Source organism: Eggerthella guodeyinii, assembly GCF_009834925.2.
Classification (GTDB): domain Bacteria; phylum Actinomycetota; class Coriobacteriia; order Coriobacteriales; family Eggerthellaceae; genus Eggerthella; species Eggerthella guodeyinii.
In genome coordinates this window covers 2,120,184-2,175,325 of sequence record NZ_CP063310.1, presented here as the reverse complement: position 1 = coordinate 2,175,325, position 55,142 = coordinate 2,120,184, and the positions used below count along the sequence as shown (strand labels likewise).

The 55,142-nt window shown below is 66.3% G+C and carries 53 protein-coding genes, 1 tRNA gene and 2 pseudogenes (2 of these 56 cut by a window edge); 25 read left to right on the top strand and 31 right to left on the bottom strand.

Going from position 1 to position 55,142, the window contains the following annotated elements:
- The 3 genes from GS424_RS09115 to GS424_RS09105 form a co-directional block, all read right to left on the bottom strand.
- On the bottom strand, positions 1-903 hold the 5' portion of the coding sequence (locus tag GS424_RS09115) for a tyrosine-type recombinase/integrase (protein ID WP_160942490.1). 297 nt of this gene lie to the left of the window's left edge; 903 of the gene's 1,200 nt are visible here — the first part of the coding sequence; the start codon lies at positions 901-903; the stop codon falls past the left edge of the window.
- Positions 904-1,051: 148 nt separating this feature from the next.
- Positions 1,052-2,035 (bottom strand): glutamine-hydrolyzing GMP synthase, encoded by a 984-nt coding sequence (gene guaA, locus GS424_RS09110; RefSeq protein WP_160942491.1) that lies wholly within the window; start codon positions 2,033-2,035, stop codon positions 1,052-1,054.
- A 96-nt stretch (positions 2,036-2,131) separates the two neighbouring features.
- Positions 2,132-2,527 (bottom strand): metallopeptidase family protein, encoded by a 396-nt coding sequence (locus tag GS424_RS09105; RefSeq protein WP_160942492.1) that lies wholly within the window; start codon positions 2,525-2,527, stop codon positions 2,132-2,134.
- A gap of 196 nt (positions 2,528-2,723) precedes the next feature.
- Between GS424_RS09105 and GS424_RS09100 the strand changes: the two genes are divergently transcribed.
- Entirely contained in the window at positions 2,724-3,086 is a 363-nt protein-coding gene (locus GS424_RS09100; protein WP_160942493.1) for a PadR family transcriptional regulator, read from the top strand.
- Complete coding sequence (locus tag GS424_RS09095) at positions 3,073-4,062, top strand: hypothetical protein (RefSeq protein ID WP_160942494.1); 990 nt, start codon at positions 3,073-3,075, stop codon at positions 4,060-4,062. Before GS424_RS09100 ends, GS424_RS09095 begins: the two co-directional genes overlap by 14 nt.
- 54 nt (positions 4,063-4,116) lie before the next feature.
- Here GS424_RS09095 and GS424_RS09090 read toward each other — a convergent pair whose 3' ends face one another.
- From GS424_RS09090 to GS424_RS09035, 12 genes are all read right to left on the bottom strand, one after another.
- On the bottom strand, positions 4,117-7,020 hold the full coding sequence (locus tag GS424_RS09090; RefSeq protein WP_160942495.1) for an FtsX-like permease family protein: 2,904 nt from the start codon (positions 7,018-7,020) through the stop codon (positions 4,117-4,119).
- Positions 7,020-7,700: an ABC transporter ATP-binding protein gene (locus tag GS424_RS09085; protein WP_160942496.1), complete on the bottom strand. Its 681-nt coding sequence runs from the start codon at positions 7,698-7,700 to the stop codon at positions 7,020-7,022. The genes GS424_RS09090 and GS424_RS09085 overlap by 1 nt, the downstream gene beginning before the upstream one ends.
- Before the next feature lie 153 nt (positions 7,701-7,853).
- Positions 7,854-8,858: a sensor histidine kinase gene (locus GS424_RS09080; RefSeq protein ID WP_160942497.1), complete on the bottom strand. Its 1,005-nt coding sequence runs from the start codon at positions 8,856-8,858 to the stop codon at positions 7,854-7,856.
- Between the two features lies 1 nt (position 8,859).
- Entirely contained in the window at positions 8,860-9,531 is a 672-nt protein-coding gene (locus GS424_RS09075) for a response regulator transcription factor (RefSeq protein ID WP_160942498.1), read from the bottom strand.
- A gap of 67 nt (positions 9,532-9,598) precedes the next feature.
- Positions 9,599-9,814 carry a helix-turn-helix domain-containing protein gene (locus GS424_RS09070; RefSeq protein WP_160942499.1) on the bottom strand — a complete coding sequence of 72 codons (216 nt, stop codon included), beginning with the start codon at positions 9,812-9,814 and terminating at the stop codon, positions 9,599-9,601.
- Positions 9,815-9,823: 9 nt separating this feature from the next.
- Entirely contained in the window at positions 9,824-10,306 is a 483-nt protein-coding gene (locus GS424_RS09065) for a hypothetical protein (RefSeq protein ID WP_160942500.1), read from the bottom strand.
- Positions 10,307-10,405: 99 nt separating this feature from the next.
- A complete protein-coding gene (locus tag GS424_RS09060; RefSeq protein WP_154331987.1) occupies positions 10,406-10,651 on the bottom strand; it encodes a VF530 family protein in 246 nt (81 codons plus the stop codon).
- 121 nt (positions 10,652-10,772) lie between these two features.
- On the bottom strand, positions 10,773-11,078 hold the full coding sequence (locus GS424_RS09055) for a hypothetical protein (RefSeq protein ID WP_160942501.1): 306 nt from the start codon (positions 11,076-11,078) through the stop codon (positions 10,773-10,775).
- A 150-nt stretch (positions 11,079-11,228) separates the two neighbouring features.
- Positions 11,229-11,639, bottom strand: a complete 411-nt coding sequence (locus tag GS424_RS09050) for a Tat pathway signal protein (protein WP_160942502.1) — start codon at positions 11,637-11,639, stop codon at positions 11,229-11,231.
- Between the two features lie 503 nt (positions 11,640-12,142).
- Positions 12,143-14,065: a heavy metal translocating P-type ATPase gene (locus GS424_RS09045; protein WP_160942503.1), complete on the bottom strand. Its 1,923-nt coding sequence runs from the start codon at positions 14,063-14,065 to the stop codon at positions 12,143-12,145.
- A 102-nt stretch (positions 14,066-14,167) separates the two neighbouring features.
- Positions 14,168-14,386, bottom strand: coding sequence for a cation transporter (locus tag GS424_RS09040; RefSeq protein WP_160942504.1), 219 nt, complete (start codon positions 14,384-14,386; stop codon positions 14,168-14,170).
- Positions 14,387-14,439: 53 nt separating this feature from the next.
- Positions 14,440-14,856 carry an ArsR/SmtB family transcription factor gene (locus GS424_RS09035; RefSeq protein WP_160942505.1) on the bottom strand — a complete coding sequence of 139 codons (417 nt, stop codon included), beginning with the start codon at positions 14,854-14,856 and terminating at the stop codon, positions 14,440-14,442.
- A gap of 181 nt (positions 14,857-15,037) precedes the next feature.
- On the opposite strand from GS424_RS09035, the gene GS424_RS09030 reads away from it, so the two are divergent.
- From GS424_RS09030 to GS424_RS09020, 3 genes are all read left to right on the top strand, one after another.
- Entirely contained in the window at positions 15,038-15,691 is a 654-nt protein-coding gene (locus tag GS424_RS09030; protein WP_160942506.1) for an ATP-binding protein, read from the top strand.
- A 231-nt stretch (positions 15,692-15,922) separates the two neighbouring features.
- Positions 15,923-16,837 (top strand): helix-turn-helix transcriptional regulator, encoded by a 915-nt coding sequence (locus GS424_RS09025; RefSeq protein WP_160942507.1) that lies wholly within the window; start codon positions 15,923-15,925, stop codon positions 16,835-16,837.
- Between the two features lies 1 nt (position 16,838).
- Positions 16,839-17,780 carry a DMT family transporter gene (locus GS424_RS09020; RefSeq protein ID WP_160942508.1) on the top strand — a complete coding sequence of 314 codons (942 nt, stop codon included), beginning with the start codon at positions 16,839-16,841 and terminating at the stop codon, positions 17,778-17,780.
- A gap of 210 nt (positions 17,781-17,990) precedes the next feature.
- On the opposite strand, the gene GS424_RS09015 is transcribed toward GS424_RS09020, so the two are convergent.
- Positions 17,991-18,764 carry an SOS response-associated peptidase family protein gene (locus tag GS424_RS09015; protein WP_160942509.1) on the bottom strand — a complete coding sequence of 258 codons (774 nt, stop codon included), beginning with the start codon at positions 18,762-18,764 and terminating at the stop codon, positions 17,991-17,993.
- 212 nt (positions 18,765-18,976) lie between these two features.
- Here GS424_RS09015 and GS424_RS09010 point away from each other — a divergent pair, with 212 nt between their 5' ends.
- Positions 18,977-19,303, top strand: a complete 327-nt coding sequence (locus GS424_RS09010) for a metal-sensing transcriptional repressor (protein ID WP_160942510.1) — start codon at positions 18,977-18,979, stop codon at positions 19,301-19,303.
- A gap of 45 nt (positions 19,304-19,348) precedes the next feature.
- Positions 19,349-21,931, top strand: coding sequence for a heavy metal translocating P-type ATPase (locus GS424_RS09005; RefSeq protein WP_160942511.1), 2,583 nt, complete (start codon positions 19,349-19,351; stop codon positions 21,929-21,931).
- A gap of 41 nt (positions 21,932-21,972) precedes the next feature.
- Here the strand turns inward: GS424_RS09005 and GS424_RS09000 are convergent, their stop codons facing one another.
- Positions 21,973-23,109 (bottom strand): pyridoxal phosphate-dependent aminotransferase, encoded by a 1,137-nt coding sequence (locus tag GS424_RS09000; protein ID WP_154331974.1) that lies wholly within the window; start codon positions 23,107-23,109, stop codon positions 21,973-21,975.
- Positions 23,110-23,212: 103 nt separating this feature from the next.
- Here GS424_RS09000 and dinB point away from each other — a divergent pair, with 103 nt between their 5' ends.
- The 3 genes and pseudogenes from dinB to GS424_RS08985 all read left to right on the top strand — a co-directional run bounded on the left by dinB (position 23,213) and on the right by GS424_RS08985 (position 25,319).
- Positions 23,213-24,541 (top strand): DNA polymerase IV, encoded by a 1,329-nt coding sequence (dinB, locus tag GS424_RS08995; RefSeq protein ID WP_193666512.1) that lies wholly within the window; start codon positions 23,213-23,215, stop codon positions 24,539-24,541.
- Between the two features lie 23 nt (positions 24,542-24,564).
- A pseudogene (locus tag GS424_RS18140) lies at positions 24,565-24,906 on the top strand (class I SAM-dependent methyltransferase); the annotation flags it as partial.
- 263 nt (positions 24,907-25,169) lie between these two features.
- Complete coding sequence (locus tag GS424_RS08985) at positions 25,170-25,319, top strand: hypothetical protein (protein WP_160942512.1); 150 nt, start codon at positions 25,170-25,172, stop codon at positions 25,317-25,319.
- A gap of 52 nt (positions 25,320-25,371) precedes the next feature.
- Here the strand turns inward: GS424_RS08985 and GS424_RS08980 are convergent, their stop codons facing one another.
- Together GS424_RS08980 and GS424_RS08975 are read right to left on the bottom strand one after the other, a co-directional pair.
- Positions 25,372-26,304, bottom strand: coding sequence for an amidohydrolase family protein (locus GS424_RS08980; protein WP_160942513.1), 933 nt, complete (start codon positions 26,302-26,304; stop codon positions 25,372-25,374).
- 48 nt (positions 26,305-26,352) lie between these two features.
- Positions 26,353-27,606, bottom strand: a complete 1,254-nt coding sequence (locus GS424_RS08975; RefSeq protein ID WP_160942514.1) for an MFS transporter — start codon at positions 27,604-27,606, stop codon at positions 26,353-26,355.
- Positions 27,607-27,947: 341 nt separating this feature from the next.
- Here GS424_RS08975 and GS424_RS18055 point away from each other — a divergent pair, with 341 nt between their 5' ends.
- Positions 27,948-29,369, top strand: coding sequence for a response regulator transcription factor (locus GS424_RS18055; RefSeq protein ID WP_160942515.1), 1,422 nt, complete (start codon positions 27,948-27,950; stop codon positions 29,367-29,369).
- A gap of 42 nt (positions 29,370-29,411) precedes the next feature.
- Here the strand turns inward: GS424_RS18055 and GS424_RS08965 are convergent, their stop codons facing one another.
- Positions 29,412-30,290 carry a DegV family protein gene (locus GS424_RS08965; protein ID WP_160942516.1) on the bottom strand — a complete coding sequence of 293 codons (879 nt, stop codon included), beginning with the start codon at positions 30,288-30,290 and terminating at the stop codon, positions 29,412-29,414.
- 214 nt (positions 30,291-30,504) lie between these two features.
- On the opposite strand from GS424_RS08965, the gene ileS reads away from it, so the two are divergent.
- Genes ileS through GS424_RS08950 form a run of 3 tightly spaced genes read left to right on the top strand, consistent with a single transcriptional unit; the run spans position 30,505 to position 34,944 of the window.
- A complete protein-coding gene (ileS, locus tag GS424_RS08960; protein WP_160942517.1) occupies positions 30,505-33,354 on the top strand; it encodes an isoleucine--tRNA ligase in 2,850 nt (949 codons plus the stop codon).
- Between the two features lie 4 nt (positions 33,355-33,358).
- Positions 33,359-33,913, top strand: coding sequence for a signal peptidase II (lspA, locus tag GS424_RS08955; RefSeq protein WP_244977505.1), 555 nt, complete (start codon positions 33,359-33,361; stop codon positions 33,911-33,913).
- Positions 33,910-34,944, top strand: a complete 1,035-nt coding sequence (locus tag GS424_RS08950; protein WP_160942518.1) for an RluA family pseudouridine synthase — start codon at positions 33,910-33,912, stop codon at positions 34,942-34,944. Before lspA ends, GS424_RS08950 begins: the two co-directional genes overlap by 4 nt.
- Before the next feature lie 209 nt (positions 34,945-35,153).
- On the opposite strand, the gene GS424_RS08945 is transcribed toward GS424_RS08950, so the two are convergent.
- On the bottom strand, positions 35,154-35,969 hold the full coding sequence (locus GS424_RS08945; protein WP_160942519.1) for a putative ABC transporter permease: 816 nt from the start codon (positions 35,967-35,969) through the stop codon (positions 35,154-35,156).
- A gap of 94 nt (positions 35,970-36,063) precedes the next feature.
- Between GS424_RS08945 and hemH the strand changes: the two genes are divergently transcribed.
- Together hemH and coaBC are read left to right on the top strand one after the other, a co-directional pair.
- Entirely contained in the window at positions 36,064-37,095 is a 1,032-nt protein-coding gene (hemH, locus tag GS424_RS08940) for a ferrochelatase (protein ID WP_160942520.1), read from the top strand.
- Positions 37,088-38,308 (top strand): bifunctional phosphopantothenoylcysteine decarboxylase/phosphopantothenate--cysteine ligase CoaBC, encoded by a 1,221-nt coding sequence (gene coaBC, locus GS424_RS08935; RefSeq protein WP_160942521.1) that lies wholly within the window; start codon positions 37,088-37,090, stop codon positions 38,306-38,308. Before hemH ends, coaBC begins: the two co-directional genes overlap by 8 nt.
- Before the next feature lie 10 nt (positions 38,309-38,318).
- Here the strand turns inward: coaBC and GS424_RS08930 are convergent, their stop codons facing one another.
- Both GS424_RS08930 and GS424_RS08925 read right to left on the bottom strand, forming a co-directional pair.
- On the bottom strand, positions 38,319-38,888 hold the full coding sequence (locus GS424_RS08930) for a putative ABC transporter permease (protein WP_244977504.1): 570 nt from the start codon (positions 38,886-38,888) through the stop codon (positions 38,319-38,321).
- 9 nt (positions 38,889-38,897) lie between these two features.
- Positions 38,898-39,992 carry a putative ABC transporter permease gene (locus GS424_RS08925; RefSeq protein ID WP_160942522.1) on the bottom strand — a complete coding sequence of 365 codons (1,095 nt, stop codon included), beginning with the start codon at positions 39,990-39,992 and terminating at the stop codon, positions 38,898-38,900.
- Positions 39,993-40,218: 226 nt separating this feature from the next.
- Here GS424_RS08925 and GS424_RS08920 point away from each other — a divergent pair.
- Positions 40,219-40,295: transfer RNA gene (locus GS424_RS08920), tRNA-Pro, on the top strand.
- Between the two features lie 280 nt (positions 40,296-40,575).
- Complete coding sequence (locus tag GS424_RS08915) at positions 40,576-41,169, top strand: hypothetical protein (RefSeq protein WP_160942523.1); 594 nt, start codon at positions 40,576-40,578, stop codon at positions 41,167-41,169.
- A gap of 102 nt (positions 41,170-41,271) precedes the next feature.
- On the opposite strand, the gene GS424_RS08910 is transcribed toward GS424_RS08915, so the two are convergent.
- The gene (locus GS424_RS08910; protein ID WP_218958846.1) at positions 41,272-42,123 is read right to left on the bottom strand and encodes an ATP-binding protein; all 852 of its coding nucleotides are present in this window, start codon (positions 42,121-42,123) and stop codon (positions 41,272-41,274) included.
- Positions 42,120-43,427, bottom strand: coding sequence for an IS21 family transposase (gene istA / locus GS424_RS08905; protein ID WP_218958845.1), 1,308 nt, complete (start codon positions 43,425-43,427; stop codon positions 42,120-42,122). Before istA ends, GS424_RS08910 begins: the two co-directional genes overlap by 4 nt.
- A 196-nt stretch (positions 43,428-43,623) precedes the next feature.
- Between istA and GS424_RS08900 the strand changes: the two genes are divergently transcribed.
- Entirely contained in the window at positions 43,624-44,793 is a 1,170-nt protein-coding gene (locus GS424_RS08900) for a hypothetical protein (protein WP_160941494.1), read from the top strand.
- 105 nt (positions 44,794-44,898) lie between these two features.
- Here the strand turns inward: GS424_RS08900 and GS424_RS08895 are convergent, their stop codons facing one another.
- A complete protein-coding gene (locus tag GS424_RS08895) occupies positions 44,899-45,108 on the bottom strand; it encodes a helix-turn-helix domain-containing protein (protein ID WP_160941495.1) in 210 nt (69 codons plus the stop codon).
- A 302-nt stretch (positions 45,109-45,410) separates the two neighbouring features.
- Between GS424_RS08895 and GS424_RS08890 the strand changes: the two genes are divergently transcribed.
- From GS424_RS08890 to GS424_RS08880, 3 genes are all read left to right on the top strand, one after another.
- A complete protein-coding gene (locus tag GS424_RS08890) occupies positions 45,411-45,797 on the top strand; it encodes a hypothetical protein (RefSeq protein ID WP_160941496.1) in 387 nt (128 codons plus the stop codon).
- An 863-nt stretch (positions 45,798-46,660) separates the two neighbouring features.
- Entirely contained in the window at positions 46,661-47,926 is a 1,266-nt protein-coding gene (locus GS424_RS08885) for a RidA family protein (RefSeq protein WP_160941497.1), read from the top strand.
- A 199-nt stretch (positions 47,927-48,125) separates the two neighbouring features.
- Positions 48,126-48,377 (top strand): GlsB/YeaQ/YmgE family stress response membrane protein, encoded by a 252-nt coding sequence (locus tag GS424_RS08880; protein WP_154331965.1) that lies wholly within the window; start codon positions 48,126-48,128, stop codon positions 48,375-48,377.
- Between the two features lie 49 nt (positions 48,378-48,426).
- Here the strand turns inward: GS424_RS08880 and GS424_RS08875 are convergent, their stop codons facing one another.
- The 3 genes from GS424_RS08875 to GS424_RS08865 form a co-directional block, all read right to left on the bottom strand.
- Positions 48,427-49,464: a DUF4179 domain-containing protein gene (locus GS424_RS08875; protein WP_160941498.1), complete on the bottom strand. Its 1,038-nt coding sequence runs from the start codon at positions 49,462-49,464 to the stop codon at positions 48,427-48,429.
- Positions 49,454-49,945 carry an RNA polymerase sigma factor gene (locus GS424_RS08870; protein ID WP_160941499.1) on the bottom strand — a complete coding sequence of 164 codons (492 nt, stop codon included), beginning with the start codon at positions 49,943-49,945 and terminating at the stop codon, positions 49,454-49,456. The genes GS424_RS08875 and GS424_RS08870 overlap by 11 nt, the downstream gene beginning before the upstream one ends.
- Before the next feature lie 90 nt (positions 49,946-50,035).
- Positions 50,036-51,007, bottom strand: coding sequence for a helix-turn-helix transcriptional regulator (locus GS424_RS08865; RefSeq protein WP_160941500.1), 972 nt, complete (start codon positions 51,005-51,007; stop codon positions 50,036-50,038).
- A gap of 226 nt (positions 51,008-51,233) precedes the next feature.
- Between GS424_RS08865 and GS424_RS08860 the strand changes: the two genes are divergently transcribed.
- The gene (locus tag GS424_RS08860) at positions 51,234-52,820 is read left to right on the top strand and encodes a YfcC family protein (protein WP_160941501.1); all 1,587 of its coding nucleotides are present in this window, start codon (positions 51,234-51,236) and stop codon (positions 52,818-52,820) included.
- A 54-nt stretch (positions 52,821-52,874) separates the two neighbouring features.
- On the opposite strand, the gene GS424_RS17865 is transcribed toward GS424_RS08860, so the two are convergent.
- Entirely contained in the window at positions 52,875-53,690 is an 816-nt protein-coding gene (locus tag GS424_RS17865; RefSeq protein WP_218958844.1) for an ABC transporter permease, read from the bottom strand.
- A gap of 698 nt (positions 53,691-54,388) precedes the next feature.
- Here GS424_RS17865 and GS424_RS17860 point away from each other — a divergent pair.
- Both GS424_RS17860 and GS424_RS17855 read left to right on the top strand, forming a co-directional pair.
- A complete protein-coding gene (locus GS424_RS17860; RefSeq protein WP_218958843.1) occupies positions 54,389-54,589 on the top strand; it encodes a hypothetical protein in 201 nt (66 codons plus the stop codon).
- Positions 54,590-54,595: 6 nt separating this feature from the next.
- Positions 54,596-54,841 (top strand): hypothetical protein, encoded by a 246-nt coding sequence (locus tag GS424_RS17855; RefSeq protein WP_218958842.1) that lies wholly within the window; start codon positions 54,596-54,598, stop codon positions 54,839-54,841.
- Positions 54,842-55,008: 167 nt separating this feature from the next.
- Here the strand turns inward: GS424_RS17855 and GS424_RS18135 are convergent.
- Positions 55,009-55,142 (bottom strand): annotated as a pseudogene (locus GS424_RS18135) (ABC transporter ATP-binding protein); its annotated part runs 313 nt beyond the window's last position; the annotation flags it as partial.

Genomic DNA, 55,142 nt, shown 5'->3' with positions numbered 1-55,142 from the left:
CATGTACTTTACGGCTTCACCGATGACGAACCAAGAGTTATCAAAGGTTCCATATTTCTCTTCAACGGCTTTCTTTCTAACTTCCAAAAGCGGCAATAGCTGATCTGGAAAAGGGAATCGACGTTTAGAGGTTTCGTTCTTCGGGTCTTTGGTGTATGTGCCACCCTTAGCTATTCCTATGGATGTCTCCACGGAGATTTCCTTGCTTCTGAAGTCGATGTCTCGCCACCTAAGGCCGCATATCTCACCACGACGCATCCCGGTAAGAACAGCCAAATTGACAGCGATCCATATTGCATCGCCTTCGGAATACTCTTCGTTCAGCTTGTATATCAGTTCGTCTATCTGATCTGCATCGAGGAAGGTGATTCTATCCTTTCCTTTCTTCGGCTTGCGGATATGGTCGAAGGGGTTGTGCGTAATATCGCCCATGAAAAAGTAATGGTTGTACGTCTTGCATAGAATCGAATAGACCGTGTGGATCGTGCTTTGAGACAATCCTTTTGCTGCAAGCTTCGTCAGCCAATCGTCAATAATCGTGTTGGTTACGCTGCTAAAGCCGCAGTCCCCCAGAATAGGGAAGATATGATTTCTGCTGTAGGTCATCTGCATAGAGTATGTCGATTTCTCTATGAATGCCCTTCGTAACTGCTCGTCAAGAAAACTGGCGACCACATCTTGCACCGTCAGTTCGTTATTTCGGGCTACAGGATGCGATTCTTCGAGCCTTAAGGTTTCTGCCTCCCATGCTCGCAATTCTGGCTCAGCGTCTCGGCGAAGCTTCTGCTTAGAAACTTTCGTTACTTGGTGCCGTTTCTTTTCATCGTCTATTCGATAGGGTAGGATACCGCGCCATTTTCCGTCTTGGGTTTTTACGATGCTCAATTTGCAGTAATGCCGCATTTTGACCCCCTCGCTCGATAGTGTCTAGTATAGCTATCGACGTGTTGCATGATGGCCGCAGTATACAACATTATTGCAACAAAAATGCCCGCCAATAGTAAATGACGGGCATTCTATCAGGTATTATATTAGCTATTTACGAGAAGTCCTATTCCCACTCGATGGTGCCAATGGGCTTCGGGGTGAGGTCGTACACCACGCGGCAGATACCCGGGACTTCGGCCAGGATGCGGGCGGTGATCTTCTTGAGCAGCGCCCAATCGAGCTCGGGGACCTCGGCGGTCATGGCGTCGACGGTGTTGACCGCGCGGATGATGGCGGGCCACTCGAAGGCGCGCACGCCGTCGCGGACGCCGGTGGCGCGGAAGTCGGGGACGCTCACGAAGTACTGCCACACCTCGCCCTCGAGGCCGGCCGCGGCGAACTCGTCGCGCAGGATGGCGTCGGCCTCGCGCAGCGCCTCGAGGCGGTCGCGCGTGATGGCGCCGAGGCAGCGCACGCCCAGGCCCGGGCCCGGGAACGGCTGGCGCTCGACCATGCCCTCGGGCAGGCCCAGCTCGCGGCCGATGACGCGCACCTCGTCCTTGTACAGCAGCTTCACGGGCTCGCACAGTTCGAACTGCAGGTCGTCGGGCAGGCCGCCCACGTTGTGGTGCGCCTTCACGCCGTCGGACTCGAGGATATCGGGGTAGATGGTGCCCTGCGCGAGGAAGCTCACCTCGTCGCCCACACGGCGTGCCTCTTCCTCGAACACGCGGATGAACTCGGCGCCGATGATCTTGCGCTTCGCCTCGGGCTCGGCCACGCCGTCGAGCAGATCGAGGAAGCGCTCGGAGGCGTCGACGTACACGAGGTTCGCGTCGAGCTGGTTGCGGAACACGTCCACCACCTGCTCGCTCTCGCCTTTGCGCATGAGGCCGTGGTTCACGTGCACGCAGATGAGCTGCTTGCCGATGGCCTTGATCAGCAGCGCCGCCACCACGGACGAATCCACGCCGCCGGACAGGGCCAGCAGCACCTTCTGATCGCCTACCTGGGCGCGCACGGCCTCCACCTGCTCGTCGATGAACGCGTTTGCCAGCTCGGGCGTGGTGATTCGCTCCATGTCTTCGGGGCGCTTGTTGGGGTCCATTCGGGTGTCCTCCTCGTGTTCGGCAATGATCTGAGGGAATTATACGTGAAACGGGGCGGGTGTATATGCAGGTCGTTTGTTCTTTCGGGAAGACGCTCAGTATCCCATCTCGTGGAGCCGCGCGTCGTCGATGCCGAAGTAGTGGCCGATCTCGTGCACGACCGTCTTCCCGATCTCCTCGACGATCTCGGCGCGTGAGCCGAAGCAGCGCTCGTGGGGGCCTTTGAACACGGTGATGACGTCGGGGACGTCGCCGTCGTAGCCGTCGGCGCGATCGGGCAGCGACACGCCGTCGTACAGCCCCAGCAGCTCGTCGGCGCATACGGAAGCGCCCAGACAGTCGGGATCCTCTAGGGCGTCGAGGTGGTAGTCGTTCGGCTCGTCCTCCACGACGACGGCCACGTTCTCAAGCGCGTCGAGGAACCGCTCCGGGATACGCTCGAGCGCCTCCTCGACGGCCGATTCGAACTCGCTGTCGGTCATGCGGTGCATGGCGGCCTCCTTCGCCGGCGGGTGCGCGGGCCCGCGGCCCGCCCGGTTCGCTGAACCGGCAGGCACGAGTATACCCCATACGATTTATAGTGTGTGACGCACATTACCGTGCGATCTATGTTATAGTGTGCAACACACACTATCCGACGCGCCCACGATGCGGCGGCGCGCCGGGGCGAAACCGGAAGGGGGAGGGGTGGCGCACGACGACATCGTATCGAGCATGGTCCTCGAGCTGCGTCGCGGCACGCTGGTCATGCTCGTGCTGAGCCAGCTGCGCGAGCCGGCCTACGGCTACGCGCTGGTGAAATCGCTGGCCGACCACGGCATTCCCATCGAGGCGAACACGCTGTACCCGCTCATGCGGCGCCTCGAGTCGCAGGGGCTGCTGGCAAGCGTTTGGGACAACGGCGGCTCGAAGCCGCGCAAGTACTACCGCACCACCGACGAGGGCCTGCGCGTGCTGCGCGAGGTCGAAGCCCAATGGCGCGTGCTGTGCGGCGGGGTGGACAAGCTGTTGGGATCCGAAGGAGAGGACCGGGGTCATGCCGAACGATAACGACCTGATCGAGCGCTACCTGTACGCCATCACGCGGCGCTTGCCCGGCGCGCAGCGCGCCGACGTATCCGATGAGCTGCGCACGCTCATCTCCGACATGCTGGACGAGCGCTGCGGCGGCCTGCCGCCCACGGCCAAGGACGTGCGCGTCGTGCTCACCGAGCTGGGCACCCCGGGCGAGATGGTGCGCAAGTACACCGGCGGCGACGGCGCGTGCCTCATCGGCCAGCCGTACTACGCGCAGTACCTCTACGTGCTGAAGATCGTGCTCGCCTGCGTGGCCGGCGGCATGTTCGTCGCCGGGGCGCTGTCGCTCGCGACGGGCGCGGAAGGGGGCGTCCTCGGCGGCGTGCTCGAGGGCATCGCCTCCCTGATGGCGGCGCTCGCCTTCGCGTTCACGCTCGTCACCGTGCTGTTCGCCTTCTTCTCGCACCGCGGCATCGAGGTGGAGGTGATGGGGTCGCTCGACGACCTGCCGCCCGTGCCGCGCGACGCGAAGGCCTCCACGCGCGGCGACGCGGTGGCCGGCATCGTGTTCTCCATCGTGGGCGCCGTCGTGTTCCTGCTGTTCCCCGACGTGCTGAACGCGCTCAGCCACCGCGGAGACGGCGTGCCGTTCGACCCCTTCAATATCGATGCCATCCGCGCGTCGGCATGGGTCGTCGTCGTGTGGACGTTCGTGTGCATCGCGGGCGAGAGCTTCAAACTGGTGGAGGGCCGCTACACGAAGCGCTTGCTGGCGGTGACGCTCGCGTGCGACCTGCTCGCGCTCGCGCTGGCCGTCTTCTGGCTGACGAACTACCAGCTGGTGGACTCCCAGGCGATCGTCCAGGCGCTGCAGTCGTCGCGCGACACGCTGGACGGGCCGCTGCTGTGGGCGGTCTCGAACGCGCAGACCGCGTTCTGCGGCCTCGTGGCGGTGGCGCTCGTCATCGACGCCGTCGACTCCATCGTGAAAACGGTGCGCGCGCGGTAGGGGGGACGATCCTGCGGGCGCGCCCTCTGCGGAGGAGGGGCGCGCCCGCAGGGCCTAGATCGCGTCGGAGCGCAGGGAGTCCACGATGCTCGCGGCGTGGGAGCGGTGAAGGGCGTAGGCCACGCTGAGCGCCAGCACCGCGCCGACGATGGCCACGGCGGCGGCCACGTAGCCCCACGGCAGCGCGAACGCGAGGCCGGCGAAGGCCAAAGACGTGGCGCGGTACAGCCCGTAGGTGGCGAGCGCGGCCGCGGCCAGGCCGATGGCCAGCCCGCGCAGCGCGTAGCTCGCGCACTCGTAGGCCAGCATGCGGGCGAAGGCGCGGTTGCCCATGCCGATCGAGCGCAGCGTGGCGAACTCGCGCGTGCGCAGGATGATCCCGTTCGCCAGCGTGTTGAACACGTTGGCCACGGCGATGAGCGTCGTGATGACGGAGAAGCACAGCACGAACAGCTGGACGGCTTGCATGATCAGGCGGTTCTGGCGCGCCCGCTCCGCGATGTCGGTCACGTTGACGGTGATGGCGTCGGTGTAGTCGCGGGCGATCTCCTCGAGCTCGGCCGCGGCCTTCTCGTGGTCGGCCGCCGTGAACGAGAGGCCGGCGAACGAGTACGTGAAGGGGTTCTCGTGGTAGTCTCCCCGCCCGGCCGCGTTCGCGGCCACGCTCTCCGGCAGGATGATGGAGGGGAACTGGTTGTTGCCCGAGATGGCGTTCACCGCGGCGGGCTCCTCGGAGACGAGGGCGCCGATCTCGAGGGAGACGGCCGTGGCGGCCTCGTCCAGCGCGGCGACGGTCAGGCCGGCGCCGTCCCCGGGCTCCTGCGCCTGGTCGAGGTAGCCGACGACGGGTTGCCCGTCCGCGCCCTCCTGAACGCCCATGATGCTGAACCCTTCGCGCGCCTCGATGGCGTACAGGTCGATGCCGCCCGTCGCCGCGAACGGGGCCGCGGACACGTAGGTGCCGTCGGGCATGGTGTCCTGGTAGGTGTTCAGGCCGATGGCGCGCGGGTTTTCCGGATCGGCGTAGGCATCCGCGTCGAGGCCCAGGTCGGCCACGAGCGCGTTCCAGGACGCCTCGTCGACGTAGAAGACGGCGACGCTGCCGTAGTAGGTTCCGTCGGCGCCGAACGAGGACGGCACCCAGGCGGCGCTCACCTGCTCGTCGTAGGCCGCGCGGGCGCGGCGCGCCTCGTCGGAGATCATGCTCGCGCCGATGACGCCCTCGGCCTGCCCCTGACGGCACGAGCCGATGAGCTCGAGGCCGTCGATCCTGCTCACGCGCGCGAGCATCTCGTCGAAGGCGGCGGCGTTCTCCGACAGGTCGCCGACTTCGCGCATGCCGGCGTTGTTCGCATGGGCGGACACCACGATGTCCGCCCCGCTCGCGGCCCCGTTCGTGCTGGCGGCCCGGTCGGACAGCGGGGCGAGGTACAGCGCCACGCTGCCGGTGACCACCACGAGCGCCACGCTCACGGCGAGCGAGGCCACCACGGTGCGCCCGCGCGAGGCGGCGCGCGAGAGGTTGCGGTGGGCGACGAACCCGGGGACGCCGAAGATCCTGCCTGCCGCCCCGGGCCGCACGGCCGCGCCGCCCGCGCGCCGCCTCGAGGCCGCGGCCCGTTCGGCGCGCTTCGACAGGCGCACGTCCCGCGTCTGCCGGATGGCGTCCACGGCCGAGACGCGCGCGGCGCGGGCCGCGGGCACCCAGGCGCTCACCAGCAGCGTCGCGAACGACAGCGCCGCCGCCGCGGCCAGCGCGCCCGCGTCCACGTGCACCGGGAGCCCCGTCGCGCCCGAGCCCAGCATCGCGGCGAACGCCTCCTGCGACGCCGCGAACACGCCGGCCGTGCCCGCCACGCCGGCCAGCAGGCCGAGGGGCACCCCGAGCGCGCCCAGCAGCAGCGCCTCCGCCAGCACGGTGCGCCGCAGTTGGCGCTTCGAGGCGCCGAGCGAGGCCAGCAGGCCGAACTGCCGCGTGCGCTCGGCCACCGAGATGGCGAACGCGTTGTAGATGAGCGACACGGACGCCACCACGATGACCGCGGCCAGCACGGCGGCCACCATCCACAGCGTCCCCCAGATGGGGCGGTTGTCGGCGATGCCGAGGTACGCGAACAGGTTCGTGTGGTACAGCGTGGTGTCGGCGCTCTCGAGCCCCGTCGTCTCCTCGAAGAACGTCTGCATCTCGTCGCGGCTGCCGATGCCCTGCGTCACGACGTAGGCGCCCATCATCGGCTCGCCGTCGGCGTCGACGACGGTCGCGGGCGCATCGGCGGCGTTCAGCGCGACCGACGACGAGCTGGCGGCGGTGTAGTTGTTCGCGAGGTAGGGCGGCTGGTGCTCGTAGAAGCCCGTCACCTTGAGGGTGCGGGGTCGGGCGTCGACGACGACCTCCTCCTCGCCGTCCGTCGTGCGCGCGCCCAGGTCGGCCGTCACGACGGTGCCCACTTCCACGGGGCCGTCCGACGCCACGCCGCCCTCGCCGTCCGCGCCGAGCGTCTCGCCCTTGAAGTAGTCGGGCAGCACGATCTCGTCGGCCGTCCGGGGCATGTCGCCCTCCACGAGCTCGGGCATGAGCGCGAACGGCGCGCCGCCGGGCTCGCCCGTGCCCTTGACCGTGGTCGGCAGGCTCTTGAGCGTGAGGAAGGTGCCCAGGTAGCGGGCGTCTTCCTCCGACAGCGCCGCCGTGCCGCCCTTCGCGAACGACGCGAGGTCGCTCACCCGGTCGCTTTCCGCGAGCGCGTCGACGGCGGATGCAGGAACCTCGGATGAGAACACGTGCCACGACCCCTCCGTGGCGCTGGTGCGCTCGAGCATCCCCGCCTGCACGCTGGCCACGCTGGTCAGCACGGCGGCCAAGAGCGCTGCGGACAGCGCGATGCCGACCACCGTCACGGCGGTGCGCACGCGATTCGCGCTGAGCGTGCGCAGGGTGAAGCGCGTGAATATGCCCGTCATCACCGCCGCCTCTCGTCGGAGGAGACGCGCCCGTCCTCGATGGCGATGACGCGGTCGGCCATGCAGGCGATGTCCTCGTCGTGCGTGATCACCACGAGGGTCTGGTCGAACCGCTTGTTCGACTCGCGCAGGAGGGCCATGATCTCGCGCGAGTTGCGCGAATCGAGGTTGCCGGTGGGCTCGTCGGCCAGCACCACGGCCGGGGCGTTCATGAGCGCGCGCCCGATGGCTGCGCGCTGCTGCTGGCCGCCGGACAGCTGGTTGGGCAGGAAGCGCTCATGGCCGCGCAGCCCCAGGCCGCCCAGCAGCATGTCGAGGCGCTCCTCGTTCACGGCGCGCCCGTCCATGAGCACGGGCAGCGTCATGTTCTCCACCACGTTGAGCACGGGGATGAGGTTGTAGAACTGGTAGACCAGCCCCACGTCGCGGCGGCGCAGCACGGCCAGCTCCTCGTCGGAGCGCGCGTACACGTCCGCGCCGTTCAGCAGCACCGTGCCCGAGGTGGGGCGGTCGACGCCGCCCATGAGGTGCAGAAGCGTCGACTTGCCCGACCCCGACGAGCCGACGATGGCGACGAACTCGCCGGCCGCCACGCTGAACGACACGTCGTCGAGCGCCGTGAGCGCCGTGGGGCCGCTTCCGTACACCTTGGTGAGATGGTCGATGGTCAGGATGTCCATGATGAGCCTTTCTCGCTGACAGTCTACGGAACAGTGTGGCAGCCCGCGCTTGCGCGGGCGTGAACGCTCGGTGACGGAATTGTCATATTGGCCGCCGCGGGGCGGGCTGCGAGCCGCGGCGCGGCTGCTCGGAGCGGTGCCGCCCGCCGCGCGCTACACGATGACCTTGGGGAACGTGAAGTCGAAGCGCGCGCCGCCCGCCTCGCGGTCGTTGCCCGCGCGCAGCGTGCCGCCCTGGGCGACCGTGAGCGCCTGGGCGAGGGCCAGGCCGATGCCGAACCCCTCGGAGCCTTCTCCGCGGTAGAAGCGCTCGAACAGGCGGGGGAGGTCCTCGTCGGCGATGCCCGGCCCCGTGTCGGTGACGCGCAGGCGGCAGGCGACGGCGTCCTCGACGGCGCGCACGCGCACGGTGCCGCCGGCGGGGGTGTGCTCCATGCAGTTCTTGAGGACGTTGCCCAGCGCCTCGGCCGACCAGGCGGCGTCCCCCGTGAACGACGCGCCGTCCGCGACGTCCACCTCGCAGGCCACGTCGCGCAGGTCGAAGGCGCCGGCGAGCGGGGCCAGCGCGTCGCGCACGAGCTTCGCCGCGTCCACGGGGTGCGCCTGCACGCGGATGGCGCCGGCGTCGGCCTTCGCCAGCTTCAGCAGCGCGGTCACGAGCCAGCCCACGCGGTGGACGAGCGCCTCCAGCTCGTGGAGCGCCCGCGTGCGCTCGGCCTCGTCGGCGGCGCGCTCGACGGCGCCGATGAGCAGCCCCATGGCCGTGAGCGGCGTGCGTATCTGGTGCGACACGTCGGCCAGCGCGTCGGCCAGGGCGTTCTTCTCGGCGTCGAGGCGCTCGGTGGCGGTGCGCAGGGCGGCCACCATCTTCGCCAGCTCGTTCTTGAGCACCGCGAGGTCGCCCTCGCGGTAGTCGGAGAAGTCGATGCGCCGCCCGTCGTGCAGCACCTCGTCGACCTCGGCGGCAAGCCGCGCGATCTGGCGGTAGCGGCGCGCGGAGAACGTCGCGAACAGCGCGCAGGCCACGATGCCGGACGCGAGCGCCCACAGCCCCGCGCGCGGCCCCTCGATCGCGGCGGCCGCCGCGGCGACGGCCGCCAGCGCGCCGGCGAGCAGCGCCAGCTGGCAGGAGAATGAGCGGTTCCTCAGAAGCCCCATGTCACGCCCCCGTCCGGTAGCCCAACCCGCGCACGGTGAGGATGAGCCGCGGGTTTCCGGGGTCGTCCTCCACCTTGTCGCGCAGCCGCTTGATGTAGACGCTCAGCGTGTTGTCGCTCACGTACTCGCCGGCGCTGTCCCAGATGGCGTTGCGCACGTGCTCGCGCGTGACGAGCTTGCCCTGGCTCTGCGCGAACAGCAGCAGCAGCCGGTACTCGAGCGCCGTGAGCGCCACGTCGCGCCCGGCCTTGCGCACGCACGCCGCGCCCGCGTCGACCTCCACGTCGCCCAGACGCAAAAGCGACGCGGCGGCGTTCGTGCGGCGCAGCACCGAGCGGATGCGCGAGAGCAGCTCGCGGGCGCGGAAGGGCTTGGCGATGTAGTCGTCGGCGCCCATGTCGAGGCCGGCCACGGTGCTGTACTCGTCGTCGGAGGCCGTGAGGAAGATGACGGCGGGCGCGGGGTCGCACGCCTTGGCGGCGGCGCACACGGCGAACCCGTTGCCCTGCGCCAGCGCGACGTCCACGAGCGCCAGGTCGAAGCGCTCCGCGTCCAAGAGGGCGACGGCCGCGTCCTGGCCGGCGGCCGATGCCGTCTCGTAGCCTTCCGATCGCAGCAGGTCCGTCAAGCTGGCGACGATGGCCGCATCGTCTTCGACGAGCAACATGCGCATGGTGCGTCCTTCCCTTCGAGTGCTTCGCGTCCACGGTAGCAGAAAACCGGGGAAAGGGGAGGGGCGATCAGCCTTCTTCGTCGTCGACGAACTCCAGAAGGTCGCCGGGTTGGCAGTCCAGCTCCTTGCAGATGGCGTTGAGCGTTTTGAAGCGCAGGCCGCTGACCTTGCCGTTCTTGAGCTTCGACAGGTTGCCGTCGGCGATGCCCACCCGTTCGGCCAGATCGCCCAGGGAAACCTTGCGATCGGCCATCATCCGATCGAGGCGCAGCAGGATAGCCATGCCGCCCTCCTAGATGATCTCGAAGTTCTCGTCCTGGACGAGATACCCGTACTCGAGTATCTGCCCGAGGCAGAACACGATGGCGGCCAGCATGAAGGCGAACATGACCGACTCGTCCACGAGCGCGCCGGACGGCGTTCCGGTTTGGATGCTGAAGATCGTCCAGTACAGCCATTTCGGCACGGTGAGCGCCGCGAACAAGAGCACGGCCGCCGCCTTGATCCTGCGCGGCAGCGCGGCGAAGAACGGCGTCTCCTCCCGGTTGATGCGCAGGAAGACGAAGGCGACGTACACGGCCAGCGCGATGAGCAGGGCGTCCCTGAACAGGCTCATGCCGCGCCGCGCGGAGTCGGGATTCGACAGCGCCCCGCCGGTCGTCAGCCAGTCGACGATGAGGATCGACGTCTGAATGCCGAACATGAGCGCGATGAGGAGGATCGCGACGAACGCGGTCATGCTGGTTGCCTTGATCTTGGCGCGCGTCTTGTCCATACGGGCCTCCCTGCTCTCGGATGGCCCCAGTATACGCCGGAATATGCCGTATTACGATATGAATATGACGTTTTACGTCAAATCGGACGGTTTGTCGATCTACAGGTCGACCCAGAACTTCGAGTTCTTGTACAGCTCCTCCACCTTGTTGCGCGCCCAGGGCGTCTTGCGCAGGAACGACAGCGAGCTCTTGAAGTTCGGATCCTTCTTGAAGCAGTTGATCCTGATGCGCTTGGCCAGGCCGTCCCAGCCGTACTTGTTCACCAGCTGCTTGAGCATCGTCTCCAGCGTGATGCCGTGCAGCGGGTCGTTGGGGTGCTGGCGGTCTGCGGGGTTGTCGGGCATGGGCTCTCCGTGTTCCTCTCGTGGCGTACGCGTTCCATCATGACGCATTTCGGCCCGAACCGCCGCGTGAAAACGGGAAACGCCGCCCGAACGGACGGCGTTTCCGCATGCGGGGCCCGTCTTAGCGGCGGCCCATCGCCCATACCGCGCGCACGCCGAGGAGCGTGAACGCCGCGACGGCGACGGCGCCCGCCGCGCCGCTGGCGATGAGCCCGCCGACGAGGCATGCGCCGTGCCCGTGGCGATGCCCGTGCCCTCGGCAGGACCGGGCGTCGGATGCCTCCGGCGCGTTCGGCATCCCGGGCGACTCGGGCACCGCCGTCGCGTCCGATGCGCAGGGCGCGTCGCGTTCCTCCTCGTTTCCCATGAGGGTGTCGAGCCCCCGGCCGAGCGCGGCGGGACGGCCGCTTCCTTCTTTCGCGTTCATGGTTGCCTCCTTCTGCTTGGGCTTGTCCTTCCACGCAGCACCCTACGCCCGGCCGTCGGCGGCGCAGCGGGAGGACGAGCGGCGTGAGCGTCGCGCGACGCAGCTGTAACGTTCGGTTGGGAAACGGGGCCGCGCAAAGGCGGGCGGGAGCTAGAGGTCGGAGGAGACGAAGCTGTCGATGACGCGCAGCGCGGGATGGGCCGCGATGCCGCCCACGAGCGCGCCGCCCGCCCCGACGACCCAGTCGAAGAGGCTGAAGGGGTGGTCGGGCACCATGAGCGACACCGCGCCGTCGGCGATGCCGAGCACGCACGTGACCAGCACGGCCACCGCGCAGGCGGTGAACAGCCCCATGTGCTGCCACAGCGCGTTGGCCAGCAGGAAGCTGAGCACGGCGAACTCGATGAAGTACGCGACGGGCGAGGGCGCGCTCACGGCGGGCCCGAAGTACACGACGGCCGCCCACGCGACGACGAGCGCCCAGCGCCCGAAGACGACGAAGCGCCGCCGCCCCGACATGCGCGGACGTTCGTTCTCGGTATCTTGTCGCCGGTCATCCATGAGCGCACCATACCACGCAGCCCGCCCCCGACCTCGACACGGGTACCGTACCGTTGCCTGCGCCGAGGACGAAAGGGAACAAATGTTTCACGTGAAACATTCGAAGTAGCAGCGGCTTGCAGAGCGCGCGAGGCATTGTACCCTGACTCTCCTCGCTGAGGAACGCCAGGGTGGCGCGCGAGACGACGCAAGGAGGGCGGGGACGCCGATGAGCTCGAGGCCGATGCGCCGTCGCGGAGGGGGGCTGGGCCGATTCCCCGGAGGCATTCCGCCCCCCCCCCACGGCGACGTCCGCGGGGGGGCTTGTCGGGGACGGGCCCGCGCCGGGCATCGCGCCCCGAACAGGGAACCCGTACAAATGTTTCACGTGAAACAGTGAGTGCGGGTTCCGCCTCGGCCGCGCGTGCCGGGCGGCGATGCGCAGCTGCGGGCCCCGAAAACGCGCCGTGCCGCCCCGGGGGGGGCGGCACGGTCGGCGACTCGCTTGGCGGATGCGCGGCTCGCTACTTCCTCACGTTCATGGCGCGCATGGCGTTGAGGATGGCGATCACGGCCACGCCCACGTCGGCGAACACGGCCAGCCACATGTTGGCGATGCCCACCGCCGCCAGGATCAGCACGAGGAACTTCACGCCGAGGGCGAACACGATGTTCTGCCACACGATGCCCATGGTCTTGCGGGCGATGTGGACGGCCTTCGCGATGTTCGAGGGCTTGTCGTCCATGAGCACGACGTCGGCCGCCTCGATGGCCGCGTCCGACCCCATCGCGCCCATGGCGATGCCGATGTCGGCGCGGGTGAGCACGGGCGCGTCGTTGATGCCGTCGCCCACGAACGCCAGCTTGCCCTTGCCGGCGCCGTGCGCGTGCGTCTCCTCCAGCAGCCTCTCCACTTCCGCCACCTTGTCCTGGGGCAGCAGCTGCGCGCGGAACTCGTCGATGCCGAGCTCGCCCGCCACGGCGGCGGCCACGTCGGCGCGGTCGCCCGTCAGCATGACGGTCTTCTTCACGCCGGCCGCGCGCAAGGCGGCGATGGCCTCGGCCGCGTCGGGCTTGATGACGTCGGCGATGACGATGTGGCCGATGTAGTCGCCGTCGAGCGACACGTGCAGGATGGTGCCGGTCAGCTCGCAGTCGTGGCAACCCACGCCGCACTCGCTCATGAGCTTGTCGTTGCCCACGAGCACCACGTGCTCGTCGATGCGCGCCCGCACGCCGTGGCCGCTCTGCTCCTGCACGTCGTCGATGCGCTGCTGGTCGATGGGCCCCGAGTAGGCCTGCTTGACCGACAGGGCGATCGGGTGGTTCGAGTACGCCTCGGCGTGCGCCGCGATGGACAGCAGCCGGTCGGGGTCGATGTCGGCCTCGGGATGCACGGCCACCACGTTGAACGAGCCGTCGGTGAGCGTGCCGGTCTTGTCGAACACGACCGTCTCGGTGCCGGCGAGCGTCTCCAGGTAGTTGCTGCCCTTCACGAGGATGCCCAGGCGCGAGGCGCCGCCGATGCCGCCGAAGAACGACAGGGGCACGCTGATGACGAGCGCGCAGGGGCACGACACCACGAGGAAGATCAGCCCGCGCTGCACCCAGTCGGACCAGTTCTGGCCCAGCAGCAGCGGCGGCACGACGGCCAGCAGCACCGCGATGCCCACGACCGCCGGGGTGTAGTAGCGCGCGAAGCGGGTGATGAAGTTCTCGGTCTTGGCCTTCTTCTCGGCGGCGTTCTCCACGAGCTCGAGGATGCGGCTCACGGTGGACTCGCCGAAGGGCTTGGTCACGCGAACGGTGATGAGGCCGGTCATGTTGACGCAGCCCGAGATGATCTCGTCGCCCGCGCGCACCTCGCGCGGCACCGACTCGCCGGTGAGGGCCGCGGTGTCGAGCTGCGAGGTGCCGCTCGCCACGACGCCGTCGAGCGGCACGCGCTCGCCGGCTTTCACGACGATCTCGTCGCCCACAGCCACCTCGTAGGGATCCACCTGCACGAGCTGCCCGTCGCGCTCCACGTTGGCGAAGTCGGGCGCGATGTCCATCATGTCGGCGATGGACTTGCGGCTCTTGCCCACGGCGTAGCTTTGGAACAGCTCGCCCACCTGGTAGAACAGCATGACGGCCGCGCCTTCGGCCATGTGCGGGTCGCTGTCGGGGAACAGCACGAGCGCGAAGGCGCCGATGGTGGCCACGCTCATGAGGAAGTTCTCGTCGAACACCTGGCCGTGGCCGATGTTCTTCGCCGCGCGCAGCAGCACGTCGTAGCCGGCGATGAGGTAGGGGACGAGGAAGAGCGCGAACTCCACCCACAGCGCCGCCGTCTCGCTGCCGAGCCACGTCGACAGCGGAAGCAGCTCCGCCACGACGTACACGACGACGAACAGCGCGATGGCGAGGATGATGCGGTTCCTCGTGCGTTTCTGTTTCTTGTTCATGATCTCCAACCTTGTGGTCCGGGGAAGAGCGCAACGCACCGCCGGAATGTTTCACGTGAAACATCCGTTCGTGCAATCGGCTCTTCGATTGTCAGCGGGCGGTTAGCGCAGGATGACGCAATCCGGCTCGATCTTCTGGCAAACGCGCTCGGCTTCGTCGAGCACCGCGTCGAAGCGGTCGTCGTCGGCTTCCAGCACGAGCTTCTGCGTCATGAAGCTGACCGTGGCGCTTTTCACGCCGTCGATGTTCTTGATGCCGTTCTCCATCTTGGCGGCGCAGTTCGCGCAGTCGAGGTCCTGGAGTTTGAAGGCTTTGCGCATGGGTGTTCCTTTCGATAGGGGCGTTCGTCGGGTTGTTCGTTGCTTGTCGTTCGCTATTCGCAGATGTGGGTCATGCCCTGGGCGAGCATGGTGTACACATGGTCGTCGGACAGCGAGTAGATGACGTTCTTGCCGTCGCGCTGGAACTTGACGAGGCGGGCCTGCTTGAGCGTGCGCAGCTGGTGCGACACGGCGCTTTGCGTGGCGCCGATGAGCTCGGCGAGGTCGGCGACGCACAGTTCCTGGCCCATGAGCGCGTACAGCATCTTGATGCGCGTCGTGTCGCCGAACACCTTGAACAGGTCGGCCAGGTCGTACAGCAGCTCCTCGTCGGGCATGCTCTCGGGCCCCGGCCCGGACGCGCCCGCGTGCTCGGCGCAGCCGCACGAGCAGCCGTTGTCGTGCGCGCTCTCCGCGAGGGCGGCGCCGTCGTCGGGGGCCGGCGCGGTCTTGCTCTGGTTTTGCTTCATCCTGTTAACCTCTCAACATATGATCAACTGTTCATAAGTATACGGAGGAGACGCGGCCTGTCAAGGGGGAAGGGGGAGAATTTCCCGCTTGTTGCATTTACAACGAAGGGCGCCGCCGCCGCGTGCTATGCTCGCGAGCATACCGACGAGAGCGCGCGGGAGCGCATGCAGGAGGAACCTTATGATACGGAAGATCATCGAGATCGACGAGGCGGCGTGCACCGGCTGCGGCCTGTGCGTGACGGCGTGCCATGAAGGCGCGATAGGCCTGGTGGGCGGCAAGGCGCGCCTGCTGCGCGACGACTACTGCGACGGGCTGGGCGATTGTCTGCCGGCGTGCCCGACCGGCGCCATCGCCTTCGTCGAGCGCGAGGCCGAGGCCTACGACGAGGCGGCCGTGCTGGCGGCGCAGGGCCGGGCGGAAGCGGATGATGCGGAAGCGGTCGCGCCGGTCGCGCCGCGCCCCTCCGAGCTGGCATCGTGGCCGGTGGAGATCAAGCTCGTCCCCGTGCAGGCGCCGTACTTCCAGGGCGCGCACGTGCTGATCGCCGCCGACTGCACGGCGTTCGCCTACGCCGACTTCCATCGCGACTTCATGCGCGGCCGCATCACCCTCATCGGCTGCCCGAAGCTGGACGCCGTCGACTACAGCCAGAAGCTCGAGGCCGTCTTCGCGGGCAACGACATCGCCTCGGTCACCGTGGCGCGCATGGAGGTTCCCTGCTGCGGCGGCCTCGAGCACGCGGCGCGCACGGCCCTCGAGCGCAGCGGCAAGGACGTGCCGTTCGAGGTGGCGGTGATCTCCACGCGCGGAGACCTGCTCGAGCGGCGGTAGCGCCCCGCGACGGCACGGCGCCGCGGCGACCATGGCACCGCAACATCGCCGCCGCGACGGCGTCGCGCCACCGTCGCGAGAATGTTTCACGTGAAACATTTGTACGGGTTTGGCGCTGGCGGGTTCGGGGCAGGCGGGGCGCGTGGGGCCTGCGGCGTTCCGCCTGCAATTTCGTTCAAGCGGGGCGCGCTCGTTCATGGTATCGTTTCCTGCTTGGACGAAAGGGTTCGCATGGAAACGATCGAAGCATGGAACGAGCGCCCCGATGTGGCGGGCGCGCGCTTGGCCGACCCCGACATGGGGGCCGAGAATCGGCGCATCGCGCCGTTCGGGCCGTGCCCGGGCGTGGAGTTCGTCACCCTCGAGGGCATCGTGCAGCCCTTCCCGCTGCACTTCCACGACTTCTGGACCATCGGGCAGATGGTGGGCGGCGGTCGTCGCATGCGCTGCCGGGCCGAGGAGCACGTGCTGGGCCCCGACGACTTCGTGCTGTTCGAGCCGGGCGAGGTGCACGGCTGCGAGCCCGTGGGGAAGGCGCCGCTGGCGTATCGCAGCATCGTCGTCCCCGACGAGCTTTTCTCCCAGGTGGTGGGCGAGGCTCTCGGCGTGCCGGGCCCGCATCGCTTCAAGACGGTGGTCACGCGCGACGTGTCGCTGTCGGCCTGCATGGCGCGGTTGTACGCGTTCGCGTGGAGCGAGGGCGCCGACCCGCTCGAGGAAGAGGAGGCCCTGCTCGCCCTGCTGGCGCGCGTGGCGCGCTGCTGCGAGGGCGGCCGGCCGCCCTCGCCTTCCCCCGTCTCGGCGACCGCTTCCGAAGCGGCGGTCGCCCGGGCCCGGGCGCTCGTCGACGAGGCCTACGCCGCGGAGCTGACGCTCGCCGACCTGGCGCAGGCCGCCGGGCTGTCGCGGTTCGCCCTCATCCGCGCGTTCTCCGACGAGACGGGCCTCACGCCCCATCGCTACCTGCAGGCCGTGCGGGCGAACCGTGCCCGCGACCTGCTGGCTGCGGGCGACGCCCCGGCCGAGGCGGCTGCGCGCGCCGGGTTCTCCGACCAGGCGCACATGACCCGGGTGTTCAAGTCGTTCTACGGCGTCACGCCGGGCCGCTACCGCAGCGCCGCGCGCGCTTCGCGCGAGGGGCGCTAGCATGGCCGCGGCAGACGTCCGGGCGGCGGACGACGCGCAGGCGCAGCAGCGGCCCGCCGTGCGCGGGCACGCGCTGGCGCTCGTCACCGTGCTCGTGTGGGCCGTGACGTTCGTGTCCACGAAGGTGCTGCTCGTGCATCTCGCGCCCATCGAGATCCTGTTCTTCCGCTTCGTGATCGGCTTCGGCGCGCTCGCGCTGCTGCGCCCGCGCATCCTGCGCGTGCAGGGCTTCAAGGAGGAGCGCTGGTTCATGCTGGCGGGCGCCACCGGCGTCACGCTGTACTACCTGCTGGAGAACATCGCGCTCACGTTCACCACGGCCTCCATCGTGGGCGTGGTCGTGGCGGCGGCGCCGCTGTTCACCGGCATCGCCTCGGCCGTAGCGCTCAAGGAGCGCCTGCGCGCGCCGTTCTTCGCGGGCTTCGCGGTGGCCATGGCGGGCGTGTGCCTGGTCAGCTTCGCGGGCGGCGCGGCGGGGCTGGCGGGGGAGGACGGCCTCGGCCAGGCGGGCCTCGCGGGCGTGGCGCTGGCGCTGGCGGCCGCGGGCACGTGGGCCGTGTACTCCATCGTGACGAAGAAGCTCTCGACGTTCGGCTACGACAGCATCCTCGTCACGCGCCGCACGTTCGCCTGGGGACTTGCGTTCATGCTCCCGACGCTGCCCGTCCTGGGCTTCTCGCCCGACTGGGCCTCGCTCGCCGCGCCCGAGATGTGGGGCAACCTCGTGTTCCTGGGGCTGGGCGCCAGCGCGCTGTGCTTCGTGACGTGGAACATGGCGGTGAAGGAGCTGGGGCCCGTGAAGACGAGCCTGTACATCTACCTCGTGCCGGCGCTCACCGTGCTGGCCTCGGCGGCCGTGCTGGGCGACCCGCTCACGCCGCCCGTCATCGCCGGCGTGGCTCTGACCATCGTCGGGCTGTTCCTGTCCGAGCGCGGCAAGTAGCTTCGCGCCTTGCGGGGCCGCGTCGCCCGGGGATGATGCTCCAAGCAGGAAACCAGAACGGATGTTTCACGTGAAACATCCGTTCTTGGCGAGCCCCCCGCTCCGTTTGCGTGCGGTTTTCACCCCGATGTCGCAGCGGCGCAAGGCGACGTGGCGAATGGCGAGCTGGGGAAACGCCCACGATCGGGAGGCCGCGGCCGCCGCCGTCCGCTAGCGCTCGGGTGCGACGCTCAGCTCGATGGCGCCGCGGTCGAGCAGCGGCCCGTAGACGCCGCGCAGCCACAGCGCCGGCTCGCCGGAGCCCAGCACGAGCGGCATGCGGTTGTGCACGGCGGCCACCGCCTCGTTCGGCTCGGTGGTGACGAGCGAGAACCGGCCGCGGTCGTGGATGCCCGCCAGCAAAAGCGGCGCGCCGTCGCGAGGCTCGAAGGCGTACTGGCGCTTCACGGGCCGCCCGGTGCGCGCGCTCGGCACCGTCTCGGACGCGTGCGACTCGTAGAAGCCCCAGGCGGGTATCAGGCAGCGGCGCCGCGCGAAGGACGACGACCACATGCTGCCGTCGTCGCGCAGCGCCGTCTCGATGCGCGTGTTGAACACGGGCCCGTTCTTCCACGGAACCTCGTATCCCCAGGCCATATGCGCCACCGCAAGGCCGCACCCGTCGCCCGTGGCCACGATGAGCGGCACCACCGACGAGGGGAACGCTTCCGCGCGCGGCGGGGCCGCGGGAGCTTCGGGGGCCGCGGGCCCGTCGTCGAACAGCGACAGTTGCGCCGCCGCGCCGCAGCGCGCCTCCTGCGCCTCCCGCGTCCGCGCGGCCTGCACGGCTCCGGGAGCGTCGGCGGGCGCGAACAGGTGCGCCTCGTAGTCGGCCAGGGGATCGAGCGAGGCCAGCTCGCCGGCATGGTCGGCCAGGTCGCGCTCGATCTCCGCGGCGATGCGCGCGACTTCGTCGCGGTCGACGGGTATGAAACGGCGGCACATCGGCGGCTCCTTCCTCGCGTTCCTGCACGCCTCCAGTGTAGCGGTTCGCGGGCCGCTGCGGGGTTGCCGCGCGGTGTCCTTCGCGTGACGGCCGCCTTCCGCCGCTCGCCGCGCCGACCGCCGGCCGATCCCGGAACGGGGGTTGACAATACCCGTGAGGGGTATATACTCACGCCCAGATACCCACACGGGGTATAGAGGAAAGGAGCGTCATGGCCGAGAAGAACCCGCAGCCGGAGGAAGCCGGCTGCTGCTGCCGCCGCAAGGAGACGCCGCGCTCGGAGGAGCTGCAGGCCGACCTGCAGAAGCGGCTCAACCGCGTCATCGGGCAGCTGGGCGGCATCAAGACCATGATCGACGACAACCGGTACTGCGGCGACGTGCTCACGCAGCTCGCCGCCGCCGAAAGCGCCGTGCACAGCATCTCGTCCGTCATGCTGCAAAACCACCTGGAAACCTGCGTGGTGGAGCAGATCAGGCGCGGCAACGTGGAGGTCGTCGACGAAGTGATGCAGCTCATGAAGAAGTTCTCGCGATAAGCGGATGTTTCACGTGAAACATCCGTTCGTCTGAAGGAGTACAAGGTGAAACAAGCATTCGATGTGACCGGCATGACGTGCGCGGCATGCTCCGCGCGCGTGGAGAAGGCGACCCGGGCCGTGCCCGGCGTCGACGACGTCGCCGTGAACCTGCTGAAGAACAGCATGGAGGTGACGTATCGCGACGGCGCGGAGCCGGCGGCCGTCGCGAGCGCCGTCGAGGCCGCCGTGGACAAGGCGGGCTACGGCGCCTCCGCGCGCGTCCCGGCGGGCCAGCAGGCGCCGGGCGCGGGAAGCCGCGCGGCCAAGGCGCGCCCCGTGGCCGACGCGGCCGCCGAGGCGAGGCACGTGCGCATGCGCCTCATCGTGTCCGCGGTGTTCACGATCCCGTTGTTCTACCTGTCCATGGGGCACATGTTCGGCTGGCCGCTGCCCGGGTTCTTCCTGGGCGACGAGAACGTGCTCACGTTCGCGTTCACGCAGTTCCTGCTGTTGCTGCCCGTCGTGTTCGTCAACTTCAAGTTCTTCCGCGTGGGCTTCAAGACGCTGTTCCACGGCGCGCCGAACATGGACTCGCTCATCGCGCTCGGCTCGACGGCGGCCACGGTGTACGGCATCTACGCCATCTACAAGATCGGCATCGCGCTGGGCGCGGGCGACCTGCACGCCGCGCACCTGGCGGCCATGGACCTGTACTTCGAGTCGGCGGCCATGATCCTCACGCTCATCACGCTGGGCAAGTACTTCGAGGCGCGCGCGAAGGGCAAGACTACCGACGCCATCGCCAAGCTCGTGGACCTCGCGCCGAAGGAGGCCACGCGGCTCGTGGACGGCCGCGAGGAGCGCGTCGCGGTGGAGGCGGTGCGCGCGGGCGACGTGCTGGCGGTGCGCGCGGGCGAGGGCGTCCCCGTGGACGGCACCCTGCTCGAGGGCTCGGGGACGGTGGACGAGTCGGTGATCACGGGCGAGAGCGTGCCCGTGGACAAGCGCCCCGGCGACGCGGTGACCGGCGCCACCGTGAACCGCACCGGATGGTTCACCATGCGCGCCGACCGCGTGGGCGACGACACCACGCTGGCCGGCATCATCCGGCTCGTGGACGAGGCCACATCGACGAAGGCGCCCATCGAGAAGATCGCCGACAAGATATCGGGCGTGTTCGTGCCCGTGGTCATCGTCGTCGCCGTCGTCACGTTCGCCGTGTGGATGCTCGGCGGCTCGACGCTCGAGACGGCCATGTCGCACGCCATCAGCGTGCTCGTCATCTCGTGCCCGTGCGCGCTCGGCCTGGCCACGCCCACGGCCATCATGGTGGGTACCGGGCGCGGCGCGCAGAACGGCATCCTCATCAAGTCGGCCGAGGCGCTGGAAACCGCCCACGACGTGAAGACCGTCGTGTTCGACAAGACGGGCACGGTGACCGAGGGCGCGCCGAGCGTCACCGACGTGGTCCCGGCCCCGGGTGTGGGCGAGGAGCGCCTGCTGGAGCTGGCGGTGTCCATCGAAGGCCGCTCCGAGCACCCGCTCGCCCGCGCCGTGTGCGACTACGCGCGCGGCCGTCATGCCTACCCGCTGCTCGTGGAGGACTTCAAGCAGGTGCCCGGCGAAGGGGTGGCGGCGCTCGTCGACGACCGCCCGTCATGCGCCGGCAACCTGCGCATGATGGAGGCCCGCAACGTCGCGGTGGGCGCGTTCGCCGAGGAGGCGCAGCGGCAGGCCGACATGGGCAAGACGCCGCTCTTCTTCGCGCAGGACGGCGAGCTCCTGGGCGTGATCGCCGTGGCCGACACGGTGAAGCCCTCGAGCGCCGCCGCCCTGGCCACGCTTTCGGCCATGGGCATCCGCACGGTGATGCTGACCGGCGACAACGAGCGCACCGCCGCCGCCATCCAACGCGAGGTGGGCGCCGACGAGGTCATCGCCGGCGTGCTGCCTGACGGCAAGGAACGCGAGATCCGCCGCCTGTCCGAGCAGGGCCGCGTGGCCATGGTGGGCGACGGCATCAACGACGCCCCGGCGCTCGCGCGCGCCGACGTCGGCATCGCCATCGGGGCCGGCACCGACGTGGCCATCGAGAGCGCCGACATCGTGCTCATGAAAAGCGACCTGCTCGACGTGCCCGCCTCCATCCAGCTGTCGCGCGCGACGCTGCGCAACATCAAGCAGAACCTGTTCTGGGCGCTCGTCTACAACGCGGTGTGCATCCCCGTGGCCGCCGGCGCCCTGTCGTTCATGGGCCTGAACCTCAACCCCATGATCGCCGCGGCCGCCATGAGCCTGAGCTCGGTGTGCGTCGTGTCGAACGCCCTGCGGCTGCGCGGCTGGAAGCCCAACCTCCCCTCGGCAGCGACGGACGCGCCCGCGTCCGCGCCCATCGATAGCACCGAGCTTGACGACCCTGACGATCCCAACGAAAAGGAGACCACCATGGAGAAGACCCTGAACGTCGAAGGCATGATGTGCCAGCACTGCGTCGCCCACGTGAAGAAGGCCCTCGAAGGCGTGGAGGGCGTCGAGGAGGCCGTCGTCGACCTCGACGCCGGCACCGCCACCGCGAAGCTGGCCCGGGACGTGCCGGAGGAGACGCTGGCCGCCGCCGTGGTGGAGGCGGGCTACGAGGTGAAGTAGAAACGAGGAGGGCTGCCGCGGGCAGCCCTCCGTCGAAAGCCCTAGCAGCCGGCGATGATCTCCCGCAGGGCGGCCACGAGCTTCTCGTTGTCCTCGCGCGTGCGGACGGCCACGCAGAAGTAGCGGCTGTCCTCCAGCGCGGGGGTGCCCTCGAGCTTGCGGATCAGGAACCCGGCCAGCTGCAGGCGCTGCGCCAGCTCGTCGGTGTTCGCCACGCCGAGCGCCAGGTCGGGCCCGCCGTCGAACGTGCACATGACGTAGTTCGCCTCGGCGGGGAAGATGTCGATGCCGGGGATGAGGTTCAGCATGCACTGCAGCCAGGGAATCTCCGAATCGAGGAAGTCGCGCGTGCGCTCGAGGTGCTCCGTCTCCGAAAGCGCCAGCTCGCCGATGACCTCGGCGAACATCGGCACGCACGAGCTGTCGTAGAAGCGCGTGATCTGCGCGATGGTGTCGGGGTGCGCGATGCAGTAGCTGATGGGGATGCCCGGCATGGCGAAGGGCTCGCACAGCGAGCGCACCACCACGAGGTTGCGGTGCTCGTTCACGAGCGCCACCATGCTCTCGCCGCCCAGCGTGAGCTCGATGGAGCGCTCGTCCACGACCACCCAGGTGCAGGCGTCGAGGTAGGCGAGCAGCGTCGGCCTCGGCAGCAGGCGGCTCGTAGGGTAGCCCGGGTTCGCCAGCACGGCGGCGTCGAACACGATGCCGTGGCGCTCGGCCGCGGCCGGGTCGGGCACGGTGAAGCCGGCCGGGCTCGCGATCTCCACCACGCGATGGCCCGCGTTGCCGGCGGCCAGCGCGTACTCCACGGGGCCGGGGACGGCCACGCCCACGGTGCAGGGCTGGTAGGTCTGGGCTACGGCGCGCACCATGTCGCCGACGGTGGAGCCCACGAGGAACGATTCCACGGGCAGCCCGAACTTGCGGGCCAGCACGCTGCGCAGCGTGTGCGCCTCGCGGTCGGGCGGGTAGTTCAGCTCGCCGGCGGCCAGCGCCGTCTCCATCGCGCGGATGAAGGAGGGGGGCGTGCCCAGGGGGTTCGCCGTGCCGGAGAAGTCGATCCAGTTCATCTCGGAGCGCATTTCGTAGGGGGGCGACAGCAGCTGCTCGGGCAGCGCGGTCACGCAGGCGCGTACGCCGGGACGCGCGTCGGTGTCTCGCTGCGTCATCGTCATGTCTCTCCCTCCCTGCGTTTCGCCTCGTGATTCGAGGCAAGGAATGAATATCCTAGCACAAGTTCATTACGCCCGGGCGCGGCGTGGTAGACTTATTCGCGCAATGCGATCCGATTCCCCACAGACCGATCCCGAATCGGCTGCCGATGGCGGCGGCTTCGCCATGCCGTTGGAGGAGTGGCGCGGGTCGGCCATCCTGCTCGTGGACCTCGACGCGTTCTTCGCCTCGGTCGAGCAGCTCGACCATCCCGCCTGGCGCGGCAAGCCGGTCATCGTGGGCGGCGACGCCGACAAGCACGGCGTGGTGTCCACGGCGTCGTACGAGGCGCGCCCGTACGGGGTGCACAGCGCCATGCCCTCGTCCACGGCGAAGCGCCTGTGCCCGCACGCCATCTGGACGCACGGCCATTTCGACCGCTACCGCGAGATGTCGAACGCCATCATGGACATCCTGCGCGCCGAGACGCCGCACGTGCAGCAGGTCAGCATCGACGAGGCGTTCATGGACGTGTCGCCCACGTCGGTGAACCGCGAGCACCCCGTGCGCGTCGCGCAGCGCATCCAGCAGCGCGTCGAGAAGCTGGGCGTCACGTGCTCCATCGGCGTGGGCACGTCGAAGACCATCGCGAAGATCGCCTCGGACATGGACAAGCCGCGCGGGCTGACCGTGGTGTACCCGGGCGGCGAGCGGGACTTCCTCGCCCCCCTTCCCGTCCGCACGATGAGCGGCATCGGAGCCGCGGCCGAGGAGAAGCTGCACTCCCGCGGCATCCGCACGCTCGGCCAGCTGGCCGATGCCGACGAGGGCATGCTGCTGCGCGTGTTCGGCAAGAACGGCCACGTCATGCACGTGCGGGCGAACGGCGGCGACGACGCGCCCGTGGAGCAGGACGACTCGGTGAAGTCGGTGTCCAACGAGATGACGTTCGCGTCGGACCTCACCGCGCGCGACGAGGTGGAGGGCGCCATCGCCACCATCGCCGCGAAGGTGGGGCGCCGCCTGCGCCGCAAGGGCCTGCGCGGCCGCACGATCAGCCTGCGGGTGCGCTACGACGACCGCAGCGTGCGCTCGGTGCAGCGTCAGCTGGCGGCGCCCAGCGACGACGAGTTCGCCTACACGCCGCTTCTGTACCGCATGATGGGCGAGCTGTGGCGGCCCGGCATGCCCGTGCGCCTCATCGGCGTGGGGATGACGGGGTTCGAGGAGGGCGACGGCGTGCAGGAGAGCCTGTTCGACGTCGCGGAGGCCGCGCCGAACGAGGACGACGTGCGGCCGTCCATCCCGGACGAGGGGAAGCGCCGCGGCCTCATCGAGGCCACCGACCTCGTGAAGGACCGGTTCGGCGAGTCTGCCGTCCGCTTCGGGCGCGAGCTGCGCGGCGAGGAGAACACCACCGGCTCCGCCAGCAAGAACCCGGCCGACTACAAGTGAGGCGCCGCGACGAAGGAGGACCCATGGGAAACGAGAGCCGCTTCGACGGGAAGGCGGCCGTCTACGACGCGGCGCGCCCCGGCTACGCCCCCGCGCTTATGGCGCACCTCGCGTCTGAGGAGGGGTTCGCGGCGGGCACCCGGGTGGCCGACGTGGGATCGGGCACGGGAAGGTTCTCCGAGCAGCTGCTGGAGCTCGGCTGCATCGTGGAGGCCGTCGAACCGAACGACCAGATGAGGGCCGTGGCGGAAGCGCGCCTCGGCGAGCGCGCCGAGTTCTCCTCGACGGCGGGGTCGGCCGAGCGCACCGGGCTCGCGGACGCCTCGGTCGACCGCGTGTGCGCCGCCCAGGCCTTCCATTGGATGGACCCGCAGGCGTTCCGGCGCGAGTGCCGGCGGATCCTGCGACCGGGCGGGGCGGTCGCGCTCGTGTGGAACTTCCGCGACCCGGCGTCCCCGCTCGTGCGGGCGAGCGCGGCCGTGTGCGCGCGGCACTGCCCCGGGTTCACGGGCTTCAGCGGGGGCATGGACTTCGACGGCGCCGCCGTCGGCGCTTCTTCGAGGGCGCGTACCGCACGGTCTCGTTCCCGCACGACCTGGCCTACGACCGCAAAGGGTTCGTCGACCGGATGCTGTCGGCCTCCTACGCGCCCGATCGCGACGACCCGGCGCATGCCGCCTACGCCGCCGACTTCGAGCGGCTGTTCGACGAGCACGCCCAAGCGGGCGTGCTCGTGCTCCCCAACAGCACCGCAGCCTACATCGGCGAGGTGGCGTAGGGGAGCGCGGCCCCCGCAACCGCCGGGGGCCGCGCGCACGCGCTTCGCCGCGCTAGGCCATGCCGATGAGCTTCGCCATGTTCGCGTACATGACCTTCTCGGACAGCTCCGTGCCCTTCCCGAAGGCCTCGAAGGCGGTCTCGACGGAAGCCTGGGTGCCTCCGAAGGGGCGGTCGACGCCGAAGAGCACGCGGTCCTCGCCGAACAGCTCGACGAGCATGCGCATCTCCTCGGCCGAGCGGAAGGTCGTGTCCACCCAGAGGTTCTCGGCGCCCCCGAGGTGGGCGGCAAGCGTTTCCGCCTCGCCGCCGGTCAGACCGCCCGCATGCGCGGCGATGAACTTGACCTGGGGCAAGCGTTCCACGAGGTACATGAAGTCCTCGAGGTTGCCGTAGGCGGGGTTCTGGGTGGCCGCTTCCGGGGAGTCGTCGGGGTAGTAGGAGTTCACGCCGCAGTGGCTCACCACGGGCAGGCCCGTCTCGGCCCACAGGGCAACCGCCTCCTCCACGCGCGGGTCGCGCAGCGAGACGTTCTGGAGGATGGGGTGGATCTTGAGGCCGCGCGCTCCCCGGGCGGCGTCGGCGAGCAGCTGCGACCCGATGGCGCGCCCGTCCTCGATGCGCCAGTCGGCCGAGGTGAAGGGGATGATGCGCGGCTCGACGAGCGCGGCCACCCGGTAGTCTTCGAACGTGATGAAGGGCGCCACCGGATACAGGCAGACGTAGTCGACGTGCGATTCGTCGAGGTCGCGCGACAGCTTGCTCAGCGTGTTGGCGTAGCTGACGGCGGCCGTCATGTCGATGACGTTCTTCACCTGCTCGGGGTTGTCGGGGTCGAGGAACGCGCCCTTGAAGCCGCCCTCGGAATAGGAGGCGAACGGGTCGTGCTGGGAGGGGTCGATGGGGACGTCGCCCTTGTACACGACGTTCTTCTCGGATGCGAAGATGTCGCCGAGGTGGGAATGGCAGTCGATGATCTTGTGCATGGTGCTCCTCGTTTCTCTCATGGTTTTCGATAGGGCTCAACGACGGTCTTACGACGGGTTCGCGGCGCCGGCCGCGCACGCGGGCGCGTCGTCGGGCGTTTCGGGCGACGACGCCGCGGAGCTCAGCTTGGTGGCCGCCATGGCGGCCGCTCCGACGAGGGCGACGACCAGGAAGCACGCGCCGGCGGCGGGCCACCCGAACGATTCGACGAGCGCTCCGGACACGGGCGCGCTCAAGAGGGTGCCCGTGTTCAAGCCGATGTTCAGCACGCCGAGCGCGATGCCCGCGTACATCGGCTTGGAGGCGGTCTCGGGCCCGATCGTCCAGCAGATGCAGGGGATGAGCGCGTCGAAGATCGGGAACACGAACACGAACGCGACGACGAGCGGCTCGCCGGTGATGAGGAAGGCGGCCAGGCCGATGAGGCCGTACGCGAAGAAGCTCGCGACGCCGAGGCGCTTGCGGTTCTTCACGCGGTTCAAGATGCCGCCGATGATCCAGGCGTACACCATCTCGACGAGGTACAGGATGGCCACCCAGCGGCCGATCTCCTCGGACGACCAGGACGTCGCCACGCCCCAGTACGCCGACACCCAGCTGACGAACGTGAACGAGCAGAACGTGAAGCAGGCTGCGGCGATGGCGAGCGTGAACGACGCGCGCGATTTCAGCCCTTCGCGGATGGACACCTCGCTGCTCTCGACGTCCGCGAAGCTCTCGCCGGGCGCGGGGCTGTCGACGAACACCAGGAACAATACGGCGGTCAGCACGCATGCGACCAGGCCGAGCATCCACATCCCCTGCCATCCGAACGCTCCCGACAGAGGGGCGGCGCAGAAGAAGAGGATCGTTTGCGAAACCATCATCCACGAGCCCCAGAGCCCCATGGGCAGGCCGCGCTTCTCGGGCGGGAACCACATGGAGATGAGCGTCGGCGCCAGCACCGCGATGATGCCGATTCCCGTTCCCTCGATCACGCGGCTGACGATGAGCACGCCGACGTTGTCGGTGGCGAGGCCTATCAGCGAGCCGACGACGGCGAAGGCGAGGGCGGTCACGCCCGCCTTCTTCGGCCCGAACCGCTTGATGATCATCGCGGCGGGCAGCGCCATGATGATGCCGACGAAGGTGAAGATGGTGCTGAGCAATCCCGCCGTGCCCATGCTGATGCCGAATACGTCCATGAGGACGGTGATGATGGGCGAGACCTTGTTCTGCACGAGGGCGAGCGATATGCCGCCTAATATGGCGACGAGGCATACCGCCCAGCCCTTCGCGCTCGTGGTTCTTGTCACGCTCATGGTGAACCCCCTTACGTTTCGTGTACGTTGCCGCGCGGTCCCGATGCCGATGCGGTACCTCCTCTCGACGTCGTGCGGCATGACTCGGAAGACCCGCGCGGCACGCACCTTACGGAGCGGCCTCGCCTGCGGGAACATCTCGGGGGGATGGTTGTCGCGATCCGGCGACGTCATCACGAAATGATGGGGGAGGGGCCTCTCATCATTTCGTGATGAGAGGCCCGGGACGAGCATTTCAACCTCCGATGACCACTGACGTGTTCGGGGGCGTGGCTATAATTGCACCCGGCACGTGGCGGGGCAGGCGAAGGCGGGGAGGTCTTATGCGCTCGGGTCCGATCATGCATACACTACGCACCATGTTCTCGTCGACGCCGGGCAGCGTCGCGCTGCTCTGCTCGTTCTCGTTCTACAAGGCGCTCGCCATCATCGTGTGCACCGAGTCGTTCCTGTTCCCCTCGGCGCGGCAGATCGCGCCGGCCGTCGTCGACCCGCAGATCGTGTTCTTCCTGGCGTGCGCGACGGTGTGCATCGTCGTCGCGGTGTTCCTGCGGAAGAGCAGCGCCCTGTTCGCCCAGGACTGGTACGCGTGGCTCATGCTGCTGTCGATGCTCGTGGGGATGCTGCTTCTGTTCCTGCGCGCGAACGCCGACGCCCAGGATGCCTTTTCCCAGGATATGTGCCTGTATTTGGGAATCGGGTGCCTGGCGCTCGGCTTCATGGGGGTCCATATCGAGTTCGGGCGGGTGTTCGGGCACCTCGGCATGGCGAGGACGCTCGCGTTCGGGGTCGCCTGCTCGTGCATCGGCGGGGCGCTCTACTTCGCGGCCGGCATCTTCGAGGGACCGTCTGCCTGGGTCGCGGTCGCCGCGTACGCCGTCGTCATCGTGGGCTCGTTCTCACGGGCGCGGCGCGCGATGGACAAGGCCGTCATCTACGGCCGGAAGTTCGAGGAGGACCTGCAGGTGCCGTACCGGTTCATGTCGACGTCGCTGCTCCAGGGCCTGTCGTTCGGCTTCCTGTACGGGGCCTTCGCGTTCTCGGACGGGGAGGCGTGGCAAGGCGTCGAGCTGGCGGGCCTGCTCGGCTCGGCGCTGCTGACGGCGCTCGTCTTCCTGGTCGCCCATGTGGACTTCAACCGCGCCATCTACCAGGTCGGGTTCCCGCTCATCGCCGTCAGCATGCTCTGCTCGAGCCTGGGGGTCGCGTTTCCGACGATGTGGGTCGCCTGCCAGGTGACGGGGTTCCTCTATCTCGATTTGGCGCTGTGGGCCCTGGGATCGTACCTGATCAAGGACTGCGACCAGCCTTCGACGTGGGTGGCTTCCTGTCCGACGGCCATGCTCATGGTCGGCAGGGCCGTCGGCATCGCGGCGGGAGGGGCGGTGGGCGGCCCCGACGGGCAGACGGCCTGGTGCGTCGGGGCGTTCGCGATCGTCCTGGCCTCGCTGCTGCTGTCGAACGAGCGCAACATCAGGACGGGCTGGGGCTTCATCTGTCCCGGGGATTCCCGGTCGCAGGTCGATTTGAGCGCCACGTGCGAAGTCGTGGCGAAGGAGTACCTGCTCACCCCGCGCGAGCTGGAGGTGCTCAAGCCGCTCGTCCAAGGCGACGACGCGCAGGACATCGCAAAGCGCCTGTACATCTCGCCCAACACGGTGAAGTCGCATATCCAGAACATCTACAACAAGCTGGGCGTCCATTCGCGCAAGGAGCTGCTGCGCGTGGTCGAGAGCCGCCTCAAGCTCCTGGAATCCCGCTGAAAAGCCCCCGACCCGCGGATCGCAGGCCGGGGGCGCGCGTGCCTAGCGCTTGTTGGCCAGGAAGAACAGCGCCATGGTGCCCGGGCCGGAGTGGGCACCGATGACGGGGTCGACGTAGTTGACGACGACCTGCTTGCACCCGAAGCGCTCCTTCACCTGCTCGGCCACGTACTCGGCCTCCTCGATGCAGTCGCCGTGCGTGATGAACACCATCTGCTCGTCGATGGGCGCGAGCGCCGTCTTCTCCATGTGGTCGACCAGCGCGTTCAGGGACTTCTTGCGCCCGCGCACCTTCTCCAGGGGGACGAGATGCCCCTCGTCGTCCACGTGCATGACGGGCTTGATGTTGAGCATGGTGCCCGCCCAGGCCGCCGTCTTCGACACGCGGCCGCCGCGGAACAGGAACATGAGGTCGTCCACGGTGAACCAGTGGGCCAGGTGCAGCTTGTTCTCCTCCACCCAGTCGCGCACCTCCTCGATGGAGGCGCCGGCGCGGGCGCGCTGCACCGCGTGCCAGATCAGCAGGCCCTCGCCGCCCGAGGCCGCCAGCGTGTCCACGGCGTACATCGTGCGGTCGGGGAACTCCTTCGCCAGGTCGCGGATGAGCAGCTCGGTGGCCTCGTACGTGCCCGACAAGCCGCTGGAGAAGCCCAGGTACAGCACGTCGCGACCCTGTTCCAGCAGGCCGCGCATGAGCGCCTCGGAGTCGGCCAGGTTCGGCAGCGACGTCGTGATCACCTTGCCGTCGCGCATCATCGTGTAGAACTGCGCCAGGTCGGTGTGCTGGCCCTTGAGGTAGCTCTGGTACTGCTCGCCGTCCACCATGAAGGTGAGGGGGAGGATGTGCAGCCCGAAGTCGTCGATCATGTCCTCGACGAGGTTGCAGCTGGAATCGGTGACGATCTCGAAGTTCATCGGCATACGACGCGTCCTTCCTGAAAACTGCAGCGGTCGGCAAACCCGAGTCTTCCGCTGTGAATATGCAAACGATGAAAAGTATACCGTGAAGCGCTGTGCTCCTGTGTCGCAATTTTGAAAAGTGCGGTCAGGCTCGCTGGAAACGGTGCTCGTTCCACTATACTATAGCGGTTTATAGCGAACAGAAGCGCATGCTTTAAGGAAAGGTACGGCACCCGTGGCGAACACGTACAAAGAAACGATGAACCTGCCGAAGACCGACTTCGCGATGCGGGCGAACCTGCCCGAGAACGAGCCGAAGCGGTTGGCCAAGTGGGAGGAAGAGCGCGTCTACGAGCAGGTGCTCGAGAAGAACAAGGACGGCAAGCCGTTCATCCTGCACGACGGCCCCCCGTACGCCAACGGCCCCATCCACATCGGCCACGCCTTCAACAAGATCCTCAAGGACTTCGTGAACAAGTCCCACGCGCAGCGCGGCTTCTTCACGCCGTACGTGCCCGGCTGGGATTGCCACGGCCAGCCCATCGAGCACATGGTGGAGAAGACGCTCGGCCCCGACAAGATGGCGAAGATCGACCAGCCCACGCTGCGCCGCCTCTGCCGCGAATGGGCCGAGAAGTACGTCGACGTGCAGCGCGAGGGCTTCAAGCGCCTCGGCGTGAACGCCGACTGGGAGCATCCGTACCTCACGTTCACGCCGAACTACGAGGCGGGCAACGTCGAGGTGTTCAAGAAGATGTACCTGGACGGCTCGGTGTACCGCGGCCGCAAGCCCATCCACTGGTGCAAGCGCTGCCACACCGCGCTGGCCGAGGCCGAGATCGAGTACTCCGACGAGACGTCTCCGTCCATCTTCGTGAAGTTCAAGATGGACCTCATGCCCGGCGTGTACGAGGCCGCCGGCGCGGCGGGCGACGCCTACGTGCTCATCTGGACCACCACGCCCTGGACGTTGCCGGCGAACACCGCCGTGTCGCTGGCCCCCGACGCCGACTACGTGATGGTGCGGGCGGACGGCTCGAACATGATCATGGCGCGCGAGCTGGTCGAGCAGGTGGCCGACATCGCGGGCTGGGACGACTACGCGCTCGTCACCGGCGCGGCCGGTGAGCCCGTCGCGCTCAAGGGCCGCGAGCTCACCGGCCTCACCTACACGTGCCCCATCCGCCAGGACCTCAAGGGCACCATCATCTACGGCGACCACGTCACGCTCGATTCGGGCACGGGCGCGGTGCACACCGCCCCCGGCCACGGCCAGGACGACTACCTCGTGGCGCTTGAGTTCGACGTGCCGCTGCTCATGCCCGTGGACGACAACGGCGTGCTCACCGACGAGGCGGGCCCCTTCGCGGGCCTCGACGTGGACGAGGCGAACCCGGCCATCATCGCGTGGCTGCGCGAGCGCGGCACGCTCGTGGCTCAGAAGGAGATCCTGCACAGCTACCCGCACTGCTGGCGCTGCCACGAGCCGGTCATCTTCCGCGCCACCGACCAGTGGTTCGTGTCGATGGACAAGAACAGCCTGCGCGAGGACTCGCTCGACGCCATCGAGAACAAGGTGGAGTGGATCCCCTCGTGGGCGAAGAACCGCATCGGCTCCATGGTGGCCGACCGTCCCGACTGGTGCATCTCGCGCCAGCGCTCGTGGGGCGTGCCCATCCCCGTGTTCAAATGCGCGAAGTGCGGCAACACGGTGGCGAACGAGCAGACGTTCGACGCGGTGATCGACCTGTTCTACCGCGAGGGCGCCGACGCGTGGTTCACGCACGACCCGTCCGACTACCTGCCGCGCGGCATCAAGTGCGAGACCTGCGGCTGCACCGAGCTGCTACCCGAGAAGGACATCCTCGACGTGTGGTGGGAGAGCGGCGTGTCGCACACCTCCGTGCTGAAGCACCGCGAGGCCGAGGGCCTGCGCTTCCCGGCCGACATGTACCTCGAGGGCTCCGACCAGCATCGCGGCTGGTTCCAGTCGTCGCTGCTCACCAGCATGGGCGCCTACGGCGTGCCGCCGTACAAGAGCGTCATGCACTGCGGCTTCACGGTGGACGGCGAGGGCCGCAAGATGTCGAAGTCCCTCGGCAACGGCGTGGACCCGGCCGAGGTCATGGAGAAGAGCGGCGCCGACGTGCTGCGCCTGTGGGTGGCCAGCGTCGACTACTCGCAGGACGTGAGCATCTCCGACGAGATCCTCCAGCGTACGAGCGAGGCCTACCGCCGCATCCGCAACACGTTCCGCTTCCTCCTGGGAAGCCTCGACGACTTCGACGACACGAAGCACGCCGTCAAGGACTGGGACGCGCTCGAGCCCATTGACCGGTGGGCGATGGTGCGCACGCAGCACCTGCTCGCCGACGTGGAGGCCGCCTACGACGCCTACCGGTTCCACTACGTGTACCGCGCCGTGTACGACTACATCGTGAACGACCTTTCGGCCGTGTACATGGACGCCACGAAGGATCGCGTGTACTCCGAGGCGCCCGACTCGCCGCGTCGCCGCGCCGCGCAGACCGTGCTCATGAACATCCTCGAGGTGCTCGTGCGCGTGCTGGCGCCGGTGCTGTCGTTCACGACCGACGAGGTGTGGGAGCACTACCCGCTGGCCATGCGCGAGCGCGAAGGCCGCCCCTCGAACGTGCAGCTGGCCGGTTGGCCGGAGCCGTCCGACTTCCTGCCGGCCGTTCCCGCCGCAGAAGGCGAGCGCGCGGCCGAGGACTTCGGCGTCATCCTCGGGGTGCGCGAGATCGTGACGAAGGCGCTCGAGGACGCGCGCGGCGAGAAGACGGTGAACAAGAGCCAGGAGGCGGCCGTGACGGTGACGGCGCCGCGCGGCGTGCTCGACGTGCTGGAGCGCTACGACGCGGCCGTGTTCGAGGAGCTGTTCATCGTGGCCTCGGTGGCCTTCGAGGAGGGCGAGGAGCTGGCGGCGACGGTGGCGAAGACCGAGGCCGAGAAGTGCCCGCGCTGCTGGAACTACCGCACGCTCGGCGGCAACCCGAACCATCCTGACGTATGCGAACGCTGCGGCGACGTGCTCGACGCCCTCGGCTTCGCAGAGGGGGAGTAGCCTCTTGGATACGAAGCGCTCGCGCAACACGCTGGTGTTCGGCATCGTCGCGCTCGCGTGGCTCGCCCTCGACACGCTCACGAAGAGCTACTTCAACGGCTCGTACGCCGTGGGCGAGGTCGTCACGGGGCCGCTGCTCGGCCTCGTGCGGTTCCACCTCGTGCACAACACGGGGGCCGCATGGGGCATGTTCGGAGACTCGACGTTCCTACTGGGCGTCATGTCGCTCATCGTGTGCGTGCTGCTCACGGTGTACCTGTTCTTCCTGGCGCATCGGCCGAGCACCCTGCAGGTGGTGGGCGTGGCGCTCGTGGTGGCGGGCGGCCTCGGCAACGCGTTCGACCGCTTCACGCTGGGCTACGTCGTGGACTTCATCGAGCCCGTGTTCATCGACTTCCCCGTGTTCAACGTGGCCGACATCGGCGTGACGTGCGGGTTCGTGCTGTTCCTCGTCGGCGTGATCCTCAGCTGGCGCCACGAGGACCGCATCGCCGCCGCGTCTGCCGAAGCGTCCGAAGCGTCGGACGACGCGCGCGACGAGGGAACCGACGCCCGATGAGCCGCATGCTGAGCTACGCCGCCGCCGCCGAGGACGCGGGGCAGCGCCTCGACGCCCTGATGGCCGCGCGCGGGCTGTACCCCAGCCGCAGCGTCGCGGCGCGCGCGGCGGACGAGGGGCTCGTCTTCGTGAACGGCGCGGCCGTGGCGAAGAAGCACCTCGTGGCCGCGGGCGACACGATCGTGTACCAGGTGGAGGAGGCCGTCGAGGCCGGGCCTTTGAGCGGCCAGCCCATCGACCTCGACATCCGCTACGAGGACGACGCCCTCATCGTGCTGTCCAAGCAGGTGGGGCTCGTGTGCCATCCGTCGGTGGACCACGACGACGGCACCCTCGTGAACGCCCTCATCTACCACTGCGGCGCCGAGCACCTGTGCAACGTGCAGGGGGAGGACGACCGCCTGGGCATCGTGCACCGCCTCGACCGCGACACGAGCGGCCTCATGCTGGCCGCGAAGACCGACGAGGCGGGCTACGCGCTCATGTCCGACATCCGCGACCGCGCGGTGGATCGCCGCTACCTGGCGCTCGTGCACGGCGTGATCGCCCACGACACGGGCATGATCGACGCCCCCATCGCGCGCGCCGAGAAGGAGCGCACGCGCATGGCCGTCCGCGACACGCAATCGGCCCGCGAGTCGATCACCACGTTCCGCGTGCTCGAGCGCTTCGAGCACGGTCCGCGCGACGACGGCTACACGCTCATCGACTGCAAGCTGTTCACGGGCAGGACGCACCAGATCCGCGTGCACCTGGAGTACGCGAAGCACCCCCTGGTGGGCGACCCGGTGTACACCTCGGGAGCGCCGAGCGCGCCCGCCGCCGACCTCGGCCTCGACCGCCAGTTCCTGCACTCGTTCCAGCTGGCCTTCGAGCATCCCATCACCGGCGAGAGCCTCCGCTTCGCCGACAACCTCCCCGCCGACCTGCAGGGCGCGCTTGACGACCTCGCCCCCCGCAGCATGGGCCGCACGGCAGCCGGCGAGGACGTGCGAGGATTGCTCGAAGAGGCCCCGAGGCCGAGGTTGTAGACGGCTTTCCACCAGTGCTTGGCGCGGCGGTGGATGAGAGCCCCGTCCTCCTATGGCGCGGCGGGGGCTTCGGGATGCGAGCGTCTTTCTCCGCGCTTATCGCACGCCGCGCCCGTCGCGAATCGGCGCGGACGAGCTTGCCGAACCACATGCCCTTTCCCGCGCCACAGGAGGATGGCAGCGCGCGCCCCTTCCATGATGCGCAGGCGTCATCCCTTGCCGTACACGCTCATGTTCTGCATGCGCGCCTGGAGGTAGCTGTCGGGGAAGTGCTCGTCGAGGAAGCGCTGCTCCCAGGTGGTGGCGGGCACGCCGGCGGCGCGCTGGCCCTCGCGATCGAGCGCGAGCACGGTGACGGCGATGTTCGCCGCCATGAACAGGCTGAGCGCCACGGTGACGATGCGCGCGAGCACGCTCTTCGCATCGACGTGCGAGAACACCCGCTTGATGAACGGCAGGATCGTGCGCACCCACACGAGGCCCAGCAGGCCCCACATCACGCCGAACGCGAAGTTCGTGCGCCCGTTGATGCTGCCGAACGTGCCGCTGTAGTCCCAGGCGATCGCGCCCCACAGCACCTCCATGAGCCAGCTCGTGGTGTACTCCATCACCGAGCCCAGCAGCATGGCGATGAGGAAGATGATGAGGTTGTGCGAGTGGTAGAAGCGGTTGAGCGATGCCGTGAGCACCACCGCGCCCACGCCGTAGATGGGCGAGAACGGGCCCCATACGAGGCCTGCGCGGCTCTCGTAGCCGCCGTACACGATGGCATGGAACGCCGTCTCCACCACGAGCCCGAACACGCATCCGGCCATGAACAGCCAGAACAGCGTGAAGTAGTCGATCTTGAGGTAGCCGAGGTTCGGGCGGACCTGCTCGCGGGCCTCCTTGCCGATCTCGCGGAGGATGCCCGGGCGCGGTGCGGCGCTTTCGCAGGAGGAAGGTCCGGCATCGGGCTCGCGATCGGGTGTTACGGCCTGTCGCGACGGTAATTCCGCAGCCGATTTTTTCGGTTCTTTCTCCATTCACCTGCCCTATCAATAGTCAATGGGCTAAACTATAGCAGATTTTCAAGGGCGGAATTCAACCGTTTCGTCATGTCTACGCCGCAGGAAGGTGATGAACATCGTGCCACAGGGGAAGCGCTCAGGGGTGCTCTTAGTGAACACCGGCACGCCCGCCGTGCCCAAGCCCCGTGCCGTGCGGAAGTACCTTGCCAGGTTCTTGATGGACAAGCGCATCGCGCCGATGAACCGCGTGGGCTGGTGGTTCGTCCTTCACCTGTTCATTCTTCCGAAACGCGGGCGCGCGTCGGCCGAGAAGTACGAGAAGATCTGGACGGACGAGGGCTCGCCGTTCACGATCGCCCACGAGAAGCTGGCCGCCGGCCTGGGCGCCGCGTTCGACGAGGAGGGCCTCGACGTCGCGGTGCGCTGCGCCATGAGCTACAGCGACCCGTCGGTGCTCGACTGCGTGCGCGAGCTCAAGGACGCGGGCTGCACGCGCCTCGTCGTGCTGCCGCTGTACCCGCAGAGCGCCTACTCCACCACCGGCTCGGTGTCCGACAGCGTGGAGCACGCGCTCAAGAAGGCGCGCTGGGACGTGCCGTGCGACTTCGTGGACAACTACCACGACGACCCCACCTACATCCGCGCCATCGCCGCGTCCATCGAGCACGCCGGCTTCGAGGTGGATTCCGACGACAAGGTGCTGTTCTCGTTCCACTCCATCCCGCTCGTGGACATCGAGGCGGGGGACACCTACGAGCTGCAGACGGGCGCCACCAGCCTGCAGGTGGCCAGCGAGCTGGGCATCGACCGCAACCGCTGGACCATCGGCTACCAGTGCCGCTTCGACAAGGGCCGCGAGTGGCTCACGCCCTTCACGCGCGACGTGCTCACCCGCTGGGCCGAGGCGGGCGTGGGGCGCGTGTTCTTCATCTGCCCGAACTTCGCCGTCGATTGCCTGGAGACGCTCTACGACATCGACTACGAGCTCAAGCCGTTCTACTTCGACCAGATCGAGCAGGCGGGCCGCACGCCGGACGAGGCGTGCTTCACCTACGTGCCCTGCCTCGACCGCAGCCGCGCGCACCTCCGGGTGCTCGCCGACGTGCTGCGCCCGCATATTGAGGAGGTCCCCCATGACTAACGCAAACGACGCCGCGGCCAACGCCGCGCAGAAGACCGTGCTGCTGGGCGTGACCGGGTGCATCGCCGCCTACAAGTCGTGCGAGATCGTGCGCGGCCTGCAGAAGGCCGGCGTGCGCGTGAAGGTGGTCATGACCGAGCACGCCGCCGAGTTCGTGGGTCCCACGACGTTCCGCGCGCTCACGCACGAGACGGTGGCCGTCGGCCTGTTCGACGACCCGTCCGACCCCATCCACCACGTGTCGCTCGCGCAGGAAGCCGACGTGTTCCTCATCGCGCCGTGCACCGCGAACGTCATCGCCAAGATCGCCAACGGCATCGCCGACGATTTGCTGACCACCACGGCGCTGGCCACCACCGCGCCGCTCGTCATCGCGCCGGCCATGAACGTGAACATGTACGAGAACGGCGCCACCCGCTACAACATCGGCAAGCTGCACATCCGCGGCGCGCGCTTCATCGACGCCGGCGACGGCTACCTGGCATGCGGCGACGTGGGCAAGGGCCGCCTTGCCGAGGTGGACGACATCGTGTCGGCCACGCTCGACGAGCTGGGCGTGAAGCGCGACCTGGCCGGCCGCCGCGTCATGATCACCGCGGGCCCCACGGTGGAGCCCATCGACCCGGTGCGCTACATCTCCAACCACTCCTCGGGCAAGACCGGCTACGCCATCGCCCGCGCGGCGGCGCTGCGCGGCGCCGACGTGACGCTCGTGTCGGGCCCCGTCTCGCTGAGCGCGCCGCAGGGCGTGCACATGGTGCACGTGAGGACGGCGCGCGACATGTACGCGGCGGCCGAGGAGGCCTTCGAGGACGTCGACATCGCCATCTTCGCGGCGGCGGTGGCCGACATGCGCCCGCGCGAGGCGGCCGAGCACAAGCTGAAGAAGGGCGTCGCCGACGCCGAGCTGGGCACCATCGACCTCGTGGAGAACCCCGACATCCTGGCCACGCTGGGCGCGCGCAAGCGGCATCAGGTGGTGGTGGGCTTCGCCGCCGAGACGAACGACGTGGTGGCGAACGCCGAGAAGAAGCTCGTGTCCAAGCACGCCGACCTCGTGGTGGCCAACGAAGTGGGCGGCGGCCGCGCGTTCGGCGCGGACGACAACGTGGTGTGGTTCGTGGACGACGAGGACATCGAGGAGCTTCCCCGCATGTCGAAGACCCGCCTCGCCGACGAGATCCTCGACAAGGCCATCCAGTTCCTGGCGTGACGCAGGCTCGCTACGCGAACTTCACGATGCAGAGCACGACGAACGCGGCGACCGTGAGAGCGGCCGCCGCGTTCATGATGCGGGGCGGCACCTTCGCCAGCAGCTTCTCGCTGGCCGGGTAGATCGTCCAAGCGTACAGCATGGCCACCGCGCCCAGCGCGAGGTCGTTGACGAGCCACGCCTGTCCCAGCACGTTGAAGGGCAGGGCGGAATTGTCCCAGAGCGGGTACTCGCCCGCAAGGTTCGGCTGGTTGAGCATGAGGCCCATCGCCAGCTCCATGACGAGGCATACCCCTACCGTGATCAGGAAGAACTGCGCCGCCGCGCACGCGGTCGAGCGACGGCGCGCCAGGAGGCGCTCCTTGAGCGGCACGAGCGCGATCGCGCACACCGCGACGCCCACGCCGTAGACGAGGAAGGGGTAGAAGGGGTCGCCCCACACGAGCGAGTCGTCGTCCACGATGCCGAACAGGTCCATGAAAGAGCAGTACGCGATCTCCATCCAGTGCCCCGCCACGCTGAACGCGCAGAAGTACACCGCGAGGTTGCGCCAGAAGGCGGGGGAGCGCAGGCGGTCCACGTCCGCCGCCTAGGCGCCCGAAGGCGCGCTTCCGCCCACGTTCATCGACTGGATCAGCTGCTCGGTGGCGGCGATGACGTCCTCGTCGGAGACCGCCACGTTCACGCAGTACAGGAAGAACAGGATGCAGAACCCGATGACCACCACGATGAAGGCCATGTTCATGGCGTAGGAGGGCACGCGGGCGAGCAGCTTCTCCAAGCCGGGGTAGATCACCCAGGTCATAAGCGTGGCCACGAACCCGAACGCCACGGCGTTCTGGAGGCACACCTGGCCCATGAAGTTGCAGAACATGTTCCGGTAGTCCCACAGCGGAAGCGTGCCGTCAGGCAGCGGCTGGTTCAGCATGAGGCCCATCGCCAGCTCGATGCCCGTGCACACGAGCGCGTTCGCGACGAAGCTGAGCGCGAGCGGCGCCGCGATGCCCCGGAAACGGCGCTGCAGGAGGTTCTTGACGGGGAACAGCAGCAGCACGCAGGCGACCGCGCCGAAGCCGTACACGCAGAAGGGGTAGAGCCAGTCGCTCCAGATCTGGGAGCTCGGGTCGTAGACGCCGGGGATCAGCCCGAAGCGGATGAGCGTGCAGTATCCCGCCTCCATCCAGTGGCCCACCACGCTGAACACGCAGAAGTAGATGACGAGGTTGCGCCAGAACCCCCAGGTGGTCGGTCGGAAGTAGCCCGCGTGCTCGTCGAGCTGCGCCCGCGCCCTCTCGTCGGAGAAGGGGTGGACGAGCACGGCCTTCGCCCGGCGCGACGTGAGGAAGTAGGCGAGCAGGACGATGTCCGACGACGAGGAGATCAGCTGGCTGACGGGGTCGAACGTGCCGGTCGCCAAGCTGTATGCGCTGCCGACCACGATGTTGAACAGGCTGAACGCGATGACGAAGGCGCGGGTCGCCCGATAGCGGTGCCAGATGAGCCAGAAGCAGATGCCGTCGAAGATGAGGTTGGCGTAGTCGATCGCGTCGGCGAACCCCAGGGTGTAGCTGCCCTTGATCATGAACACGAGCAGCGAGATGGTGATGACGACGTTGATGGCGAAGAACACCTGGATGACGCGCATGAAGCCGAGCTTCTTCGGGTTGCTGAAATCACGGGCCATTCGTCGGCGCTCCTGTCGTCTCGGTCGCGAACGACCATTGTACCGACGGTTCCGCAGCCCGTCGCGCGCGAAACCCTGATGCAACCGGCGGTTGAGGGGCGCCCGCGGCCGCGCGGTTCGGAAGAAGGTTCGGAAGATGCAAATTTCTTCTTGCAAAGCACCGAGGTTACCGTTAATATAGTCAACGCTGTTTGGGAAGCTCGCTTGAGCGACCGGGCATGCACAACGGGTTGTGGCGCAGTTTGGTAGCGCACTTGACTGGGGGTCAAGGGGTCGCAGGTTCAAATCCTGTCAACCCGACCAGATGAAGTAGCAGGTCGGAAGCTGAAAATGCTTCCGACCTGCTTTGCTTTTCCTGGGAGTTGTGGAGGGCTGTAGTCTAATTTTGGTCTAATGGGTTAAGTTGTGTATGTGCATCGGCCAATGGCTCTGCGCAACAGGCCTCCGCTTGACCCTTTCTCCGGATGTGTGAGATTTTGCAAAGAGTTCAGCTAAGCTCTCCATAGCTGGTCGATACGCTTTGCTGTAGCATATGCGTATCGGACGGCTTTCACTGCGAACGGCCTTGAAACAGGGATGATCCATGGGGAAAGAAAAGAGATCTCTAAAAAGCAAGCTTGTCTCAAAAGCGGCTGAGATTAAAAGAGAGTCTGCTCATTTTCGAGCAAAATTCAATCGTAATCATAAATATACGCTTCCAGATATTAAGAAGCTTCTCAAATGTACTCTTTTTATTACTGTAGCTCTGGCGATTCTTTTCGTATTTCAAATTGCTTTAGCTCGCTTTACAAGTGTGCCAGCCTATACGACTAACGACTTAGCTAAAAATTTAGTGATCGCACAAATTACCATCGTTTCGATATCAACTTCTATAATCTCCCTTGTTGCAAGTTTTGATAATAAGTACATATATGGAATGAGGCTTAATGAAGCGCTCTTCCGACCTTTGTGGCTTTTCAGACCTTTACTGTTTGCACCTTTGCTTCTGACTTTGTGCAATCTATGGATTCTAATATCTGGATACAATGATGTAGCGATTACCGCAATTTTTCTCATATCGATGGCGCTAATGATGATTTGCGTTTGGAAAATGCTTCGGGTTTTTCTTGCTCCGGATACGTTCAAAGAAAATCTACGTCGTTACTATTTCAAAGAAAACCGCATCCAGCTGTGTTAACGTCGGGGATAAATAGCCTCCGAGAGTCGGGCGAGAATAGCCAATTCCAGTCAAATAATAATCGCCAATACACCAGCAATTAGCCATGCCCGCCCGACAGATTTACTTAAGCTTTACCGCATTGGGAACCGCCTCGACAGAGTAGGTATCAAGCCCGGCGCCGCGGTAGCTCGGGCCCCTCATCATGAACACCGTGGCTTTATCGAAGATGCGGTCGAGCATGCAAAGAAGCGTTTCGTCACCCGTAAAGAACTCGCTCCAGTTGACCACGGGATAATTGCTCGTGAGGATGAGGGTGTTCGGGCATTCCTTTTCATAACGGCGGTCAATGATGTCGAAGAAAAGATCCGTGCACGCCTTATCGAAGGTGCAGCGGCCCACTTCGTCGACGATGAGGCACGACGGCTTTACCAGCGAGCTCACGGTCTTGCCGGGGTTCGGGCTCTTCGCCGCCTTGCTCAGCTTGTCTCTGAGTTCGGAGGCCTTCAGGAAGTAGGCTTTGAAGCTTTGCTGGCAGCACTCCCGGCCGTAGGCTTGGGCAAGGTGCGTTTTTCCGACGCCATGGGGGCCGATGAGCGCGATGTTCTTGCGCGCGTGCAGGTTCGACAGCGCCGACAGCTTCCTGAGCGCCCCCGCATCGCGACCCTGGATGCGGCCGTAGTCGAAGTTCCCGAAGGTCTTGGGCTCCTTGCGGGGCAGGCGGCTCATCTTGAGCATGGTCGCTATCGTGGCCTCGTGATGCTTTTCCGCCAGATACTCGAACACCGAGGCCACGGCCTGAAGCTCCGACTCTCCCATGTCCGACCTTTCTGCCAACGCGGCCAGCTCTTCCGCCGTCAAGCTGACGGCCAGCTCGTCGGCGCGGGTTTTAACGAGATCGTAGATGCTTCGGCGTGGGGCAGGTTCGCCGGCGGCAGGATCGAAGACGGCGCCGTTTTCGATCTCGGCCATCATAGCATCCCTTCGAAGTCGAACTTCTCAAAGGCCGATTTGACTTTCGGCGGCTCGAGTTGCGCGATCGTCGTCTTTACGGGTGCGGTCGGCAACTCGCATGGCTGGATGTCTGCATATTGATCCGAACAGAAGCTGTCGCGACGGCCCCAGGTGACGGCATGGGCGGCAAGCTCTTGCGACAGATCCTCAGAGTAAACGTGCAGGACGGAGCCTTCGCGGCTGATGCGGCAGGTCTTGCCCGCATACCAGTACGGGACCCCGAACCGCCGACCTTCATAGCTGACGAACCCGTCGAAGCTGATCTTGCGGCGCGGGCACAAGTAGCATGCGACGTCATCGGCGATGGCGACGACATGGGCGGCGGGAAGGCAGGAATTCGCATGCTTGTCCGCGGGAATGCAGTCGACGGCACGCCGATAGCGCGAACCTTGCGCGACGCACCAGGCCAGCGCATCGGCGTTCAACTGCGTGACGTCGGCGAACGTGCGTCCGGCGAGGAAGTTCCCTTTTACGAACCGCACCAGGCGCTCGACCTTCCCCTTGGTAAACGGGTGGCGAGGCTTGCAGAGCCTGGTCTTGAAGCCGACGCAGGCCATGAAGGCGGCGTAATCGGCCTGCCAGACGGGGCGTCCCTCAAAGTCGCGGCGGATGACGACGCTTTTCATGTTGTCGGTCAAGACGTGGTCGGACACACCCATCAGCATGAAGGCATGAACCATGCCGATAAACAGGTTTTCCTGACGGGCATTGGGGAAGAATTCGATGTAACAGGTGCCACAGTGATGGCATATCATCGCGAAGCAGGCAATCTTATAGGTACGGCCCCGCCAGTCCTCAACCTCGACGAAGCCCCAGTCCATCTGGTAGGACTCGCCAGGCCCGGTCTGAAAGCGCCTCCCGCGGCTGCCTTGTGGCTCCACCAGCCTCCGCTTGGCAGGCACCAGGTCGGCGTGGTCTTTGATGTAGGTCTTCACGCTGGTAAGGCCGCCTTTGTAGCCCTGTTCGGCGATGCGTTCGAAGCAGACCTCGGAGTTGGTGACGCTACGCCGAAGCAGGTCGTCCAACACGCCTGTAAACCCCGTGAGCACGGTGGTCTCCGCCTTCTTCCCGCACCGGCCGTGCGGAGCCGCTTTAAAGCCCTTGTCCTGCAAGGTTCTGGCCTTCGATCGCGACAGGCCTGTCTTTCTTGAGAATTCGGCGAGGTTGACCTTCGACGGGTCGAATACGTCTCCCGACTCCTCGGCCATCTCTTTCAAGACAGCGTCTATAATCGCTTGAAGGCCATTGCGTTCGTTGTCATTCATAATCCTCCTAACGCTGGCGTATTGGCGTATACCAGTGTAGGTTTATGGGGACGCAATGGCTGTTTATCTCTGACTGAAATCGGCTAATTTAATCCGACTGTTGGTGGCTAATATCACCCGACGCTAACAGCTGTTAAAAGCGCGTCCTTTAGACAGCAAATTGTCTCAAGCAATGCTGTCCTTCAGAGACATTACGATGCAGCATGTAATTAGTTGCTCGCCGGAAGAAAGCGAGAATTTGAATGCCTATATTCTTTTGGCTGAACATAGCCTTTCTGAATGTAAGACTGACGTTCAAGCCTATTACTCGGAATCTTTGGCGCATAGCGATTTTCTAACTCATATTGCACAGTTTGCAGAAGAGATGTTGTACAGGGGACGGTATATAAATGGCATAAGACTATATTGCCAGTTGTACCGCTTGCTTAACTACTATCGTGTAGTGAATTTTTCCAATCACGAAATGTCTCATCGTTTATATTTAGCTGCTAAATCAATACGCTATATCGATAATGAAATATTGGCCGAAGAATACCAACGTAGCTTTGTCAGGCTTTGTGAGGAACAATGGTTGCAGAAAGACATTTTCCTAGTTGATGATTTTAGTACGCTTAGACTGAGCGACATGGTTAGCCTGTATCTCGTTCCTGACACACTTCTCTCAAACTACTATGTAGCTTTGTCGGAGAACACTTTTCTTGACGAACATGCAAAGAGCAGGCTGTTTTTTGAGCTATACGATGATATTCGGATGTGCATAAAGTTTGGCGTAATAACAAAAGGGAGTAATGACGATTTTTGTAGCAAAGAGTGGTGGACGAGTTTCGATCATCATCACAGAAGGTACCGGAATGAATGCTTTTGCATGATTTCGATTGCATTAATGATTCTGGAAATGATGAATTCGGGTGACAGAGAGAGGTTTTCGCTCTTTTCAACCATGGATTTTCATACACGGTCTACTTCAATCCTCAGAGCATTATGCGCGCTTTCACTAGTGCACCATATAGCAAACAGTTGCTCTGGAAGTTACATGCTCGATTTAACTATTCCGGAAAGTGATTCGTTTGAATTCTTGCATGATTTGAAGATATTGAGTATCACAGATAGTAAGGAAGACCTTCTTTTGGTCTATAAAACAATTTCGCGCTGCTTTTGCAGAGAAGAAGATGGCAGCAAAGAGCATCGAGCAACGTCTTTTCATCCTAGACTGCATTTCGAAAAGAATATCCTCGATAGTTTTTTCCTTTGCCTATTCAGGAGACTCGGGGATGTGGATTTCTTTTTGGAAAATATTGAATTGAGTTTATCCGAGAACGAAAGCATCAAATCTATTGTTGATAAAGCAATTGAATATGATGGATAAACGGACAGGGAGCGGGATACGGCCTATTCAATTCTCGCAACAATCTAACGTGTTCTGCGTTGCACTCGCTTCGATTCTTTTGACCTTGGAAAGAAATCACCGACATTAGAAAAGCTCGCGAATCTCAACGTCGAGTGCCGAGGCGATCCGGGACATGGTATCGATAGACAAACTGCATCGCCCGGCCTCGATGCGGCCAAGATAGGTGTTGTCCATGCCGATCATAAGCGCGAGCTTCCTTTGGGAGAGGCTTTGTTCTTCCCTACGCTCTCTCACGCGCTGACCGAACCTCAATCTGTCCTTTCTGGTATCCATAAAGCTAGCGTATGCGAGACAATGTTCCTAGTGGGTGACTAGTATCACCCACTAGGATAACAATCCACCTATTGAACGGGCGTTATCCAAGCAAGCAAAGCATGCGAACCCGGTATGGGCAAAACGACTATTGGCATCGACCCCAACATAAGGGATGCCGCTTCGTACCAACTTTGACGAAAGGGGTTCGCGATGACGGGGAGAGAAGAAGAGAGGACGGAAGCTGCGCTCGGCTTCCAAGAAACGACCGAGCTGCTGAATACGGCGTACGAGGCCGTGGCTGGATCGTCGACGATACTCGCATGCTGTACATGCGCCTGCAAGAGGCGTACGAGGCTGAATCGACCGAGATGGCGGACAACGTGTTCGTCGTCCGCAGCAGCCTCGACGAGAGCGTGCGCATGATCGGCGATGCCGAGGAGGCCCTTTCCTCGTTGAAGGGGCCGTCGCGGAAGCTGGCATGCGAGGCAGAAGGGGGGAGGGCAATGAAGGACGCAAGCGTCGCACGCAGCCCCGGCACAGCCAGCGCTGCCCGCCGGAGGCGTCGCGGCCCTTGCGCGCGAAGCTCGGGCAGCCGCAGCGCGGGCACTGATCGGGCTCGCCGTGCGCTCAAGGCGGCGAGGTCCTCGGCGATCGCCGCCTTGAGCGCACGCGATAATTTGCGCTTCTCTGTAACGAGATGGTTTTGACTTGGCCTACGATTCGGTTCACAGGGTCCTTCTCCACGAAGTCTTTTCGACAATCGCATCGTAGAGCGAGGGCCCTTTTCGCGCGTCCCGAAAATGGAACCATGTCAATGGTGGTTTAACAGCGGACTTCACGCTTGGTGCAGTAAACAGTTTTCCACGGAGATTTAGATATTTGCCAGTAACAGGGTTTTTGTCAATGCAGTGCCGCAACCGGTAGACCTTGCCCGGTTTGACCTCTTTGATTGTGCCGTTGCCGATTATGACCATGCGTCGTTCAGTCCTTCGCATTGCCAGCCGATGGCGTCAGTCTAGCAGCAAGGGCCGTAGTCTAGTTTTGGTCTAATGCTTTTGAGACATGGGGCGATTGGCTATAACGTAAATCCATAAAATAGCATTTTGAACAGGTATTTTAGTAATCAGTTTCTCGGTTGAGATATCGCGTTATGCAGGGAACTTCGGCTGGGGGTCAAGGGGTCGCAGGTTCAAATCCTGTCAACCCGACCAGCAACGTAAAACATGCCATCGGACAGCTGCCCGATGGCATGTTTCTTTTCGCGGCGAGACCGCTCATGGCGAAATCGTGGGCATCGTGTGATCGGAAGGTGACGGGGCGGGATAGCAATCGGTGAACGGTAGGCGCGATAATCCTGCATGAAACGCGCCTTTCGACCCCGTTTTCTGCATGGCGGGGGAGGGGTTTCCACTATTCGCGGCGAACGGTCGGGCGGACGCCTTCCCGGCGGGAGGAAATCTTCCCAGAAATGAATTGTGCACCTGCACAAAACGTTATACTACGGTCTTCCGGACATTCGGAGCGCTCCTACGGAGCGGCAAGCGAAGCACTCAAAAGGAGGATACGATCTATGAGCGGTGATAACGTAGTTTTGGCTCGTAACACGGAAGAGGCCCCGCAGAGCGACCGTCATGCGCAGACCGTGGCGTTCTCGCACTACAACAACATCTCGGCCCAGCTTCCCATCGACCCCGAGACCGGCGAGCTCGTCGAGGGCGGCATCTTCGAGCAGGCCGAGCAGTGCTTCGAGAACCTCGAGGCCATCGTCGAGAGCATCGACCACTCCTTGAACGACGTCGCCAGGATCACCGTCTTCGTGCGCGACATCCGCGACCTGGTGGCCGTCGACGAGGTGTACCGCGCCTTCTTCACCACCTACGTTCCCGCCCGCACGGTCATGGCCGTCGCGGCCCTGCCGATGGACGCGCTCGTGCAGGTGGAGGCGCTCCTGACCAACGGCGAGGGCACCATCCCCAACGAGCCGCAGGCCGGCGACCTCGTGAAGTACGTGAACAACACGCACAACGCCCCCTACGACGCCCTGTCCTCCCAGACCGTGGCCTTCTCGCACTACAACAACGTCACCGCGCAGCTGCCCATCGACCCCGTGTCGAACCAGATCGTGGTCGGCGGCGTGGCCGAGCAGGCCGCGCAGTGCCTGAAGAACATCAAGGCGATCCTCACGAGCATCGACGTCCCGTTCGACGACATCGTCAAGGTCACCGTCTTCCTGAAGAACCTCTCCGACCTCGACGCCGTGAACGACGTGTACACGCGCTTCTTCCCGGATTCGGGCATCGCCCGCGCCGTGGCCTACGTGCCCGCCCGCACGGTGGTCGAGGTCGCCGAGCTGCCGATGCACGCGCTCGTGCAGATCGAGGCCGTGGTGTCGCACGGCGACGGCACGCCGCCGCAGGAAGTGGAAGCCCGTCACGGCCTCATCATCGAGGCGAACGACACCGACGCGGCCCCCACGAGCCCGCTCTCCACGCAGAGCGTCGCCTTCTCGCACTACAACAACATCTCGGCGCAGCTGGGCGTCGACGCCGCGTCGGGCAAGCTCGTCGCCGGCGGCGTTGCCGAGCAGGCCGAGCAGGCGTGCAAGAACATCAAGGCCATCATCGAGAACGTCGACCACACGATGGAAGACGCCGTCAAGGTGAACGTCTACCTGAAGAACATCGACGACCTCGCCGCCGTCGAGGACGTGTGCGCCCGCTACTTCACCGGCGCTCCCGCGTTCCGCGCGGTGGGCACCGCGGCGCTCCCGATGGACGCGCTCGTGCAGATCGACGCGATCTTCGGCAACGCCGAGGGCACCCCGCCGGTCAAGTAACCTGCCGCACCGCCAGCTGAACGGAAGGGCCGGAGAGCGATCTCCGGCCCTTTTTGCATGACGGCGCGGATCACGGAGTCACGGAGCGGCATCCAACCGCCAACGGGCCGCATACGGCTTCCTGGTCAGGCTGTTCTCATCGAGCTGCTCGTCTATCCTTTCCTTCATCATCTACGAGCATCCGAGAAAGGATACGGATATGAGCATCATCGTATGGATCATCATCGGCGGCTTGGCCGGTTGGATCGCGAACATGATCATGAAGACGGACGGCAGCCTCATCAAGAACATCGTGACGGGCATCGTCGGCGCCCTTATCGGCGGTTTCGTCATGAGCTTCTTCGGCGCCGCAGGGTTCACCGGGTTCAACCTCTGGTCGTTCCTCGTCGCGCTGATCGGCTCGGTGATCCTGATCGCCATCATCAACGTGCTGACCGGCAAGCGCGCCTAGCGCCGCCGCCTCAAAGGCCGGGAGCGGACGCTCCCGGCCTTTTCGCGCTTCACGGCATCGGGATATCCACGCTCCCGACCGTGATCGACGCCACCTCGTCGAGGTCGAGGAACCGGTCGAACATCAGGGACTTGCCGGCGACCGTCGCATACTCCCGCACCTCGACCGCGCCGCCGCTTTTCTGCGTCGCGTCGACGACGGTGCCGTCCTTCATGTTCACCGTCAGGGGCAGGCTTTGCAAGCGCTTCGATTGCGGCGTGTCGAAGCCGATCGGGTTCACCTCGATCGGGAAGTCGATCATCAGGTCGACCGACAGGCTCAACGGCGAGATCGTGATCGCGTTGATCGTGGCGGTGCCCTCGTCGAACGCGAACGTCTGGCCAGCCGGCACGTTTCTCGACAGGTCGGCGCAGTTGGCGAGGAAGCTCATCCTCCAAGCGCCTTCCACGAGGGTTCGCGCCTCGCCGTCCTCGTCGAGCGCCATGAGGTCGAGCAGCTTCACGCGCACGGGCTTGCCGAGGAAGCTGCCGCCGCCGTGCGTGTCGATGGTGCTCGCCTTCACGAACTGGATGGCGTTGTCGTCGGGATCGGCGTCGAAGAAGTACGAGGTGGTGCCGCGCGACGGAGCCCCGTCGATCGTGACGGTGGCCAGGTTCCCGAACGTAAGCGCCAGCGTGCCGTCCTCGTTCTCCCGGATACCCTCGAACGCCGTGCCGTCGTCCTTCGCGACGGTCAGCACGACGACGTAGTTGGACCAATCGCCCACGACGGCCTCGGCGGTGACGGTGACGCCGTTCGAGGACGCCTGCGCGACGGGGCGTCCGATGCCGTCGACCACCTCGGTAGCCGGAGGCGTTTCCGCCTTCGCGGGCTTCTGGCGCTCCAGCATCCCGGAGGCGTACGCCGTGCAGCCGACCACGAGGGCGAGGACGGCGGCGGCCGCGGCTATCGCGAGGGTGCGGGTTCGGCGGGACGTGCGGCGGGGCCGCTCGGGCGCGGCCGCGGCCTCGACGGCCTGCGCCAGGCGCCGCGCAGCCTCGGGGGAGAACCGCAGCTCGTCGAGGGCTTTCCGGTACTCATCGATCATCGTCGGCTCCTTCCAGCGCGGCGCGCAGCTTGGCGCGCCCGCGGCTCAGATGCGCTGCGACGGCGTCTTCGGTGCGGCCGGTCATCTGCGCGATCTCGCGCGCCGTGTACCCTTCGTAGTAGTGCAGGTACAGGGCCTCCCGGTACGCTTGCGGCAACGCCATCACCGCGTCCAGCACGTCGTCGTCCGGCGCTTCGGGCGCGGCGGCCTCGGCCGCGGCGTCGAGCGCCACCGACGTGCGCCGCCGCCCGCTGCGCAGCACGTCCTTGCAGGCGTTCGCCGTCGTGCGCACCACCCAGGCGCGCTCGTGCTCGGCGCTCTCGAACGCGCGCCCGCCCTGCAGCAGCTTGATCAGCACGTTCTGGCAGATGTCCTCCGCGTCGTGCGTGGACTTGAGGTACGTGTAGCTCAGGCGCAGGATGAGGTCGGCGTACGTGCGCACGAGCCGCTCCGCTTCGCTATCGGGTTGTCGCTTGCGCATAAGGGTCCGTTTCCTGTCGTCCTTCGGGCAACGTCGCTTCACCTGCGATACGATCCAGAGGCCCGAATCCTGACAGCGCGGGCGAGATTCCTAGGAGAATTCCCAAAAATCCTGGATGAGCTCCTTGCGGTTCGAGCGCTCGGCCTTCTGGAGGATGTGGTGCATGTGCACCTTGACGGTGCTCGGCGCGAGGTGCATGGAGGTGGCGATGTTCTGGTTGTCCTTGCCCAGCAGCACGAGCCTGAGCACCTCGGCCTCGCGCTTCGACAGCTGGCGCGCCGCCGCGTAGGCCACGAGGTTCTGGTCGATGAACGTCTCGAGCGACGCGCCGCCCTGCGTGGGCGGCTCGGCGCGCCGCAGCGACAGGTTCCTCCACGCGCCCGTGCAGGCCGCGAACGCGCAGCACAGCACGAGCGCGTTCTCGGCGAAGTTGCGCTCGGGGAAGAAGGGCAGCGCCTGGCCCCCGGCCACGTGCGGGTCGATGATCAGCAGGAACACGACGTTCTCCAGCAGCACGCACGTGACGAGCGCCCACAGCGCGCCGTACAGCGCGCGGTGGCGGCGCATGCGCAGCCGCAGCACGTCGTCGCGCGTGCCGATGTAGCGGGCGGCGAGGTAGACGAGCATCGCGTACAGCAGAGCCTCGCGCATGCTGTAGAACAGGAACTCCTGGCCGTTGCCCGCGGGCACGAGCAGCAGCACGGCGGCGCTCGCCAGCGCGAACACGGCGCCCGGGACGTAGCGCACCGCGGGCCTGCGCTCCTCCAGGTACTCGCACAGCACGAGCCAGAACGACACGAGCGCGCCGCCGCCGATGAGGATGGAGGCCACGGGGCTGCCGATGAAGAAGGGGGAGGCGGACGATTCGGCCGCGCGCTGCATGAGGAAGTCGTCCTGGAACACGAGCGCCACGTCGAAGAAGTAGAACAGGAAGCCGGCGAACGCGTAGCGGTACGCCTTGTTGCGCGTCACCAAGTACGAGGCGAGGCACGTCGCCGCCGTCAGGATGACGGCCAGCAGCACGATGAGCGTGTAGTAGAAAAGCCCGAGCCCCAGATCCATGCGCGTCCTCGTTCGTCGTCGGCACCACGCGCCCCGAGGGGCGCACGTCTCGAACAGTATAGACGATTCGCCGCAACGCGCCAGCTCAAACGCCCCTACAACCGAAATACACCCGCTCCTACCACCAGGTTAGGACTGCCCGCGCACCCGCTCGCGCGACACGATGGGGCCAACGTCCGAAGCGTATCGAACGAAACGACGAAGGTAGACGAAAGGGGACCAGCGCATGTCGACGGAAGCCGCACTGCCCACCAGCACCGCCTCGCCCAAGGAGGACCCGCCCAAGAAGAAGAGGAAGCTCAGCTTCCCCACCGCGTTCACCATCCTGTTCGCGCTCACCATCGTCGCGGTGGCCGCCACCTGGTTCGTGCCGGCGGGCCAGTACGCGAAGCTGGCGTACAACCCCGACGCGGACACGCTGCAGATCACGAGCCCGCAAGGCGAGGTCAGCGAGATCCCGGCCACCCAGGAGGAGCTCGACGCCATCGGCGTGAACATCGGCATCGACCAGTTCACGTCCGGCGCGCTGTCCAAGCCCATCTCGGTGCCCAACACCTACGAGCGCCTGGAGCAGCAGCCCAAGGGCATCGCCGACATCACGGTGAGCATGGTGTCGGGCACGGTGGAGGCCGCCGACATCATGGTGTTCATCCTCGTGCTGGGCGGCCTCATCGGCGTCGTGAACGCGAGCGGCGCGTTCGAGTCGGGCCTCATGGCCCTCACGAAGAAGACGAAGGGCCACGAGTTCCTGCTCGTGTTCCTCGTGAGCGCCCTCATGGTCCTCGGCGGCACCACCTGCGGCCTCGAGGAGGAGGCCGTGGCCTTCTATCCCATCCTCGTGCCCATATTCCTGGCGCTCGGCTACGACTCCATCATCTGCGTGGGCGCCATCTTCCTGGCCGGCTCGATGGGCACGACGTTCTCCACCATCAACCCGTTCTCCGTGGTCATCGCCTCGAACGCGGCGGGCGTGAACTTCACGCAGGGCATCGAATGGCGTATCGCCGGCTGCATCGTGGGCGCCGTCGTGGTCATCGCCTACCTCTATTGGTACAGCCGCAAGATCAAGGCCGACCCGACGTTCTCCTACACCTACGAGGACCGCGAGAAGTTCGCGAAGCTGTACAACGTGGAGACGGGGGAGACGAAAGAGGCCAGGAAGAGCGGCTTCACGCTGAAGAAGAAGGCCATCCTCGTGCTGTTCGTGGCGGCGTTCCCCATCATGGTGTGGGGCGTCGTGAGCCAGGGCTGGTGGTTCCCTCAGATGGCGGCATCGTTTCTGGCCATCGCGATCATCATCATGTTCCTGTCGGGCATCGCCGAGAAGAAGGTGGTGGACGCGTTCATCCACGGCGCGTCGAGCCTCGTGGGCGTGTCGCTCATCATCGGGCTCGCGCGCGGCATCAACCTCATCATGGAGCAGGGGCTCATCTCCGACACGCTGCTGTTCTGGTCGTCGGGCCTCGTGCAGGGCATGACCGGCCCCATCTTCATCATCGTCATGATGTTCATCTTCTTCCTGCTGGGCTTCGTGGTGCCCTCGTCGTCGGGCTTGGCCGTGCTGTCCATGCCCATCATGGCGCCCCTGGCCGACACCGTGGGCATCCCGCGCTCGGTGGTGGTGTGCGCCTACCAGTGGGGCCAGTACGCCATGCTCTACCTCGCGCCCACCGGCCTCGTGCTGGCCACGCTCACCATGCTGGACATGAAGTACTCCAAGTGGCTCAAGTTCGTGTGGCCCATGGTGCTGTTCGTGCTCATCTTCGGCGGCATCCTGCTGGTGGTCCAGGTGCTGGTGTACGGAGCCGCGTAAGGACGTTGCGGGCGAAGGCGGGAGCGTCTCCCGCCTTCGCCGGGCGCGCCGCCGCTAGCTCCTCAAGGCGACGACGGGGTCCTTTTTCGCGGCCATGCGGGCGGGCACGTAGCCGGCCGCCAGGGTGAGCGCGACGCTGACGGCGATCAGCAGCAGCGCGTAGGCGGCGGGGAGCGAGGCGATGCCGTCCACGCCCAGCAGCGAGCTGACGACGGCGTTGATGGGAATGCAGATCAGCAGCGTGGCGCCCACCCCGATGATGCCGGAAGCGAGGCCCTCGATGAACGTCTCGGCGTTGAAGATGCTCGTGACGTCGCGCTTCGAAGCGCCGATGGCGCGCAGGACGCCGATCTCCTTCGTGCGTTCGAGCACCGAGATGTAGGTGATGATGGCGATCATGATGGACGACACGACGAGGGAGATCGCGGTGAAGGCGATGAGCACGTAGCTGACCGTGTCGACGATGGTCGTGAGCGAGGACGTGAGGGTTCCCACCATGTCGGTGTAGGTCACCTTCTCCGCATCGCTGCCCGCCTGGTCGTTGTAGGAGGAGATGAAACCCTCGATCGTCTCCTTGCCCTCGAAGTCCGCCGGGTACAGGGCGATGCCCGAAGGCTGGTCGATCGTGCAGTACCCCAGGGCTTCGAGGACGTCCTCGTAGGTGGACGGCGTGTCGTCCGACATCCGCGCGGCGAGCGCCGCCAGCTGGTCGTCGGACAGGGAGGCCGCCGCCTCGCCCGCGCCCGGCGTTCCCGCGTCCGCGGGGGAGAGGGTCGCCGCGCCTTCCGCGGCCGGGTCCGCTTCGCCGCCGTCGAACGCTTCGCCGGTCAGCACGTTCGTGCCGGGATCGGCGAGCTGCTGGCGCACCACGGCGCTCGACGAGGTCGCCCGTGTACGCGACGCCGCTGCTCCCCTGCGAATCGTCGGTGAGCCTGAGCACGCCGGAGATGCGCACGGGGACGCCCGCCTCCTCCATCTTGGAGGCGAGGAACCCGCCGTCGCCGCCCTTGTCCACCCAGGCGCCGCCCTCGGTTCTCGCATAGCGATCGCACGGCGCGAGCGCGGTGAACTCCAGCCCCAGCACGTCGTCGTAGGAGAAGCTCTCCTGGGGGTCGTCGTAGTCCTCGCCGTTCTCCACCGCGGCGACGAGCTCGTCCATGCGATCCGCGTCCATGAGGCCGAGCGTGTACAGCGTGTAGTCGGAAACCTGCCCGTTCCGGTCGATCACCAGGGCCGCCTCGCCGGCGGAGGCGGGCCACGAGCCCGCTTCGAGCGCGTAGCTCGCCTCGCGGAGCGCCTCGTCGTCGGGCAGCTGCGCCCAAGCCGAGCTGGCGGAGCCGCCCAAGGACGCCACGGCGCCGACGGGCGAGGCGGAGGCCATGGCGGAGGGGAGGCCCGCGGACTCCGAATCGCCCGTGAGGGACGAGGGGCTCGCCTGCACCGCGTCGCCGTTCTCGTCCAGGCGCATGATCTGGGGCGTCAGGTCGTAGCGGTACTCGACGGCGGAAAGCGACCCCTCCACCTCGCCGTAGTTCGCCTTCAGGTACGCGTCGAAGGCGCCCAGGTCGTTGACGGCGCTCATCTGCTCGCTGCGCTCCACGCTGTCGGCCACGATGTTGTTGGAGACGATGTCTCCCGCGGGCGCCTCCCCATCGTCGCGGCCGGCCTGCGCGCCTCCGGACGCCATCATGCTCGACAGGTCGAACGTCTCCTTCTCGAGCTCGATGGGATACGATCCCATGGTGTCGGTTTCCAGCTGGGAGATGTAGTCGTTCATGCCGGTCGACAGCGACAGGATGAGCGCGATGCCGATGATGCCGATCGCCCCGGCGAACGCGGTGAGCAGCGTGCGCCCCTTCTTGGTGACGAGGTTGTTCAGCGACAGGCCCAGCGCGGTGCCGAACCCGAGCTTGGTGCGCCGCGGCTTCGCCGGCTTCCCCGCCCGCGACGAGACGATGGCGGGAGGGTTCGTGTCGGAGACGACGCGGCCGTCCTTGAGCCGTATGATGCGCGACGCGTAGCGCTCGGCCAGGTCCGGGTTGTGGGTGACCATGATGACCAGGCGGTCCGAGGCCACCTCCGCCAGCAGGTCCATGATCTGGACGCTCGTCTCGGAGTCGAGGGCGCCCGTGGGCTCGTCGGCCAGGATGATGGAAGGGTCGTTCACCAGCGCCCGGGCGATGGCCACGCGCTGCATCTGCCCGCCCGACAGCATGGCGGGCTTCTTGTCCAGCTGGTCGCCCAGCCCCACCTTCTCGAGCGCCGCCGTGGCGCGGGCGCGCCGGTCGGAGCCGCCCTCGCCCGATATCTTCAGCGCCATCT

What these genes read in the sequence shown, in the direction of transcription:
- guaA (WP_160942491.1), bottom strand. Translation starts at nt 2,035, where the DNA reads ATGGACCCCAACAAGCGCCCCGAAGACATGGAGCGAATCACCACGCCC.
- GS424_RS09105 (WP_160942492.1), bottom strand. Translation starts at nt 2,527, where the DNA reads ATGCACCGCATGACCGACAGCGAGTTCGAATCGGCCGTCGAGGAGGCG.
- GS424_RS09095 (WP_160942494.1), top strand. Translation starts at nt 3,073, where the DNA reads ATGCCGAACGATAACGACCTGATCGAGCGCTACCTGTACGCCATCACG.
- GS424_RS09090 (WP_160942495.1), bottom strand. Translation starts at nt 7,020, where the DNA reads ATGACGGGCATATTCACGCGCTTCACCCTGCGCACGCTCAGCGCGAAT.
- GS424_RS09085 (WP_160942496.1), bottom strand. Translation starts at nt 7,700, where the DNA reads ATGGACATCCTGACCATCGACCATCTCACCAAGGTGTACGGAAGCGGC.
- GS424_RS09080 (WP_160942497.1), bottom strand. Translation starts at nt 8,858, where the DNA reads ATGGGGCTTCTGAGGAACCGCTCATTCTCCTGCCAGCTGGCGCTGCTC.
- GS424_RS09075 (WP_160942498.1), bottom strand. Translation starts at nt 9,531, where the DNA reads ATGCGCATGTTGCTCGTCGAAGACGATGCGGCCATCGTCGCCAGCTTG.
- GS424_RS09070 (WP_160942499.1), bottom strand. Translation starts at nt 9,814, where the DNA reads ATGGCTATCCTGCTGCGCCTCGATCGGATGATGGCCGATCGCAAGGTT.
- GS424_RS09065 (WP_160942500.1), bottom strand. Translation starts at nt 10,306, where the DNA reads ATGGACAAGACGCGCGCCAAGATCAAGGCAACCAGCATGACCGCGTTC.
- GS424_RS09060 (WP_154331987.1), bottom strand. Translation starts at nt 10,651, where the DNA reads ATGCCCGACAACCCCGCAGACCGCCAGCACCCCAACGACCCGCTGCAC.
- GS424_RS09055 (WP_160942501.1), bottom strand. Translation starts at nt 11,078, where the DNA reads ATGAACGCGAAAGAAGGAAGCGGCCGTCCCGCCGCGCTCGGCCGGGGG.
- GS424_RS09050 (WP_160942502.1), bottom strand. Translation starts at nt 11,639, where the DNA reads ATGGATGACCGGCGACAAGATACCGAGAACGAACGTCCGCGCATGTCG.
- GS424_RS09045 (WP_160942503.1), bottom strand. Translation starts at nt 14,065, where the DNA reads ATGAACAAGAAACAGAAACGCACGAGGAACCGCATCATCCTCGCCATC.
- GS424_RS09040 (WP_160942504.1), bottom strand. Translation starts at nt 14,386, where the DNA reads ATGCGCAAAGCCTTCAAACTCCAGGACCTCGACTGCGCGAACTGCGCC.
- GS424_RS09035 (WP_160942505.1), bottom strand. Translation starts at nt 14,856, where the DNA reads ATGAAGCAAAACCAGAGCAAGACCGCGCCGGCCCCCGACGACGGCGCC.
- GS424_RS09030 (WP_160942506.1), top strand. Translation starts at nt 15,038, where the DNA reads ATGATACGGAAGATCATCGAGATCGACGAGGCGGCGTGCACCGGCTGC.
- GS424_RS09025 (WP_160942507.1), top strand. Translation starts at nt 15,923, where the DNA reads ATGGAAACGATCGAAGCATGGAACGAGCGCCCCGATGTGGCGGGCGCG.
- GS424_RS09020 (WP_160942508.1), top strand. Translation starts at nt 16,839, where the DNA reads ATGGCCGCGGCAGACGTCCGGGCGGCGGACGACGCGCAGGCGCAGCAG.
- GS424_RS09015 (WP_160942509.1), bottom strand. Translation starts at nt 18,764, where the DNA reads ATGTGCCGCCGTTTCATACCCGTCGACCGCGACGAAGTCGCGCGCATC.
- GS424_RS09010 (WP_160942510.1), top strand. Translation starts at nt 18,977, where the DNA reads ATGGCCGAGAAGAACCCGCAGCCGGAGGAAGCCGGCTGCTGCTGCCGC.
- GS424_RS09000 (WP_154331974.1), bottom strand. Translation starts at nt 23,109, where the DNA reads ATGACGATGACGCAGCGAGACACCGACGCGCGTCCCGGCGTACGCGCC.
- dinB (WP_193666512.1), top strand. Translation starts at nt 23,213, where the DNA reads ATGCGATCCGATTCCCCACAGACCGATCCCGAATCGGCTGCCGATGGC.
- GS424_RS08985 (WP_160942512.1), top strand. Translation starts at nt 25,170, where the DNA reads ATGCTGTCGGCCTCCTACGCGCCCGATCGCGACGACCCGGCGCATGCC.
- GS424_RS08980 (WP_160942513.1), bottom strand. Translation starts at nt 26,304, where the DNA reads ATGCACAAGATCATCGACTGCCATTCCCACCTCGGCGACATCTTCGCA.
- GS424_RS08975 (WP_160942514.1), bottom strand. Translation starts at nt 27,606, where the DNA reads ATGAGCGTGACAAGAACCACGAGCGCGAAGGGCTGGGCGGTATGCCTC.
- GS424_RS18055 (WP_160942515.1), top strand. Translation starts at nt 27,948, where the DNA reads ATGCATACACTACGCACCATGTTCTCGTCGACGCCGGGCAGCGTCGCG.
- GS424_RS08965 (WP_160942516.1), bottom strand. Translation starts at nt 30,290, where the DNA reads ATGCCGATGAACTTCGAGATCGTCACCGATTCCAGCTGCAACCTCGTC.
- GS424_RS08950 (WP_160942518.1), top strand. Translation starts at nt 33,910, where the DNA reads ATGAGCCGCATGCTGAGCTACGCCGCCGCCGCCGAGGACGCGGGGCAG.
- GS424_RS08945 (WP_160942519.1), bottom strand. Translation starts at nt 35,969, where the DNA reads ATGGAGAAAGAACCGAAAAAATCGGCTGCGGAATTACCGTCGCGACAG.
- hemH (WP_160942520.1), top strand. Translation starts at nt 36,064, where the DNA reads ATGAACATCGTGCCACAGGGGAAGCGCTCAGGGGTGCTCTTAGTGAAC.
- coaBC (WP_160942521.1), top strand. Translation starts at nt 37,088, where the DNA reads ATGACTAACGCAAACGACGCCGCGGCCAACGCCGCGCAGAAGACCGTG.
- GS424_RS08925 (WP_160942522.1), bottom strand. Translation starts at nt 39,992, where the DNA reads ATGGCCCGTGATTTCAGCAACCCGAAGAAGCTCGGCTTCATGCGCGTC.
- GS424_RS08915 (WP_160942523.1), top strand. Translation starts at nt 40,576, where the DNA reads ATGGGGAAAGAAAAGAGATCTCTAAAAAGCAAGCTTGTCTCAAAAGCG.
- GS424_RS08910 (WP_218958846.1), bottom strand. Translation starts at nt 42,123, where the DNA reads ATGATGGCCGAGATCGAAAACGGCGCCGTCTTCGATCCTGCCGCCGGC.
- istA (WP_218958845.1), bottom strand. Translation starts at nt 43,427, where the DNA reads ATGAATGACAACGAACGCAATGGCCTTCAAGCGATTATAGACGCTGTC.
- GS424_RS08900 (WP_160941494.1), top strand. Translation starts at nt 43,624, where the DNA reads ATGCAGCATGTAATTAGTTGCTCGCCGGAAGAAAGCGAGAATTTGAAT.
- GS424_RS08895 (WP_160941495.1), bottom strand. Translation starts at nt 45,108, where the DNA reads ATGGATACCAGAAAGGACAGATTGAGGTTCGGTCAGCGCGTGAGAGAG.
- GS424_RS08890 (WP_160941496.1), top strand. Translation starts at nt 45,411, where the DNA reads ATGCTGTACATGCGCCTGCAAGAGGCGTACGAGGCTGAATCGACCGAG.
- GS424_RS08885 (WP_160941497.1), top strand. Translation starts at nt 46,661, where the DNA reads ATGAGCGGTGATAACGTAGTTTTGGCTCGTAACACGGAAGAGGCCCCG.
- GS424_RS08880 (WP_154331965.1), top strand. Translation starts at nt 48,126, where the DNA reads ATGAGCATCATCGTATGGATCATCATCGGCGGCTTGGCCGGTTGGATC.
- GS424_RS08875 (WP_160941498.1), bottom strand. Translation starts at nt 49,464, where the DNA reads ATGATCGATGAGTACCGGAAAGCCCTCGACGAGCTGCGGTTCTCCCCC.
- GS424_RS08870 (WP_160941499.1), bottom strand. Translation starts at nt 49,945, where the DNA reads ATGCGCAAGCGACAACCCGATAGCGAAGCGGAGCGGCTCGTGCGCACG.
- GS424_RS08865 (WP_160941500.1), bottom strand. Translation starts at nt 51,007, where the DNA reads ATGGATCTGGGGCTCGGGCTTTTCTACTACACGCTCATCGTGCTGCTG.
- GS424_RS08860 (WP_160941501.1), top strand. Translation starts at nt 51,234, where the DNA reads ATGTCGACGGAAGCCGCACTGCCCACCAGCACCGCCTCGCCCAAGGAG.
- GS424_RS17855 (WP_218958842.1), top strand. Translation starts at nt 54,596, where the DNA reads ATGCCGGTCGACAGCGACAGGATGAGCGCGATGCCGATGATGCCGATC.